General features: G+C 64.5%; 53 protein-coding genes (2 of these 53 only partly in view). 33 read left to right on the top strand and 20 right to left on the bottom strand.

What is annotated here, in order from left to right:
- Both T331_RS17130 and T331_RS20520 read left to right on the top strand, forming a co-directional pair.
- Positions 1-555, top strand: the 3' portion of a protein-coding gene (locus T331_RS17130; RefSeq protein WP_035178998.1) for a TetR/AcrR family transcriptional regulator. It extends 93 nt beyond the left edge of the window; only the last 555 of its 648 coding nucleotides appear in the window; its start codon lies beyond the left edge, outside the window; its stop codon occupies positions 553-555.
- Positions 556-728: 173 nt separating this feature from the next.
- Entirely contained in the window at positions 729-854 is a 126-nt protein-coding gene (locus T331_RS20520) for a hypothetical protein (RefSeq protein ID WP_256378780.1), read from the top strand.
- 2 nt (positions 855-856) lie between these two features.
- On the opposite strand, the gene T331_RS0102975 is transcribed toward T331_RS20520, so the two are convergent.
- Complete coding sequence (locus T331_RS0102975) at positions 857-1,639, bottom strand: FCD domain-containing protein (RefSeq protein ID WP_008494819.1); 783 nt, start codon at positions 1,637-1,639, stop codon at positions 857-859.
- 151 nt (positions 1,640-1,790) lie between these two features.
- On the opposite strand from T331_RS0102975, the gene T331_RS0102970 reads away from it, so the two are divergent.
- Entirely contained in the window at positions 1,791-3,398 is a 1,608-nt protein-coding gene (locus T331_RS0102970) for an L-lactate permease (RefSeq protein WP_026438975.1), read from the top strand.
- 81 nt (positions 3,399-3,479) lie between these two features.
- Entirely contained in the window at positions 3,480-5,192 is a 1,713-nt protein-coding gene (gene dld, locus T331_RS0102965; protein ID WP_026438974.1) for a D-lactate dehydrogenase, read from the top strand.
- 58 nt (positions 5,193-5,250) lie between these two features.
- Here the strand turns inward: dld and T331_RS0102960 are convergent, their stop codons facing one another.
- Entirely contained in the window at positions 5,251-6,663 is a 1,413-nt protein-coding gene (locus T331_RS0102960; protein WP_035178997.1) for a flavin-containing monooxygenase, read from the bottom strand.
- A 91-nt stretch (positions 6,664-6,754) separates the two neighbouring features.
- On the opposite strand from T331_RS0102960, the gene T331_RS0102955 reads away from it, so the two are divergent.
- On the top strand, positions 6,755-7,978 hold the full coding sequence (locus T331_RS0102955; protein ID WP_026438972.1) for an allantoate amidohydrolase: 1,224 nt from the start codon (positions 6,755-6,757) through the stop codon (positions 7,976-7,978).
- 59 nt (positions 7,979-8,037) lie between these two features.
- Positions 8,038-8,724, top strand: a complete 687-nt coding sequence (locus tag T331_RS0102950; protein WP_155992582.1) for a DUF6766 family protein — start codon at positions 8,038-8,040, stop codon at positions 8,722-8,724.
- 3 nt (positions 8,725-8,727) lie between these two features.
- On the opposite strand, the gene T331_RS0102945 is transcribed toward T331_RS0102950, so the two are convergent.
- Complete coding sequence (locus tag T331_RS0102945) at positions 8,728-9,942, bottom strand: ArgE/DapE family deacylase (protein ID WP_456049062.1); 1,215 nt, start codon at positions 9,940-9,942, stop codon at positions 8,728-8,730.
- Between the two features lie 95 nt (positions 9,943-10,037).
- Between T331_RS0102945 and uraD the strand changes: the two genes are divergently transcribed.
- The 10 genes from uraD to T331_RS0102885 all read left to right on the top strand — a co-directional run bounded on the left by uraD (position 10,038) and on the right by T331_RS0102885 (position 22,284).
- Positions 10,038-10,505, top strand: a complete 468-nt coding sequence (uraD, locus tag T331_RS0102940) for a 2-oxo-4-hydroxy-4-carboxy-5-ureidoimidazoline decarboxylase (RefSeq protein WP_026438969.1) — start codon at positions 10,038-10,040, stop codon at positions 10,503-10,505.
- A complete protein-coding gene (locus T331_RS0102935) occupies positions 10,502-10,810 on the top strand; it encodes a hydroxyisourate hydrolase (RefSeq protein WP_026438968.1) in 309 nt (102 codons plus the stop codon). Before uraD ends, T331_RS0102935 begins: the two co-directional genes overlap by 4 nt.
- On the top strand, positions 10,782-11,723 hold the full coding sequence (puuE, locus tag T331_RS0102930) for an allantoinase PuuE (protein WP_051622060.1): 942 nt from the start codon (positions 10,782-10,784) through the stop codon (positions 11,721-11,723). Before T331_RS0102935 ends, puuE begins: the two co-directional genes overlap by 29 nt.
- A gap of 52 nt (positions 11,724-11,775) precedes the next feature.
- On the top strand, positions 11,776-13,494 hold the full coding sequence (gene cydD, locus T331_RS0102925) for a thiol reductant ABC exporter subunit CydD (RefSeq protein ID WP_026438966.1): 1,719 nt from the start codon (positions 11,776-11,778) through the stop codon (positions 13,492-13,494).
- Positions 13,487-15,163: a thiol reductant ABC exporter subunit CydC gene (cydC, locus tag T331_RS0102920; RefSeq protein ID WP_026438965.1), complete on the top strand. Its 1,677-nt coding sequence runs from the start codon at positions 13,487-13,489 to the stop codon at positions 15,161-15,163. The genes cydD and cydC overlap by 8 nt, the downstream gene beginning before the upstream one ends.
- Before the next feature lie 390 nt (positions 15,164-15,553).
- Positions 15,554-17,164 carry a cytochrome ubiquinol oxidase subunit I gene (locus tag T331_RS0102915; RefSeq protein WP_026438964.1) on the top strand — a complete coding sequence of 537 codons (1,611 nt, stop codon included), beginning with the start codon at positions 15,554-15,556 and terminating at the stop codon, positions 17,162-17,164.
- Positions 17,165-17,177: 13 nt separating this feature from the next.
- Entirely contained in the window at positions 17,178-18,317 is a 1,140-nt protein-coding gene (gene cydB / locus T331_RS0102910; RefSeq protein ID WP_026438963.1) for a cytochrome d ubiquinol oxidase subunit II, read from the top strand.
- Positions 18,318-18,334: 17 nt separating this feature from the next.
- Positions 18,335-18,526 carry a hypothetical protein gene (locus tag T331_RS0102905; protein ID WP_026438962.1) on the top strand — a complete coding sequence of 64 codons (192 nt, stop codon included), beginning with the start codon at positions 18,335-18,337 and terminating at the stop codon, positions 18,524-18,526.
- Between the two features lie 291 nt (positions 18,527-18,817).
- Positions 18,818-21,106, top strand: coding sequence for an Orn/Lys/Arg family decarboxylase (locus T331_RS0102890; RefSeq protein ID WP_026438961.1), 2,289 nt, complete (start codon positions 18,818-18,820; stop codon positions 21,104-21,106).
- A 158-nt stretch (positions 21,107-21,264) separates the two neighbouring features.
- A complete protein-coding gene (locus T331_RS0102885) occupies positions 21,265-22,284 on the top strand; it encodes a fatty acid desaturase (protein ID WP_035178996.1) in 1,020 nt (339 codons plus the stop codon).
- Positions 22,285-22,378: 94 nt separating this feature from the next.
- Here the strand turns inward: T331_RS0102885 and T331_RS0102880 are convergent, their stop codons facing one another.
- From T331_RS0102880 to T331_RS0102845, 7 genes are all read right to left on the bottom strand, one after another.
- Positions 22,379-22,588, bottom strand: coding sequence for a cold-shock protein (locus T331_RS0102880; protein ID WP_008494800.1), 210 nt, complete (start codon positions 22,586-22,588; stop codon positions 22,379-22,381).
- Between the two features lie 201 nt (positions 22,589-22,789).
- On the bottom strand, positions 22,790-23,224 hold the full coding sequence (locus T331_RS19755) for a hypothetical protein (protein WP_155992578.1): 435 nt from the start codon (positions 23,222-23,224) through the stop codon (positions 22,790-22,792).
- Positions 23,221-23,712: a lytic transglycosylase domain-containing protein gene (locus T331_RS19365; RefSeq protein WP_155992576.1), complete on the bottom strand. Its 492-nt coding sequence runs from the start codon at positions 23,710-23,712 to the stop codon at positions 23,221-23,223. The genes T331_RS19755 and T331_RS19365 overlap by 4 nt, the downstream gene beginning before the upstream one ends.
- A 51-nt stretch (positions 23,713-23,763) precedes the next feature.
- Positions 23,764-24,261: a TIGR00645 family protein gene (locus tag T331_RS0102860; protein WP_026438957.1), complete on the bottom strand. Its 498-nt coding sequence runs from the start codon at positions 24,259-24,261 to the stop codon at positions 23,764-23,766.
- Positions 24,262-24,329: 68 nt separating this feature from the next.
- Positions 24,330-25,424, bottom strand: a complete 1,095-nt coding sequence (gene ychF / locus T331_RS0102855; protein ID WP_026438956.1) for a redox-regulated ATPase YchF — start codon at positions 25,422-25,424, stop codon at positions 24,330-24,332.
- On the bottom strand, positions 25,424-26,002 hold the full coding sequence (gene pth, locus T331_RS0102850) for an aminoacyl-tRNA hydrolase (RefSeq protein WP_026438955.1): 579 nt from the start codon (positions 26,000-26,002) through the stop codon (positions 25,424-25,426). The genes ychF and pth overlap by 1 nt, the downstream gene beginning before the upstream one ends.
- Positions 26,003-26,021: 19 nt before the next feature.
- Positions 26,022-26,675 (bottom strand): 50S ribosomal protein L25/general stress protein Ctc, encoded by a 654-nt coding sequence (locus tag T331_RS0102845; protein ID WP_026438954.1) that lies wholly within the window; start codon positions 26,673-26,675, stop codon positions 26,022-26,024.
- A gap of 214 nt (positions 26,676-26,889) precedes the next feature.
- Here T331_RS0102845 and T331_RS0102840 point away from each other — a divergent pair, with 214 nt between their 5' ends.
- Both T331_RS0102840 and T331_RS0102835 read left to right on the top strand, forming a co-directional pair.
- Complete coding sequence (locus T331_RS0102840) at positions 26,890-27,678, top strand: carbon-nitrogen hydrolase family protein (RefSeq protein WP_008494791.1); 789 nt, start codon at positions 26,890-26,892, stop codon at positions 27,676-27,678.
- A gap of 3 nt (positions 27,679-27,681) precedes the next feature.
- The gene (locus T331_RS0102835) at positions 27,682-28,365 is read left to right on the top strand and encodes an alpha/beta fold hydrolase (protein ID WP_026438953.1); all 684 of its coding nucleotides are present in this window, start codon (positions 27,682-27,684) and stop codon (positions 28,363-28,365) included.
- A 124-nt stretch (positions 28,366-28,489) separates the two neighbouring features.
- On the opposite strand, the gene feoB is transcribed toward T331_RS0102835, so the two are convergent.
- Positions 28,490-30,403, bottom strand: coding sequence for a ferrous iron transporter B (gene feoB, locus T331_RS0102830; RefSeq protein WP_211248666.1), 1,914 nt, complete (start codon positions 30,401-30,403; stop codon positions 28,490-28,492).
- Positions 30,404-30,417: 14 nt separating this feature from the next.
- Entirely contained in the window at positions 30,418-30,726 is a 309-nt protein-coding gene (locus tag T331_RS0102825) for a FeoA family protein (protein WP_234730872.1), read from the bottom strand.
- A gap of 128 nt (positions 30,727-30,854) precedes the next feature.
- Between T331_RS0102825 and T331_RS0102820 the strand changes: the two genes are divergently transcribed.
- The 5 genes from T331_RS0102820 (at position 30,855) to T331_RS0102800 (ending at position 36,185) form a co-directional block, all read left to right on the top strand.
- Positions 30,855-32,633 carry a glucan ABC transporter ATP-binding protein/ permease gene (locus tag T331_RS0102820; protein WP_035179108.1) on the top strand — a complete coding sequence of 593 codons (1,779 nt, stop codon included), beginning with the start codon at positions 30,855-30,857 and terminating at the stop codon, positions 32,631-32,633.
- Positions 32,634-32,680: 47 nt separating this feature from the next.
- Positions 32,681-33,112, top strand: coding sequence for a CBS domain-containing protein (locus T331_RS0102815; RefSeq protein ID WP_008494785.1), 432 nt, complete (start codon positions 32,681-32,683; stop codon positions 33,110-33,112).
- 152 nt (positions 33,113-33,264) lie between these two features.
- Entirely contained in the window at positions 33,265-34,476 is a 1,212-nt protein-coding gene (gene hemA / locus T331_RS0102810; RefSeq protein WP_026438949.1) for a 5-aminolevulinate synthase, read from the top strand.
- The gene (locus tag T331_RS0102805; RefSeq protein WP_244876880.1) at positions 34,473-35,249 is read left to right on the top strand and encodes an SDR family oxidoreductase; all 777 of its coding nucleotides are present in this window, start codon (positions 34,473-34,475) and stop codon (positions 35,247-35,249) included. Before hemA ends, T331_RS0102805 begins: the two co-directional genes overlap by 4 nt.
- Positions 35,250-35,606: 357 nt before the next feature.
- Complete coding sequence (locus T331_RS0102800) at positions 35,607-36,185, top strand: acetate uptake transporter (RefSeq protein WP_008494781.1); 579 nt, start codon at positions 35,607-35,609, stop codon at positions 36,183-36,185.
- A 178-nt stretch (positions 36,186-36,363) separates the two neighbouring features.
- On the opposite strand, the gene T331_RS0102795 is transcribed toward T331_RS0102800, so the two are convergent.
- A complete protein-coding gene (locus T331_RS0102795) occupies positions 36,364-38,349 on the bottom strand; it encodes a putative bifunctional diguanylate cyclase/phosphodiesterase (protein WP_026438947.1) in 1,986 nt (661 codons plus the stop codon).
- 241 nt (positions 38,350-38,590) lie between these two features.
- Here T331_RS0102795 and T331_RS0102790 point away from each other — a divergent pair, with 241 nt between their 5' ends.
- Genes T331_RS0102790 through T331_RS0102770 form a run of 5 tightly spaced genes read left to right on the top strand, consistent with a single transcriptional unit; the run spans position 38,591 to position 43,963 of the window.
- Complete coding sequence (locus tag T331_RS0102790; RefSeq protein ID WP_026438946.1) at positions 38,591-38,881, top strand: hypothetical protein; 291 nt, start codon at positions 38,591-38,593, stop codon at positions 38,879-38,881.
- Entirely contained in the window at positions 38,878-39,663 is a 786-nt protein-coding gene (fabI, locus tag T331_RS0102785) for an enoyl-ACP reductase FabI (protein WP_026438945.1), read from the top strand. The genes T331_RS0102790 and fabI overlap by 4 nt, the downstream gene beginning before the upstream one ends.
- A gap of 10 nt (positions 39,664-39,673) precedes the next feature.
- A complete protein-coding gene (locus T331_RS0102780) occupies positions 39,674-41,377 on the top strand; it encodes a PHA/PHB synthase family protein (RefSeq protein ID WP_026438944.1) in 1,704 nt (567 codons plus the stop codon).
- Between the two features lie 11 nt (positions 41,378-41,388).
- Positions 41,389-42,780, top strand: coding sequence for a bifunctional enoyl-CoA hydratase/phosphate acetyltransferase (locus T331_RS0102775; protein ID WP_155992574.1), 1,392 nt, complete (start codon positions 41,389-41,391; stop codon positions 42,778-42,780).
- Positions 42,773-43,963 (top strand): acetate/propionate family kinase, encoded by a 1,191-nt coding sequence (locus T331_RS0102770; RefSeq protein ID WP_026438942.1) that lies wholly within the window; start codon positions 42,773-42,775, stop codon positions 43,961-43,963. The genes T331_RS0102775 and T331_RS0102770 overlap by 8 nt, the downstream gene beginning before the upstream one ends.
- Here T331_RS0102770 and T331_RS0102765 read toward each other — a convergent pair.
- The 5 genes from T331_RS0102765 to hemE form a co-directional block, all read right to left on the bottom strand.
- Complete coding sequence (locus T331_RS0102765) at positions 43,948-44,793, bottom strand: oxidoreductase (RefSeq protein ID WP_026438941.1); 846 nt, start codon at positions 44,791-44,793, stop codon at positions 43,948-43,950. The genes T331_RS0102770 and T331_RS0102765 overlap by 16 nt on opposite strands.
- Positions 44,794-45,131: 338 nt before the next feature.
- A complete protein-coding gene (gene hemJ, locus T331_RS0102760) occupies positions 45,132-45,581 on the bottom strand; it encodes a protoporphyrinogen oxidase HemJ (protein WP_026438940.1) in 450 nt (149 codons plus the stop codon).
- Entirely contained in the window at positions 45,578-46,237 is a 660-nt protein-coding gene (locus T331_RS0102755; protein WP_026438939.1) for an HAD family hydrolase, read from the bottom strand. Before T331_RS0102755 ends, hemJ begins: the two co-directional genes overlap by 4 nt.
- Entirely contained in the window at positions 46,227-47,258 is a 1,032-nt protein-coding gene (gene hemH / locus T331_RS0102750; protein ID WP_026438938.1) for a ferrochelatase, read from the bottom strand. Before hemH ends, T331_RS0102755 begins: the two co-directional genes overlap by 11 nt.
- Complete coding sequence (gene hemE, locus T331_RS0102745) at positions 47,255-48,265, bottom strand: uroporphyrinogen decarboxylase (protein WP_026438937.1); 1,011 nt, start codon at positions 48,263-48,265, stop codon at positions 47,255-47,257. The genes hemH and hemE overlap by 4 nt, the downstream gene beginning before the upstream one ends.
- 283 nt (positions 48,266-48,548) lie before the next feature.
- On the opposite strand from hemE, the gene T331_RS0102740 reads away from it, so the two are divergent.
- From T331_RS0102740 to holA, 5 genes are all read left to right on the top strand, one after another.
- A complete protein-coding gene (locus T331_RS0102740; protein WP_026438936.1) occupies positions 48,549-49,409 on the top strand; it encodes a pyruvate, water dikinase regulatory protein in 861 nt (286 codons plus the stop codon).
- 24 nt (positions 49,410-49,433) lie between these two features.
- Entirely contained in the window at positions 49,434-50,213 is a 780-nt protein-coding gene (locus T331_RS0102735) for an SDR family oxidoreductase (protein ID WP_026438935.1), read from the top strand.
- 160 nt (positions 50,214-50,373) lie between these two features.
- Positions 50,374-52,935 carry a leucine--tRNA ligase gene (gene leuS / locus T331_RS0102730; protein ID WP_026438934.1) on the top strand — a complete coding sequence of 854 codons (2,562 nt, stop codon included), beginning with the start codon at positions 50,374-50,376 and terminating at the stop codon, positions 52,933-52,935.
- Positions 52,919-53,431 (top strand): hypothetical protein, encoded by a 513-nt coding sequence (locus T331_RS17120; RefSeq protein WP_051622057.1) that lies wholly within the window; start codon positions 52,919-52,921, stop codon positions 53,429-53,431. The genes leuS and T331_RS17120 overlap by 17 nt, the downstream gene beginning before the upstream one ends.
- The gene (gene holA, locus T331_RS0102720; RefSeq protein WP_026438933.1) at positions 53,428-54,438 is read left to right on the top strand and encodes a DNA polymerase III subunit delta; all 1,011 of its coding nucleotides are present in this window, start codon (positions 53,428-53,430) and stop codon (positions 54,436-54,438) included. Before T331_RS17120 ends, holA begins: the two co-directional genes overlap by 4 nt.
- Before the next feature lie 153 nt (positions 54,439-54,591).
- On the opposite strand, the gene T331_RS17115 is transcribed toward holA, so the two are convergent.
- Positions 54,592-56,490, bottom strand: a complete 1,899-nt coding sequence (locus T331_RS17115) for a methyl-accepting chemotaxis protein (protein WP_051622055.1) — start codon at positions 56,488-56,490, stop codon at positions 54,592-54,594.
- Between the two features lie 255 nt (positions 56,491-56,745).
- A protein-coding gene (locus T331_RS0102710) for a ParB/RepB/Spo0J family partition protein (RefSeq protein WP_026438932.1) crosses the window boundary here: on the bottom strand, positions 56,746-57,416 show its 3' portion. Its footprint extends 208 nt past the window's final position; only the last 671 of its 879 coding nucleotides appear in the window; its start codon lies off the right edge, out of view; it ends in the stop codon at positions 56,746-56,748.

Raw genomic sequence — 57,416 nt, 5'->3', positions numbered from 1 at the left:
TTCCTGGAACAAGGCTATGGCGCGACCCGGACCGAGGACATCGCGACACGCTGCAAGATCTCCAAACAGACGCTCTACCGGTTGTTTCCGGGCAAATCCGCGCTGTTCGCCGCGGTGGTGGATGCCGACCGCCCGCAATGGCTGGAGCTGCCCGTGCCTGACGATCTGCCCCTGGCGGCGGCGCTGGAGCGGATTTTCAGGATCGATATCAGCGAGGACGAGGACAAGGAGCGGCTGGATTTCTTCCGCATGACCTTGGCGGAGGCCCAGACCTACCCGGAGCTGAGCGAGATCGCCCGCACCAACGGGGCGCAGCAGGCGCATGCGGCGCTGGCCATCTGGATGCAGCGCCAGGCGGATCGCGGCCTGATCAACCTGGCACTGGATGCGCTGACCAGCGCGCGCATGCTCTCGGACATGATTTTCGGCGCGATGATCCTGAAATCCATCGGCGAATTCGCCTGGCGCAGCGGCGAGGCACGGCGCGCCCATATCCGCGCCGCCATTCATGTCTTCCTGCACGGCGTCTGCCCCGCCCCAGCCGCGTCAAGCTGACCCCATATTGCGCCGCACACGCGCGCGGGGCACAGAGCGGCCTTTCGGTTTTTAGGTCCTGATTCGGGACTATTTTCTGGCCTTTGCGGGATCACGGCGCTAAATTGGCGATCCACCGCGCGAAAAGACGCGGGGCATTCGCGAGCTGGGGCGTGGAAGCAAAGGCAAGACCCATGAACGACGTGACAATCTGGGCGGAAATGTTGGCGGTGCCAGTGGCAATCGGCTTCATTGCGGTGATGATCTGCCTGTTCAAGGACAGGCTGGAATTCGAGCGCCACCACCCCCACAAGCCGTAAGATCAGCCTTGGCCGTCCTCCGCGCCGGCGACCAGATATTTCCGGTCGATCCGGCGCATGGCGGTGGCCAGACGCGCCTCCTCGCGCTGGATATCCTCCAGCGTCGAGCCGGTGAAATCCATATGCGCGCGCATCGCCTCACCCGCTTCGTTGGCATCCCCGCTCAACACCGCCTCGCCGATGCGCAGATGCTGCGCCAGCAGCAAATCGCGCAGGCCCGCGCGCAGATACAGCGTCTCACGATTATAAAAGACGTTCTTGCGCAAGAGATCGCCCAACACCCGCATGATGTGCAGCACCATCAGGTTATGCGAGGCCTCGTAGATCAGCCCGTGCAGCTCGGCATCCACATCCGCCTCCAGGGCCGACTCCCCGGCATCATGCGCGGCCTGGATGCGGCGCAGGCAATCGGCGATCGCCTCGCGCTCGGGCTGGGTGGCGCGGATGGCGGCATAGCCGGCGGCCGCCACCTCCACCGTGCGCCGGAACTCGATATAATCCGCCGTCGCCCGCGGCTCGGTCACGAATAACTCCGCCAGCGGGTCGGCCAGCCGGTCAAGAAACCTCGCCACGCTGGTGCCGGACTTGCCGGAGACCAGCAGCCCGCGCTCCTCCAGCTGCGCCAGCGCCTGATGCAGAGACGGGCGCGAGACCCCCAGCCGCTCCGCCAGCTCGCGCTCGCCCAGCAGCTTCTCCCCCGGCCGCAGCGCCCCTTCCAGGATCATCGTCTGGATGCGCTCGGCGATGATATCCGCCAGCGGCACCGGCTTCACCTTTTCAGCCATCGCACCGTCCCTCAAAAACCGACCGGCATTATAAACAGCCCGGCGCCAGTTGTACCAGAATGCATTATGGTAAAAATTTATTGCCAATAACAATCTTGGCATGCTAACCGGCCAGCACTCCAAGGACCATAATCAAATCACAGGGACAGAAATGTTCGCACAGCTCATCACCCCCATCGGGGGCAGTCTGGTTTTATCGTTTCTCGTGGCCGCGATTCCGGTGGCGCTGGTGCTGGTGCTGCTCGGCGTGCTGCGCCGGCCGGCCTGGCAGGCGGCTTTGGCCGGGCTCGCCGCCGCCTTCATCGTCGCGGTCGGCTTCTGGCAGCTGCCGGTGCATCTGGCGCTGGCGGCGGCGGCCAATGGCGCCGTATTCGCCGCCTGGCCGGTGATGTGGATCGTGCTGAACGCGCTGCTGCTTTATAATATCTCCGTCCGCGCCGGCTATTTCGAGGCCTTCCGCGCCTGGGTGATCAACCATCTGCCAAATGACCGCCGGGTGGTGCTGGTGGTGATCGGCTTCTGCTTCGGCGCCTTGCTGGAGGGTGTGGCCGGGTTCGGCACGCCGGTGGCCATTACCTCCTCGCTGCTGATGCTGGTCGGCTTTCCCGCGCTGGAAGCGCTGGTATTCGTGCTGATCTTCAACACCGCCCCGGTCGCCTTCGGCGCGCTGGGTGTGCCGGTGACGGTGCTGGGGGCGGTCACCGGCCTGCCCACCACCGCACTCGGCGCCATGCTCGGCCGCCAGCTGCCGGTGATCGCGCTGCTGCTGCCCTTCTATGTCATCACCATCTATGGCGGCTGGCGCTCGCTGAAGGCGCTCTGGCCGCTGCTGCTGGCCGCCGGCGGCTCCTTCGCGGCGATGCAGTTCATCGCCTCCAACCTGCTGGATTATGCGCTGACCGACGTGCTCTCCTCGCTCGGCTCGCTGGTCTTCACGCTGCTGTTCCTGCAGGTTTGGAAACCGAAACCCGACGCTGAATTCGCGATCAAGGACGAGGCGCTGCACGGGGCGGAATCCCACTCCAAGCGCAACCCCTGGAGCGGCTGGCTGCCCTGGGTGCTGGTCTCGGTCATCGTCATCGTCTGGACCAATCTGAACATCGCCGCCATCGGCGCGCAGAGCATCCATTGGCCGGGGCTGGACAAGGCGATCTCGATCACCCTCTACCATGCCAAGCCCTATGCCGCGGTCTATGGCTTCCAGCCGCTGGCCACCGGCACCGCGATTCTGCTAACCGCGCTGCTCACCGCCATGCTCGGCCGGGTCTCGCCGGGGGCGCTGCTCGGCTGCATCGGCGCCACGCTGAAGCAGATCTGGCTGGCGGTGGTGACGGTGATGTCCATCGTCGCCCTCGCCTATCTGATGAACTATTCAGGCCTCGCCTACACGCTGGGGGCCGGGGTGGCAGCCACCGGGCATTTCTTCATCCTGCTCTCGCCCTTCCTGGGTTGGGTGGCGGTGATGCTCTCCGGCTCCGATACCTCCGGCAATGCGCTGTTCGGCAATCTGCAGGTGGTCGCGGCCAGGCAGCTCAATCTCAGCCCGATCCTGATCGCCGCCACCAACTCCGCCGGCGGGGTGATGGGCAAGGTGATCTCGCCGCAGAACATCGCCACCGGCTGCAGCGTCACCGGCATGGCCGGGCAGGAGGGCAAGGTGTTCGCCCGGGTGTTCATCCATTCCATCGTGCTGACCCTGGCGCTGGCGGTGCTGGTGATTATCGAGCAGTATCTCATCCCCTGGGTGATCCCGGGCTGAACAAGCCAGCCCCGCGCCACGGGGCTGGCAAAACCAGTGAAACCGCCCAGAGTGGCGGCCACCGCAACAAGGACAGAACCCATGCCCGACCGCAACGCTGATCTGATCACCGCCCTGCAAGGCGCGGTCGGGGCCGGGCATGTGCTGACCGCGGAGGCCGCGACGCGCCGGTTTCGCACCGGCTATCGCTTTGGCACCGGCAAGGTGCTGGCGGTGGTGCGGCCGGGCAGCCTGGTCGAGCAATGGCGGGTGCTGCAGGCCTGCCACCAGGCCGGCGTCATCATCATCATGCAGGCCTCCAATACCGGCCTCACCGGCGGCTCCACCCCGGATGGCGATGAGTATGACCGGCCGATCGTGCTCATCAGCACCACCCGCATGGCAAAGATCCATCTGCTGGAGGGGGGGCGCCAGGTGGTCTGCCTGCCTGGCGCCACCTTGTTCCAGCTGGAGAAAACCTTACGCCCGCTGGGGCGCGAGCCGCATTCGGTCATCGGCTCCTCCTGCCTTGGCGCCTCGGTACTGGGCGGGATTTCCAATAATTCCGGCGGGGCGCTGATCCATCGCGGCCCGGCCTTCACCCAGCTGGCGATCTATGCGCGGGTGAATGAGGCGGGCGCCATTGAGCTGGTCAACCATATCGGGCTGCGCCTCGGCAACGACCCGGAAGCGATGCTCACTCGGCTGGAGCGCGGCGATTTCACCGCCGACGAAATCGAGCACCCGGCCGGCCGCGCCGCCTCGGACCCCGACTACGCCCAGCATGTCCGCGAGATCGACGCCGCCACCCCCGCCCGCTTCAACGCCGATCCGCGCCGGCTCTGCGAAGCCTCCGGCAGTGCCGGCAAGCTGATGATTTTCGCCGTGCGGCTGGATAGTTTCGCGGCGGAAAAAGAGACAGCGGTATTTTATATCGGCAGCAATGACGCGGCCGCGCTGACGCGCATCCGCCGCGACATTCTGGGTGGCTTCGCCAGCCTGCCGGTGGCGGGCGAATATATCCACCGCACCGCCTTCGACATCGCGGCTCTGTACGGCAAGGATACGGTGATCGCGATTGAGAAACTAGGCACCGACCGGCTGCCCGCCCTGTTCGCGGCGAAAGCGAAGTTCGATGCCTTTGCCTCGCGATTTTCATTTCTGCCGAAGGATCTCAGCGACCGGCTGATGCAGGCGGCGAGCAAGCTGTTCCCCCAGCATCTGCCCGCCCGGATGCGCGATTACCGGGACCGCTTTGAGCATCATCTGCTGCTGAAAATGTCCGGCCCCGGCATTGCGGAGGCGCGGACTTATCTTGCTTCACTGTTTCCCAGCGCTGGCGGGCATTTTTTCGAATGCACGCCGGAGGAAGGTGCGAAAGCCTTCCTGCACCGCTTCGCCGTGGCGGGGGCGGCGATCCGCTATCGCGCCATTCATCGCGACACGGTCTCGGACATTGTCGCGCTGGACGTGGCCCTGCGCCGCAACGACCAGGATTGGGTGGAGAGGCTCCCCGCGGAGATGGACGGCAAGCTGCTGCACAAGCTCTATTACGGGCATTTCTTCTGCCATGTGTTCCACCAGGATTATGTGGTGAAGGCCGGGCATGATCCGATCGCCATCGAGCATGAGATGTGGGGGCTGCTGGATGGTCGCGGGGCGGAATATCCGGCGGAGCATAATGTCGGCCATCTCTACCCCGCCAAGCCCGCACTGGCGGCGCATTACCAGGCGCTGGACCCATGCAACTGCTTCAACCCCGGCATCGGGCAAACCTCCAAGCTCTATTGCTGGGGCGAGGAAGAGGCTGCCTGAGTTATAAAAGTTTTTAGGGGGTCTTGGGGGGATTTTTTTCAAAACCTCCCCCCAATCTTCACGGCCAGACCCCGCTGAACTCCTCCTCCGCATAAGCCTTGTAATCCGCCAAAATCTCCGGCGCATCGTCGGTGAAAAGCTGCGAGACCACGCCATAAACCAGCTTCGGCGCGGCGAATTTCATGCCTGAGAGCGCCGAGGCGGAGAGCCCCAGGCTCGCCAGCGCCGCATAGTTGAAATTGAACAGCCCGTGCAGCCGGTCAGCGCCGTCCGGCGTCTTCGCGGTGAAGGAAAAATCCCTGGCAAGATAAGGATGATCGTCGATCAAGGGGTTCGGCTTCGGGGCCTGGTATTTATCCCGCCAGCAGGCGATATCCCCGGCCAGCGCCGCCAGCTCCGGCCGCAGCCGCGCATCGGTCAACAGCCCGGTGGAGAGCACCAGGAAGTCGAACAGGTAGGTGGCCTTCGGCGTCGTCACCTCCACCCCATCCGGTGTCTCCCGCACTGAAAGCCAGGGCTCGCCGGGATGGAAGGAGAAGCCTTCATAGGCGCAGGCGCGGTTGAAGGTGTCATTGGTCGGCGGCTGGTTGAAGGAGAGGAAATGGTCGATGCCGTCATAGCGCTGGGCATCGCTCAGATCCGAAAAATGCCCGAGGAAACCGGCATTTTCCATGAAACGGATCGGGTTGATCTTGGGCAGCGCCGGCTTGCGGATAAACACCTGCACGCGCCCCACGCCCTCCCCCAACGCGAACTGCGCATTGTCAAAGGCCGAGGCGCCGCCGCCGAGAATGCCGATGCGCTTGCCCTGCATCGCGGCATAATCCACCGCCTCCGAGGTATGGGCGTAGCGGGATTTCGGCAGCGTCTTGATGAAATCCGGCGTGTGCCACTCACCGCCGCCCTGAATGCCGGTGGCCAGCACCACCTTGCGCGCCAGCAGCGCCGAACCGCCGGCATGCACGCGAAACAGCCCGCGTTGCACCGGCTCGATCAGCGTCACCTTCGCCTCATTGCGCACCGGAATCCCCAGAATCCGGCGATACCAGATCAGATAGCGCATCCAGGCCGCGCGCGGGATCTTGCCCAGCGCCTCCCAGCCTTCGGCGCCATATTGCGCCTCCCACCAGGCGCGGAAGGTGAGCGAGGGCACGCCGAGATCCACCGAGATCAGATGTTTGGGCGTACGAAGCGTCACCATCCGGGCATAAGTCACCCAGGGGCCTTCCTGGCCCTCCGGGTTTTCGTCCAGCACCAGGATATTCTCCACCTTCTCGCGCACCAGCCCGAAAGCCGCCGCCAGCCCGCTCTGCCCGCCGCCGACGATCAGCACGTCATACACATGCCCCTCCGGGTGGCGATGCGGGCGCACCCAGGGCCTGGCCGGGTAATCCAGACAGGCCAGATCATGCCGGACCCGCGCCGCCAGCTCTGTCAGCGCCTCGCTCTTCGGGGGAGAGATCTGGTCCATCCTTGGGCACTCCTTCACGCTGCCTGCGCCGGGTAAATGCTAGCGAGCCATCTTATTGCGGGCAATCGCTATCTGCGGCTAGTTTTTGGGCATGACCCAGAGCCTTGGCGCCATCGCCGTCTCCCGTTGCGACCTGTTCAAGCAACCGCCTTACAGCGAGGCGGCAGGCGCCCTCACCCGCCGCTTCCTCACCCCGGCCCACAAAGCCGCGCTGGAGAGGCTGACCGGCTGGATGCGGGAGGCCGGGATGAGCACGCGGCTGGACGCGGCGGGCACGCTGATCGGCCGGTATGAGGGCACCGGCGCGGCCACCGTGCTGATCGGCTCGCATATCGACAGCGTGCGCGATGCCGGCGCCTATGATGGGGCGCTGGGGGTGATGCTGGGGCTGGGCGTGGTCGAGGACCTGGCCCGGCAAGGCAAGCGCCTGCCCTTCGCCATCGAAATCCTGGCCTTTGGCGATGAGGAAGGCTCGCGCTTCCACGCCTCGATGACCGGCAGCCGCTACCGCGCCGGCACGCTGACGGGGGACCCCACCACCCTGCTGGACGAAGACGGCATCTCGATGGGCGAGGCGATGCGCGGCTTCGGGCTGGACCCGGCCGCCCTGTGCCAGCCCCCGCCGCGCGGCGATGTGCGGCTCTATCTGGAAGCGCATATCGAACAAGGCCCGGTGTTGCAGGCGGAAAATCTGCCGCTGGGCATCGTCACCGGCATCGCCGCGCAGACGCGCCTGGCCGTGACCCTCATTGGCATGGCTAACCATGCTGGCACCACTCCGATGGGGCTGCGCCGGGACGCGCTGGCCGCCGCCGCCGAGGCGGTGCTGCTGGTCGAGCGTATCGCGACACGGGAGGGCATCGTCGGCACCGTCGGCGCGCTCAGCGTGGCCCCTGGGGTGGGCAATGTCATCCCCGGCTTGGTCAGCTTCTCGGTCGATCTGCGCGCCCCGCTGGCGGGCCCGCGCGATGCGGCGGAACAGGAATTCCGCGACGGGCTGGCGGCACTCTGCGCCCGGCGCGGCATCGGCCAGGAGGTGAAAACCGTCCAGCAGCTCGCCCCCTGCCTGTGCGACGAGACGGCCCAGCGCCTGCTGGCGGAGAGCATCGCCGCGCAAGGCGGGCGCCCCTTCGCCCTCGCCTCCGGCGCCGGGCATGACGCGATGAGCATGGCCGCCCTCTGCCCCGTGGCCATGCTGTTCATCCGCTGCCGGGACGGGGTCAGCCACAACCCTGCCGAACATGTCACGCCCGAGGATGTGGACGCGGCGGCGCGGGTGATGCTGGGTTTCCTGGAGCGCCTCGCCGCGCGCTGAACCATCTTCCTTGCGGCCTTGGCGGACATATATCTGCAAGACCCGCTCAGAGGATGCGCATGTCCAGCCTGACCACCCCGTTGAACGAGAGTCTCGGCAACCGCCTTCGCAAGCTCTGGCGCGATGACGGGCTCTCCATTGCCTTCTTCACCCTGTTCATCCTCTGCCTGATCCCGCAGGGGCTCACCGGCTGGGTCGATTATAATGGCAGCCTGAAAGAAGCGCATTTTCCGGCGATTTCACTCGGGACCTATCTGCGCACTGGCAATTTTCTGGATGGCGCCTTCAGCAACTGGCAGGCGGCGATCCTGCAGCTGGCGGTGCTGATCGCCTTCAGCGCGGTGCTGCGGCAGAAAGGTGCCGCGCATTCGCGCAAGCCTGCCGGCCTGAGCCAGCGCACGGTCTATTGGAAGCTGCGCCGGCAGGATAATCTGGCCGACACGCTCTATGCCAATTCGCTGTCCCTGGCGTTCATCGCCATGTTCGTCATCGCCTTCGGGCTGCATCTGCTGTTCGGCAGCTGGCGTTATAACGAGCAGCAAACGCTGCAGCATCTGCCAACCCTCTCCACCCTGGCCTATGCCGGCAGCGCGGATTTCTGGTTCTCGGTGTTCCAGTGCTGGGAGGCCGAGTTCGGCGCCATCGGCCTCTATGTCGTGCTCAGTATCTTCCTGCGCCAGGAGAACTCGCCGGAATCCAAGAAGGTGGAGGCGCAGGATGGAGAGACCGGCGAGACCAATGAATAGGCCTCACCCCAACAAATCCGCCAGCGCCAGCGCCACCACCTTGGTCGCGCGGTGCAGGTCCGCCAGGGGCAGCCGCTCATCCGCACGATGCGCGTTGGCTTCCTCGATGCTGCGCGGCCCGGCACCGTAGAGCACGATCGGCACGCCGGCGGCGGCGTAATGGCGGGCATCGGTGTAAAGCGGCACGCCGGTAGTGCCGATTTGCTCGCCGTAAATCTCCGTGGCGCGGCGGCTCAACGCCTCCGCCAAGCGCTCGCTCCCCGGCAGCGGGGTGAGCGGGAGCGCCAGCAGCACCTGGCGGATCTCCACCCGCGCCCCTGCAACCTCCGTCACCGCCTGTTCGATCAGCGCGCGCAAGCCCGCCTCCACGGCCGCCGGGTCTTCGTCCGGGGTGATGCGCCGGTCCAGGCGCAGCGTGATCTTGTCCGGCACCACATTGGTGTTGATGCCGCCGGAAATCAGCCCCACGGTGAGCCCCGGCGCGCCGATGCCGGGAATGGCGGAGGGCTGGCCACGCAGGCGCGCCCGCTCGGCATAGAGCGCGTTGAGCACGCAGGTTGCCGCCTGCAGCGCGTCGATCCCGGTTTCCGGCTTCGCCGCATGGGCGGAGCGGCCCAGCACCGTCACTTCCAGATGTAGGCAGCCATTATGCGCGGTGACGACATTATAGGAAAACCCGGCGGCGATCGCCGCATCCGGCTTTGAAATCCCCTCCGCCAGCAGCCAGCCGGGGCCGATCTCCCCGCCCGTCTCCTCATCATAGGTGATGTGCAGCTCGATCGTACCCTTCAGCGCCAGCTTGCTCTCCTTCAGCGCCTTCAGCGCGAAAGCGTAGGAGGCGATGTCGGATTTGGAGACGGCGGCGCCGCGCCCATACATCCAGCCGTCGCGGATCTCGGCCCCGTACGGGTCCGCGCTCCAGCCTTCGCCGGGCGGCACCACGTCACCATGGGCGTTGAGCGCGATGGTCGGGCCGGGGCCGAAGCCGTGGCGGACGATGAGATTGGTGCAGCTGACCATGCCATGCGCCCGCACCAGCGCCTCTGGGACCACATGACGTTCCACGTGGAACCCTAACCGCTCCAGCAGCGCCGCTGTCATCGCCGCGTGCGGGGTGCAGTCCCCGGCCGGGTTGTCGGACGGGTGGCGGACCAGTTCGGCGAGAAACTCCTCCCGGCTGGCATCATGCATATCGATCAGATCGGTCAGGCTCTTCATCATCTCAGTCCCGGTTGCGCCCTTGGGCTATCAGCGCCACTATGCGGGGGTGAGTGATTTTCGCCAAGCGTGTCGCGAAATTCCCGGAGGTCGACATGATCGCTGAGTCCGGCCCGTATCTCGGCCTGTTCGAGCATTCCCCCTGGGTGGTGGAACGGGCCTTCACAACCTCTCCCTTTCCGGACAAGGCCAGCCTGCACGCCGCCTTGGTGGCGGTGGTGGCGGACGCATCGGAGGCCGAGCAGCTCGCCTTGATCCGCGCCCATCCCGAGCTTGGCGCAGGCCAGGCGGACCTCACCGCCGCCTCCCAGGCCGAGCAGCAAAAGGCGGGGTTGCGGGCGCTGAGCGCCGAGGAATTCGCCCGCTTCACCGCGCTGAACGCCGCCTACCGGGAAAAATTCGGCTTTCCCTTCATCATCTGCGTGCGGCTGCAGCCCGGCAAGGCGGCCATTCTGGAGGCCTTCGCCAAACGGCTTGAACATGACCCGGTCACGGAAAAGGAGACCGCCTTGCGCGAAATCGGCCATATCACTTGGTTGCGGCTGCAGGACATCACGCCATGAAGGGCCTCACCACCCATGTGCTGGATGTCGTCCAGGGCTGCGGCGCGGCGGGGATGCAGGTGGAGCTGCACGCGCCGGGCGGGGCGGTGACCGCGGTGACGCTGGATGAAGGCGGGCGCGCCTGCCTGGCCGAATCCCTCGTCGCCGGCGCCTATGAGCTGCGCTTCCACGCCGCCGGCTATCGCAGGGCGGCCGAGTTTTACGACATCATCCCGGTGCGCATTCTGGTGCATGAGCCCGCGCGCCATTACCATGTCCCTTTGATATTGAGCGCCTATGGCTATTCCACCTATCGCGGCGGCTAACAGCCCTGCCTACCCGCGTGACCTTCCCGGCTATGCCGGCCACCCGCCGCGCGTCACCTGGCCGGGCGGGGCCAAGCTGGCGCTGAGCTTCGTGCTGAATTACGAGGAGGGCGCGGAAAACTCCGTGCTGCACGGCGATGAAGGGGCGGAGACCTTCCTCTCCGAGATTGTCGGCGCCGCCCCGGTGCCGGGAATGCGCCATCATTCCATGGAAAGCCTCTATGATTACGGGGCACGGGCCGGGTTCTGGCGCATCCGCAAGCTGTTCGAGGCGCACGGGCTGCCGCTCACCGTGTATGGCGTGGCGATGGCGATGCAGCGCAACCCGGAGGCGGTGGAGGCGATGCTGAAATCCGGCTGGGAGATCGCCAGCCACGGCTATCGCTGGATCAATTACCAATATGTGCCGGAAGAGATCGAGCGCGACCATATGCAGCGCGCCATCGAGATCATCACCGCGCTTACCGGCCATCGCCCGCTCGGCTGGTACACCGGCCGCACCAGCCCCAACACGGCGCGGCTGGTGGTCGAGGAAGGCGGTTTTGTGTATGACGCGGATTCTTACGCGGATGACCTGCCTTATTACGACACCACATGGGGCAAGCCGCAGCTGATCCTGCCCTACACGCTGGACACCAACGATATGCGCTTCGCCGCGGTGCAGGGCTTCAATACCGGCGCGCATTTCGTCACCTACATCAAGGACGCCATCGACGCGCTGCGGCTGGAAGGCGAGAGCTGTCCGAAAATGCTCTCCATCGGGCTGCATTGCCGCATCATCGGCCGGCCGGGGCGCATCGGCGCGCTGCGGCAGATTCTGGATTATGTCGCCTCCCTGCCGGATGTCTGGGTGGCGCGAAGGATCGAGATTGCCCGGGAATGGCAGCGCCAGGTGCCGCCGCCGGAAGCGTGAGGATTTGATATATATCTTGGCGGTATCCCCCGCGCCGGGTTAGCTCGCCGGCATGAGTGACCGCATGGATCCGCGCCTGATGCGCGAAGGCAAGCGCGCCCGGGGCGCGCTCTATGGCAGCATCGGGCTGGGGCTGCTCTCCGCCTGGGTGGTGATCGGCCAATCCGTGCTGCTGGCCAAGCTGGTCACCGCCATCTCCTTCCTGCATCAGCCGCTGAGCCGGCTGGAGACGCCGCTTTTGCTGCTGGCCCTGCTGTTCGGGCTGCGCGCACTGCTCACCTATGGCGCCGAGCGCCTGGCCAGCCGCGCCTGCCTGACCATCAAAACCGGGCTGCGCGCCGCCTTGCTGGAGCGGCTATTCGCGCGCGGCCCGGCCGAGGGGGCGGCCAGCGCCGAGCACGCCACCGTGCTGCTGGACGGGGTGGAGGCGCTGGAGCCCTATTTCGCCCGCTATCTGCCGCAGATGTATCTCTGCGTCGCGGTGCCGCTGGCCATCCTCGCCTTCGTGTTCTCGCTGGACTGGATCAGCGGGCTGGTGCTGCTGGTCGCGGGGCCGTTGATCCCGCTCTTCATGGTGTTTGTCGGCTACCGGGCGGAGGCGATCAATCAGCGCCAATGGCTGAAGCTGCTGGCGCTGGGTACGCATTTCCTGGATGTGCTGCAGGGGTTGACCACGCTGAAGCTGTTTGGCCGGGCGCGCGATGAGATCGCCATCATCGCCCGGATTTCGGACGATTATCGCCGCACCACCATGGATGGGCTGCGCATCGCCTTTCTCACCAGCGCGGTGCTGGAGTTTTTCGCCTCGCTGGCGATCGCGCTGGTGGCGGTTTTGTTCGGGGCGCGGCTGATCCACGGGCATTTCGATTTCTACCCGGCCTTTCTGGTGCTGCTGCTGGCCCCGGAATATTTCGTGCCGCTGCGCGGGCTTTCGGTGCATTACCATGCCAGGATGAGCGCCATTGCCGCCGCGCGGCAGATTTTCAGCCTTCTGGACGCGCCCGTGCCCGCGCGCGGCAGCGCCGCGCTGGCGCCGGCTGAGGAATATGAGATGGCCTGCGAAAAGCTGAGCTTCGCCTATGACGGGCGTATTGTGCTGCAGGATATCACCGCCCGTTTTCCCGCCGGCAGCACCACGGTGATCGTCGGTGCCAGCGGCGCCGGCAAGACCACGCTCTCGCGCCTGCTGCTCGGGTTTCTCACCCCCAGCGCCGGGCGAATTCTGGTGAATGGGCAGGATCTGGCCGAGATCGACCCGGAGAGCTGGTGGCGGGCCCTGGCCTGGGTGCCGCAAAGCCCGCGCCTGTTCAAAGGCAGTGTCGAGGATAATCTGGCTCTGGGCCTGCCCGCGCGGGATTTCGCGGGGCTGCGCAACGCCGCCGCGCGCGCCCATGCCTATAATTTCATTCAGAGCCTGCCCGGCCAGTTCGGCGCGGCGATCGACGAGGGCGGCGCCAATATCTCCGGCGGCGAAACCCAGCGCCTGGCCCTGGCCCGCGCCTATGCCCGCCAGGCGAAGCTGCTGATTTTGGACGAGGCCACCGCCAGCCTGGATGCAGGGACCGAGGCGGCGATCCTGGACTCGATGGAGCAGGGGGCGGGTGTGACCGCCATCATCATCGCGCACCGGCTGACCCTGGCCGAACGGGCGGATCAAATTCTGGTGCTGCAGGAGGGCCGGCTGGTGCAGGCCGGCACCCATGCGAGCCTGGCTGCAATCCCCGGCCCCTATCGGGACATGCTGCGGACCCGGGAGGCGGCCTATGTCTGACATCTGGCGCCTGATCCGCCTGACCGCGCCGCGCAAAGGCTGGATGCTGGCCGGGCTGGGGCTGGCCACGCTCACCTTGCTGGCGAATTTCGGGCTGCTCGCCCTCTCCGGCTGGTTCCTCGCCGCCACCGCCGCCGCCGGCCTGGCCGGTTATGCGGCGCAGAACGCGTTCAATTTCTTCACCCCCTCGGCGATGGTGCGGTTTTTCGCCACGCTGCGCGTCGGCTCGCGCTATGCTGAGCGGCTGGTCACGCATGAAGCCACCTTCCGGCTGCTGGCGGATCTGCGGGTCTGGTTCTACACGCGGCTGGAGCCGCTGGCCCCCGCCGCGCTGCAGGGGCAGCGCAGCGCGGATCTGCTGGGGCGCATCGTCTCCGATATCGACACGCTGAATTTATTCTATCTGCGGGTGTTCGTGCCGGTGCTGACCGCTCTGGCGGCCGCGCTGCTGATGGCTTCGTTCTTCGCGTTTTTCTCGGTGCCGGCGGCTTTGGCGCTGATCCTCGGGCTGGGCTTGAATGGCGCCCTCGCCCCGGTGCTGACGGCGCGGCTTGGCGCCGGGCCGGGGGCGGCGATCACCCGGCTGAATTCGGGTTTGCGGGCCGAATATGTCGAGGCGCTGCAAGGCATGGGGGAGCTGCTGGTGAGCGGCGCGGCGCCCGCGATGCAAGCCCGCGCGGCGGCGCTGAATGAAGAGCTGGCGGCCGCCCAGGCGCGGCTGGGTGGTGTCGCCGCGTTGGGGGCATCCCTCTCCGGGCTGGCGGCGAATGCGACGCTGCTGGCGGTGCTGGTGTTCGGCGCGCGCCGCTTTGAGGCGGGCGGGCTTGGCGCCGCCCAGGTGCCGATGCTGCTGCTCGGCGCCATGGCCGCCTTCGAGGCCACCGCCCCGCTTCCCGGGGCGCTGAATTATCTCGGCCAGATCAAAACCGCCGCACGGCGCATTTTCGCGCTGGCGGACCAGATGCCGCCGATCAGCCCGCCCGCCACCGCCGCCCCGGCGTTGCAGCGCTACGATCTGGAGCTGGCGGGGGTCGATCTGGCTTATGATGGCGGCCGCAAGGTGCTGGATGGGTTCAGCCTGAGCCTGCCGCAGGGGCGGCATGTCGGGATTGTCGGCGTCTCCGGGTCAGGCAAATCCACGCTGATCAATCTGCTGCTGCGCTTTCATGAGTACCAGGCGGGCACGGCGCGGTTGGGCGGGGTGGATCTGCGGGCATTTTCCAGCGCGCAGATGGCGCGCCATGCCACCATCATCTCCCAGCGCAGCCATCTGTTTCATACCAGCATCCGGGATAATCTGCTGCTGGCCAATGGTGCGGCGGATGAGGCGGCACTCTGGCACGCGCTGGAGGTGGCGCAGCTGGCGGATTTCGTGCGCGGGCTGGCGCAGGGGCTGGATCATCTGGTGGGCGAAGGCGGGGCCAGCCTGTCCGGTGGGCAGGCAAGGCGCATCGCGCTGGCCCGCGCCGTGCTCAAGCCGGCGCCGTTGCTGATCCTGGACGAGCCGACCGAGGGGCTGGATGTGGAGACCGAGCGCGCCTTCCTGGCCGATCTGGCCCCGCTGCTGGCCGGGCGCAGCGTGCTCTACATCACCCACCGCCCGGCCGGGCTGGCGCTGATGGATGAGGTGTATGAGCTGCGGGACGGCAAGGCGGTTCGCCAGCGGTAGGCCCCAGATCAGCATTCACCCAGCCATTATCTCGATCCCTGGCCACTTCGTCTTTTGCCTGGGGGGTCAAGGGCGCGCGGCTTTGCCGCGCGGCGCCGCAGGCGCGTTTACCCCTTGATGCCCCAGGCAAAAGACGAAAGCCTGAAATGATCGAAACAATGCTGATCCTTCAACGCGTTGAAGCCGAAAGGCCAATCTCCAAGAGCCCAACGGCGCGGAACGCCTGAAAACCGCGCGCCATGCCCGCAGCGAAGGTCAGCAATTCACCGCAATCCTCCGGCCCTGCCCGCTCTCCACCCGGAATTTGACAGAGATCAAGCCGCGTTTTGCCGGCACCGCCTATACCCGGTCCGCTTGGTTAAAGTTTTTCCACAACTGGAGAGGGCGGTCATGCCGTTAATCGATCCGAGTGTCGTCGATCTATCGCGTTTGCAATTCGCGTTGACGGCGCTCTACCACTTCCTGTTCGTGCCGTTGACTCTCGGCATGACCTTCCTGCTCGCCGCGATGGAGACGGTCTACGTCATCACCGGCAAACAGATCTACAAGGACATGACCCAGTTCTGGGGCAAGCTCTTCGCGATCAATTTCGCCATCGGCGTCGCCACCGGCCTGACGATGGAATTCGAGTTCGGCACCAACTGGTCGATGTACTCGCATTTCGTCGGCGACGTGTTCGGCACCCCGCTGGCGATCGAGGGGCTGATGGCCTTCTTCATGGAATCCACCTTCATCGGCTTGATGTTCTTCGGCTGGGACCGGCTCTCCCGCCCGGGGCATCTCGCCGTCACCTATCTGACGGCGCTGGGCTCCAACCTCTCGGCGCTGTGGATCCTGGTTGCCAACGGTTTCATGCAGAACCCGCAAGGGGCGAGCTTTAATCCCGACACGATGCGCATGGAGTTCAACTCCTTCCTGAAGCTGGTGTTCAGCGAGGATGCGCAGGCGAAATTCGTGCACACCTCCATCGCCGGGTTCGTCACCGGGGCGCTGTTCGTGATGGGCATTTCCGCCTTCTACATTCTGCGCAAGCAGCATCGTGAGCTGGCCGCGCGCTCCTTCCGCATGGCTGCCCTGTTTGGCATCATCTCCTCGCTGGCGGTGGTGACATTGGGCGATGCGCTGGGGCGGCTGGATTATCTGGTGCAGCCGACCAAGATCGCCGCGATCGAGGGGCTGTGGCAGGATAGTGCCGCCAATGGTTCGGCGGCCTCCGCGCCCTGGCTGCTGTTTGCCCTGCCCGACCAGGCGAAGCAGACCAACTATGCCGAAATCGGCGTGCCTTATGTGCTGGACCCGCTGATCGCGCATTCCTTCAACACCAACATCCCCGGCCTGATCTCGCTGGAACAGCAGGCCGGCCCGCGGATTGCGAAAGGCATCGTGGCGCTGAACGCGCTGCAGGCCTATGGCAAGGACCATGACGCCGCCGCCCTCGCCACCTTCAAGGCGAATGAAAGCGACATGGGCTATGGCTTCCTGGCGCAGCGCTACGCGCCGAACCAGGATCTGAACCTGATCACCCCGGCCAATCAGGGCGCCATCATCGCCCAGGCGGAGAAGGACACCATCCCCAACGTGCCCGTCACCTTCTGGTCCTTCCGGATCATGATGGCGCTGGGCTTCTTCTTCGTCGGGCTGTTCGCCTTCGCGGCCTTCTACAGCCTGAAGAACCAGCTGGAGCGGCATCCGCTGCTGCTGAAGCTGTGCGTCTGGTCGATCCCGCTGCCGATCCTGGCCTGCGAGTTCGGCTGGATCACCGCCGAGGCCGGGCGCCAGCCCTGGTCGGTCTATGGCTATCTGCCGACCTTCCAGGCGGCCTCCAGCCATGGGCTCGGGTACATGGTGTTCTCGCTCATCGGCTTCGCGCTGCTCTACAGTGCCTTCATCGCCGCTGAATTGTACCTGATGTTCAAGTTCGCCCGCCTGGGTCCGCAGCCGCACCATGCCGCCGCGCCCGAGGCTACGCCGGCGCCGATGTTCGCCACCCCGGCCGAGTAAAGGAGCGTTTATCATGGAACTCTATGTTGTTCTGAAAGTGATCTGGGCGGTGCTGCTGGGGGTGCTGCTCTCCGGCCTCGCCGTGATGGTCGGCATGGATATGGGGGTCGGCAGCCTGCTGCGCTTTGTCGGCCGCAATGATGTGGAGCGCCGGGTGGCGCTCAACATCATCGGCCCGCATTGGGATGGCAACCAGGTCTGGTTCATCCTGGGCGGCGGGGCGATTTTCGCCGCCTTCCCCACCCTCTATGCCACCTCTTTCTCGGTGTTCTACGTGGTGATGATCCTGCTGCTGTTCAGCATGATCATGCGCCCGGTGGCCTTCGAGTATCGCTCCAAGGTGGATGCCGGCAAATGGCGCGGCACCTGGGACTGGGCATTCCTGATCTCCGGTGCGGTGCCGATGATCGTCTACGGCGCCGCCTTCGGCAATGTGATGCAGGGTGTTGGCTATCATTATGGCTGGGACGGGCAGTATTATCAGGATGAGAGCTTCATCTGGTATCTGCTCAACCCGTTCGCGCTGATGTGCGGCGTGATGTCGCTGGCTCTGTCCATCCAGCAGGGCGGCACCATGCTGATGCTGCGCGGCGAGCAGCCGATCTATGGCCGCGCCCGCAAGGCGGCCATCGGCGGCGGGCTGGTCGGCGGCATCCTGTTCCTGGCCGGCGGGCTGTGGCTCGGCCATCTCACCGGCTTTGCCTATACCAGCGCGGTTGACCCGAATGCCGCCGCCACCCCGCTCACCGGCCCCAGCGTGGCGCCTGTGGTCGGCGCCTGGATGCATAACTACGCATCCTACCCGCTGCTCTGGGTGCTGCCGGCGCTGGGTCTCGTCGGCATGTTCGGCGCGGCGCTGTTGAACCTGGCGGGCAAGCCGGTGCTGGCCTGGTGGCTGGGAGCAATCGGCTGGATCGGCGCGATCTTCACGACGGGGGCGAGCATGTTCCCCTTCCTGATGCCCTCGACCACCAACCCGAGCCAGAGCCTGACCGTGTGGAACGCCTCCGGCAGCGAATATAATCTCGGCTGGATGCTGTTCTTCGCGCTGGTCTTCACGCCGATCATCATCTGCTACACCTCCTGGTGCTTCTACGTGATGCGCGGAAAAGTAAAGGCTTCCGCGGTGGCGCATGACGAGCACAGCTATTAAGTAGAAAGGGCAACGAAATGGGTAAATTATTCACCTTCGTGGGCCTCGGCGTGGTGCTTGCTCTGGCATTGCTGCTCGCCGTGGTGGCTGGGGATTACGGTCCCTGGTATTTCGCCTGGATTGTCGGCACGGTGATGATCGTGCTGATCGCGGGCTGCGGTGCCGTCATGTACGACGCCCAGCACGAAAACGGGACAGGAGAGATCTGATGCCGGTCGAGCTGGAAAGCCTGATTGTCTTTATCCCCTTCCTGTATCTGGGGCTTTTGGGTATCGCCTATCTGTACACCCGGAGGAAGTTCCCCTAACCCCTTGGGATGCTTCCGGGCCAAGGCCGCGCCGGCGTTCTCCACCGCCGGCGCGGTTGTTTTTTGGGGGCATCCCGATCAGCCGGCGGCGTGGTGTGCCATATCCACCAAACTAGCTTCCATGGTGCCGGCATAGGGCTGGACAGCGGCGCGCAAACGCCATCCAATCCCGAAAGCCGCAAAAGGGAGCATCATGGCCAGGACGGAACAGACAGGCAAACGCATCGCCCGCAACGTGCTGCTGGTCTGCGACCGGCTGCACGAGCCCTCTTCGCCGGGCCGGGCCGCCCGCGCGCTGCAAGAGGATCTGACAGCGCATGAGCTGAACCCGGTTATCGCCCTCTCCACCGCCGCGGCGCATGAGGCGATCGAGGCGGACCCACATTTGCAGGCGCTGCTGCTGGACTGGGATCTGCACCAGGACCCGAGCCATACCCAGGCGCGCGAGGTGCTGGCGGCGTTGCGGGCCCGCAATGCCAAGCTGCCGGTATTCCTGTTGGCGACGCGCGAGGCCGCGCCCCACGTGCCAGCGGAGGTGATGCGCGAGGCGGACGGTTTCATCTGGCTGCTGGAGGATTCGATGGAATTCGTCAGCACCCGGATTCTGGAGGCGGTGCGCCGCTACCGGCTGGCATTGCTGCCGCCAATGTTCGGGGCGCTGGCGAAATTCGCCGACGAGGCGGAATATTCCTGGCACACACCCGGCCATACGGGCGGCTCCGCCTTTCTGCGCTCCCCCGCCGGGCGGATGTTCTATGATTATTTCGGCGAGAAGCTGCTGCGGGCGGATCTCTCGATCTCGGTGGCGGCGCTGGGCTCGCTGCTCGACCATACCGGGCCGATCGGCGATGCCGAGCGCTATGCCGCCTATGTGTTCGGGGCGCAGCGCTCCTATTTCGTCACCAACGGCACCTCCACCGCCAACCGGGTGGTGTTCACCGCCTCGGTGGCGCGCGGCGAAACCGTGCTGGCGGATCGCAACGCGCATAAATCCATCGAGCATGGGCTAGCACTCACCGGGGCAAGGCCGGCCTATCTGCTGCCCTACCGCAACCATCTGGGCATGATCGGGCCGATCCCGCCGGCGTCGCTGACCAGGGAGGCGATCGCGCATAACCTCGCCAGCTCGCGCCTGACCGCCGGCCAGGACGCGCGGCCGGCCTTGGCCATCGTCACCAACTCCACCTATGACGGGCTGTGCTACAATGCCGCACGGGTTGAGGAATTGCTCAGCCCCTCGGTGGACCGGATTTTGTTCGACGAAGCCTGGTTCGGCCATGCCCGTTTCAACCCGCTTTACGAAAACCACTACGCCATGCGCGGCGACCCGGCGGGGCGCGACAGCACCGGCCCCACCATCTTCGCCACCCAATCCACCCATAAGCTGCTGGCGGCCCTCTCCCAGGCCTCGATGGTGCATCTGCGCGAGGGGCGGGTGCCGATCGAGGCGGTGCGGTTCAATGAATCGCTGATGATGCACGCCTCCACCTCGCCCAACTACGCCATCATCGCCTCCACCGATATCAGCTCGGCGATGATGGATGGCGCCGGCGGGCAGCTGCTGACCTCGGAGGCGATCGCCGAGGCGGTCGCCTTCCGGCAGACCGTGGCGCGGCTGCAGGCGGGCTTTCTGGAAAAAGGCGACTGGTTCTTCGGCGTCTGGCAGCCGGATTTCGTGCGCGACGGGACGTTGCGCCTGCCCTTCGCCGATGCGCCGCCGCAGCTTCTCGCCAGCAGCCAGGCCTGCTGGGCGCTGGAGCCGGGGGCAGACTGGCACGGCTTTGCCGGGCTGGAGCCAGGCTATTGCCTGCTCGACCCGATCAAGGTGACGCTGACCACTCCGGGCATGGGGCGGGACGGCAAGCTGGAGCCGCAGGGTATTCCAGCACCCTTGTTGGCGCATTATCTCGCGGAACACGGCATCACCCCGGAAAAGACCGCGCATTTCTCCATCCTGTTCCTGTTCTCCATCGGCGTGACCAAGGGCAAATGGGGCTCGCTGGTGAGCGCGCTCTTGGATTTCAAACGCGATTACGACGCCAACACCCCGCTCACCCGCGCCCTGCCCGCCCTCTGCGCCGCGCACCCGGCCGCCTATGGCGCGCTGGGGCTGAAAGAGCTGGGCCAGGCGATGTTCAAGGCGATGGGCGAGACCGGCTATCCGGAAAAACTGCAGGAAGCCTATAACGCGCTGCCACTGCCGGAGATGATCCCGGCGGAAGCGCATGACCGGCTGATCCGCGGCGAAGGCGGCATGGCAGGGCTGGCCGCTTTGGCCGGGGGGGTCGCCGCCACCGCCATCGTACCCTACCCGCCGGGCATTCCGCTGCTGATGCCGGGCGAGACTTTCGGCACCGTAGATGGGCCGGTGCTGCGCTATCTGGCGGCATTGGAGCGCTTCGACCGGCAATTTCCCGGCTTCGGGCACGATACGCACGGGGTGGAACCGGCGCCGGGCGGGTATCAGGCGCTGCGCTATTGAACGCGGGTGTCACGGGAGCTTCACGCAACCGGGCTTGTCCGCCCGGGGCACAAGGCCCATGCCGTGCCGCACGGCGGCGGACGGGACATGAATGAGTTGGTTTCCGGGGTGCCGATCGTGATAGAGACAGATTTATAAGTAAAACCGCCGGAGGCCACTTGTCGTCCACAGAATTCAGCAGCCCATCATCCGCCGGCGCGCTGCCGCTCGGGCTTTTGCGGGCCTATCAGGCGGCTTGCACCCGCCGGGCCGCGTTTCAGGCCGGCTCCACCTTCGGGCTCTATCTGCTCTGTATCGCCGCCATGTATGCCAGCCTGCATGTCTCGCTCTGGCTGACATTGGCTTTATCCCTGCCCGCCAGCGGCTTGATCGTGCGGCTGTTCATGTTCCAGCATGATTGCGGGCATGGCTCGTTTTTCGGCTCCAAGCGCCTCAACATCGCCTTCGGGTCGCTGTGCAGCCTGGTCACCTTCACGCCGTTTTCCTATTGGCGCCGGCTGCATGCGCGGCATCACCAGAGCTGGAACAATCTGGATGGGCGCGGCATCCCGGCGGATTTCTTCTCGGATTGCGCGACGCTGGCGGAATATCAGGCGATGTCCGGCTGGGGCAAACGCCTCTACCGGCTGAGCCACCACCCGCTGCTGATCCATATGCTGCTGCCGCCGGTGATTTTCCTGCTGCTCTACCGCCTGCCCTTCGACACCCCCCGCGCCCAGCGCCGGGAGCGGCGCAGCGTCTATCTGCTCGATCTGGGGCTCGTGCTGCTTTATGGCGGGCTGATTATGGCGTTTGGCCTCAAGGCGGTGCTGCTGGTGCATCTGCCCGCCATCATCCTGGCGGCAATCATCGGCATCTGGCTGTTCTCGGTGCAGCATCGCTTCGAGGAGTCACAATGGGCCCGCCAGGCCGATTGGTGCCCGACGCAAGCGGCACTGCATGGCGCCTCATATCTGAAGCTGCCGGCCTGGCTGCAATGGTTTTCGGGGAATATCGGGCTGCATCACATTCACCATCTGCGCCCCGGCATTCCGAATTACCGGCTGCAGGATTGCCATGATGGCTGCCCGGAAGTGACGCGGGACGTGACCATCCTGACGCTGCGCGACGCGCTGCGCGCCCCCAGCTTCACGCTATGGGATGAGGCCGGCAACCGCATGGTGCCATTCCCGGCCTGACGCGCGCGATATTGCGCATCAAGACAAAAAAAGCCTCAAGCTGAAAGCTTGAGGCTCTGAAATAGCCGGAAAGCGAGCTTGCCGGCTATTCGGCTTACGCCGCTTCCAGGTTGTCAGCAGCGGTCTTGCCGCTGCGGCGATCCTGCACCTGCTCGAATTTGACCTTCTGGCCTTCATTCAGGCTGCGCATGCCAGCGCGCTCCACAGCGGAGATGTGCACGAACACATCTGGGCCGCCGGTCTCCGGGCTGATGAAGCCGTAGCCCTTGGTTTCGTTGAAAAATTTAACAGTGCCGATCGCCATAAGAAATTCCTAATTCATTCTTGGCTTGTCTCTGGCAGGGAACATACTCTGCCACGAAAGCCACCCGCTCCCCCCACGGCCCTGTTACATTGTCAATGTTCCAGGGCATGCGGCAAGACCGGTTTGATACGACTAGGGCCTATTGGGGAAAAGCGCAAATCCGGGCTGCAATGGCGTCCATGCGCGGCTTGGTTGGAGGGGTCAGAACGGGTTATGGATCTTGGCCAGGCTGGCCTGGATATCCGGCGGCAGGGCGGCAGGGTCGTCCGTGCCGATCCACTCCATTTGCACGCGCTTGCCATCCGTCTCGTAAAATCCAACCCATAGTTTCGCCGCCGCCGGGTCGATGACCAGAACCGCACTTTCGCTGCCGCACATATGGGGCATGCAGAACTGCGCCATTAAATCACTGTCGATTTTCGAAACCGGCGGCGAAACCGCCATCGCCTTCAACTGCGCCCGCTGCCGCGGGCTCAGTAAATTACGAAGTTGCTGGCGTATGATCGCCGATTTCATCAACCCCGCCGCCGGATAAGTACCCGCGAATGTATCGAGGCTGGACCAGTCGGAAGATGAAGCGAGGGCTGGACCGGCGAGGAGGGAAAAAGCTGTTATGCCTTGAATGAGCCGCTTCATTTGTGGATCTGCAAAAGGCAGGTTTTGGCCAATTTCGGATCGATCACATTATTGCTCCCTTTAGATTTTTTCAAACAAGCGGCGGCGGCTAGAATATCACTGGCGTAACCTTTTCCCGTGCCAAACCGATCCAAACCGGCTTTCATGTCGCTGCCTGCACGGCGATAAATCATATCCAGATAGTATGTTCCGCATTGGATGTTCTTCGGACCATCAAGCATATCAGCAAACGAGAAATGCGTGCCTGCCGGTGTGTTGCGGTTCACGTCATCAACTGCCGGGATCGTCATCTGCATGAGCCCCGTTGCAGTGCTTTTTGCGCTTTTAGACGCGTCATCGAACCCGCTCTCTTTCCATATTAGAGCGATGACCAGTTCATCAGGATGGTTTTTGGATTTGTTGTTCGCGGCAACCCACTGTTCAATTGTCGAAAACGATTGAAGCATCAAAATATCCCAACGTCTTTTTGCCGGCCGGAAGATTTTCACGCGCCTGCGCTTTTGGCAAGCGTTGTCCTGGTTACGAAACTGTTGCGCCGCCTACTCTTTATGTTCCACCCGGTCCGTCAGCGCCAAAACCAGGGACAGCAGCCCGAAGGCGAGCACGATCACCAGCTGCCAGAACAAATTCCGGTCCGTCTCATTGGCCACATCCAGAAAGCTGCGCAGCAGATGCACCGCGCCGATCACCGTCATCGAAGCCAGAAGTTTCAGCTTCAGCCCGGAGAAATCGATCTTCGACATCCATTCCGGCCGTGGGTCGCTCTCATCAAACGCTACCTTGCGCACGAAATTCTCATAGCCGGAGAGGATCACCAGCACCACGAGATTGGCGGTGAGCGAGAGGTCGATCAGCGACAGGCTGAAGATCAGCAGCTGGTTTTCGGTGATGCTGGCGATGGTCGGCAGCGCATGCACCAGCTCGCCGATGAAATAGACCACGATGATGCCGAGCAGCACCAGCATCGCCAGATAGACCGGCACGATCAGCCAGCGCCCGCCGAACAATATGGCTTCGATGATGCGCGTGGGGGACATGCTGGCTCCTGGAACAAAAAAGGGGCGCTCCCGTCGCCGGGGCGCCCCTTTATCCTAGCCTGCCCGGCTTACACGTTGAAGCGGAACAGCATCACGTCGCCATCCTTGACGACATATTCCTTGCCCTCGACCCGCAGCTTGCCGGTATCGCGCGCCCCGGCCTCGCCCTTGTTGGCGACGTAATCATCGTAAGCGATGGTCTCGGCCGCGATGAAGCCGCGCTCGAAATCGCCATGGATCACGCCCGCCGCGCCTGGCGCCTTGGTGCCTTTGATGATGGTCCAGGCCCGGGTTTCCTTCGGCCCGACGGTGAAATAGGTGATCAGCCCGAGCAGCTGGTAGCCGGCGCGGATGATGCGGTCCAGCCCGCTATCCTCAAGCCCCAGATCCGCCAGGAAGCCGGCGCGGTCCTCATCGGGGAGCTGGCTCACCTCGGCCTCGATGGCGGCTGAGATGATCACATGCGCCGCGCCCTGCGCCTTGGCCATCTCTGCCACCCGGGCGGATTGGGCATTGCCGGTGGCGGCCGCGGCTTCCTCGACATTGCACACATACAGAACCGGCTTGGAGGTGAGCAGGTTGAGGCGCTTCACCGCCTCCTCCTCACCCTTGGGGATGCCGGTGCGGACCGGCTTGCCATCTTCCAGCAGCTTGATCAGCGGCTCGATCAGCTCCAGCTCGGCGGCGGCCGCCTTGTCGTTACTCTTGGCCTTTTTCTGCAGCAGCGGCACGCGCTTGGTCAGGCTCTCAAGGTCCGCCAGCATCAGCTCGGTTTCCACCGTCTCGGCGTCACGCACCGGGTCAATCGAGCCTTCGACATGGGTGATGTCGTCATCCTCGAAGCAACGCAGCACATGCACGATGGCATCCACCTCGCGGATATTCGCCAGGAACTGGTTGCCCAGCCCCTCGCCCTTGGAGGCGCCGCGCACCAGCCCGGCAATATCCACGAATTCCAGGCTGGTCGGCACCTGCTTCTGGCTCTTGCCGATCTCGGCAAGGGCGCCCATCCGCTTATCCGGCACCGCCACCCGGCCGACATTCGGCTCGATGGTGCAGAACGGATAATTCGCCGCCTGGGCGGCCACCGTCGCGGTCAGCGCATTGAACAGCGTGGACTTGCCGACATTCGGCAGGCCCACGATCCCGCAATTGAAACCCATTATTTCTGCACTCCGTTGACCAGCGCCAGGCGCGTCATGAAATCCTCTGGCTTGCCCTCGGCCAGCAACGCAGCATGATCCGCCACGCCGTCCAGCACCGGGCCGAGCCAGGCTTGATCCTGTTTTGAAAAATCCCCCAGCACATGGCCGGTCACGCGGGCCTTGTCACCGGGATGCCCGATGCCCAGCCGCACCCGCCAGTAATCCGGGGTGGAGAGATGCTTATCCATGCTGCGCAGCCCGTTATGGCCGGCATTGCCGCCGCCTTTCTTCACCCGGATTTTCCCGGGCTCCAGATCCAGCTCGTCATGGAAGGCCGTGATGTCCGCGGCGGCGATCTTGTAGAAGGAGGATGCCTCCTGCACCGCCTCGCCGGACAAATTCATGTAGGTCATCGGCTTGAGCAGTAAAATCTTCTGCGTGCCGATGCGCGCCTCGGCGGTCATGCCCTTGAAGCGGGCGCGCCAGGGGGAGGCGCCATGGCGGCCCGCAATCGCGTCCACCGCCATGAAGCCGATATTATGGCGTTGCCGCGCCATGCCCGGTTCCGGGTTTCCTAGACCAACCCAAAGCAGCATGGCGCGGTAACTTTACGGCTTACTTCTTGCCGCCCTTCTTGGCGCCGCCCTTGGCGGCAGCAGCAGCAGCGGCGGCGGCGGCCTCGGCGGCCAGCTGCTCGGCGCTCACCAGCGGCGGGGCGATGGTGGCGATGACGAAGTCGCGGCCGGTGATCACCGGCTTGCAGTTCTCAGCGCCCTGCAGATCGTGCCAGCGGACATTGTCGTTGATGTCCAGCTTGCCGAGATCGATCTCGAACTTCTCGGGGATGTGGTCGGCGTCCACCACCACTTCCACCTTGTGGCGCACAACGTTCAGCACGCCGCCACGCTTCAGGCCCGGCGAGGTCGCTTCGTTGAGGAAGTGCACGGCCACGGCCACCTTCACCGGCTCACCGGCGACGAGGCGCTGGAAATCCACATGCTCGGGCTGGTCGGTGACCGGGTGGAAGGAGACATCACGCATCAGCGCGCGGGTCTTGGTCCCGGCCACGTCGATCTCGTACAGGCGCGAGCGCCAGCCGCCACGCTTCAGCTCCTTCATCACGGTGCGCGGGTCGAGCGCGATCAGGCTCGGCTCCTGGCGGGCACCATAAATCACGGCGGGCACCTTGCCCTCACGCCTCGTCGCCCGCGCCACCCCCTTGCCGGCACGCGAACGAGCAGAGGCTTCAATCAGTTCAAAATCAGCCATTTTCAGCTCCATAAAACAACAAAAGCCGGCCTCCAGGGGTGCCGGCGAGCGGGGTTTATCGGGTTTTTCCAGGATTTTCAACATTTGCGCGCCGGGGCTAGAGCAATATGTGTTTATCTTGACGCGTCAGCGTCAAGATAAACACATGAAATTGCCCGCACAGAAAACGCTAGAGTGTTTTTCATTTGCTGAAAAACACTCTAGTTTGCCACGCATGAAAATCGCGCTGTATCAGGGCCCCGGATGCGTCAACGACCTCGAAGCCGGCTTCGCTCATCTGCGCGCGCAGGCGGCCTCGGCCAAGGCGCAGGGGGCAGATTTGCTCATCCTGCCGGAAATGTATCTCTCCGGCTATAATATCGGCCCGCAGGCGGCGCTGGCGCTGGCCATCCCGCAATCCGGCTTGGCCCCGGCGCAGGCGGCGGCGGCGGATCTGAACATCGCGCTGGTCTTCGGCTATCCGGAGCTGGTGGCGGGCCAGGTGGCGAACGCCGCCGTGCTGATCGGCCCGGATGGGCGGATTTTGCTGAATTACCGCAAGACGCATCTGTTCGGCGATCTCGACCGGGACATGTTCAAGCAGCGCGGCCAGGATTTCCCGGTGGCCGAGCTGGGCGGGCTGAAACTCGGGCTGCTGATCTGCTACGATATCGAATTCCCCGAACCGGCGCGCACTCTGGCCTTGGCCGGGGTGGATCTGCTGCTGGTCCCCACCGCGCAGATGGAGCCTTACGAGCAGGTGGCGCGGCATGTGATCCCGGCGCGGGCTTATGAGAACCAGGTCTATCTGGCTTATGCCAACCATTCGGGTGAGGAGAACGGGCTGGGCTATATCGGCCTCTCCTCCATCTGCGGGCCGAACGGGGCGGTGCTGGCGATGGCGGGGACCGGCGAGGAGATGATTTTCGCCGAGATCGACCCGGCGCATCATCAGGCGGTGCGGCAGGCGGACCCGTTCTTCACCGACCGCCGGCCGGGGCTCTACGGGCCGATCGCGGGCTGAACCATGGCCGTGTTTCTGCTGGTTCCCGGCGCCTGGCATGGCGCCTGGTGCTGGGAGGCGCTGACCCCGCTGCTGGAAGCGGCCGGGCATCAGGTGATCGCGCCGGATCTCGTGCCGGTCCCGGCCGGGGCCAACCCGCTGCCGCTCTGGGCGCGGCAAGTGGCGGATCTGGCGCTGGCGGCGCCGGAGCCGGTGCTGCTGGTCGGCCATAGCCGGGGCGGGCTGGTGATTTCGGAAGCCGGCGCAATCGCCCCCCAGGCGGTCCGCAAGCTGGTCTATCTCACCGGCTTTCTGCTGCCGCCGGGCGGGAGCATGCAGAGCGCCATGGCCATGAAGGAAGCCGGTGGCGCGCCGGATTATCTACGCCCGGCACGCGGGCGCTGCCTGGCGGTAGCAGCTGAGGCGGTGGTGCCCCGGTTTTACAATCTCGCCCCGCCGGAGCTGGCGGCCCGTGCCGCCGCGCGGCTGCAGCCGGAGCCGATGGGCAGCTTTTCCGCCGCCATCACCGCCACGCCGGACCTGCCCCGCGCCTATATAGAATGCACCGAGGACAGGATTTTGCCTCTGGCCTTGCAGCGGGCGATGCAGGCGGCGCTGCCGTGCGACACGGTGCTGACCCTGCAAGCCGACCATTCCCCCTTCCTCTCAACACCCAAAGCTTTAGCGAATGCGCTAGAACGCGCCTAACCCCCGAGGTAAGGAGCAAAAGTTTTTGGGGGCAGAGGCGCCAAAGGTTCCAATGCTGCGCAGCAGCGTTGGAAAGGCGCCGGAGGGGTAGGGGACTTTTTCCAAAAAGTCCCCCACGACTTCTCTACCCAAGCCCGGCCAGACAAGCCAGCTGATAGGTCACGAACGCCGCCCCGTAGGCCAGCGCCAGCATGTAGGCGAACACCAAAGCCGCCCATTGCCAGCCGCCGGTCTCGCGGCGAATGGTCGCCAGGGTGGAGGCGCATTGCGGCGAGAACACGTACCAGGCCAGCAGCGCCAGCGCCGTGGCGATGCTCCAATGCGCCGCCAGCACCCCGCCCAGATGGCCCGGATCATCCGCCGAGGCGGAGATGGAATAGACCGTCCCGAGGGCCGCCACCGCCACCTCGCGCGCCGCCATGCCGGGGATCAGCGCGACATTGATCTGCCAGTTGAAGCCGATGGGCTGGAAGATCGGCGCCAGCACATGGCCGATCCAGGCGGCGGCGCTGTAATCGATCGTCGGCTGAGTGGCGCCCTTCGGGGCCAGCGGCAGCGAGCAAAGCGCCCAGATCACGATCATCATCGAGAAGATCGTGGTCCCGGCGCGCTTTAGAAACGCCTTCGCCCGCTGCCAGAGGCCGATGGCGACACTGCGCGGGCTCGGCATCTTGTAATCGGGCAGCTGCAGCAGGAACGGGTCATGCTGCGCCTTGCGCCAGACCAGACGCTTCATGATGAAGGACACGCCCAAAGCCGCGACGATGCCGACGGCATAGAGCCCGAACATCACCAGCCCCTGCAGCTGGATGCCCAGCACATGCCTGTCCGGAATGAAGGCGCCGATGATCAGCGTATAAACCGGAATCCGCGCCGAGCAGGTCATCAAGGGCGCCACCAGGATCGTCGCCAGCCGGTCCCGCCGGCCATCGATCACCCGGGTGGCCATGATGCCGGGAATGGCGCAGGCGAAGCTGGAGAGCAGCGGGATGAAGGCGCGCCCATGCAGCCCGGCCCCACCCATGATCCTGTCCATCAGGAAGGCGGCGCGGGCCATGTAGCCGAAATCCTCCAGCACCAGAATGAAGAAGAACAGGATCAAAATCTGCGGCAGGAACACCACCACGGAGCCGACGCCGTTCAACACGCCATCGCGCAGGAAGGAGAGCAACGGCCCGTCCGGCAGCACATGCCCGGCCAGCACGCCGAACCAATCGAACAGGTTGGAAATCGCGTCCATCGGCGCCTGCGCCCAGGTGAACACCGCCTGGAACATCACGAACAGGATGGCGAACAGCACCACCAGCCCGGCGATGGGGTGCAGCAGCACCTTATCGATGCGCGCCGTGGTGCTGTAGGTCTGCGCCGGCATCGTCACGCAGGCGGCGATCAACGTATCCGCCTGGCGTTGCAGGTCGCGCATGGCGTGGCGGTCCGGCGCTTCCCAGGCGGGCACGGGCTTGGGCGCCGGCAGCCCCAGCGCCACACGCTCATCCAGGAAGGCCAGCAGCTCGCGGATGCCGGCCTTGCGCACCGCCACCGAGGCGACGACGGGCATGCCCAGCATCCCCGCCAGCTTTTCAGTATCGATGACGATGCCGCGATGCTTGGCGATATCCGCCATGTTCAGCACCAGCGCCATCGGCGCGCCGAGCGCCTTCAGCTCCAGCGCCAGCCGCAGCGAGAGCCGCAGATCCGTCGCATCCGCCACGCAGAGCAGAAATTCCGGCAGCGCCTCGCTGGCCACCCGGCCCAGCACGACGTCACGGGCGATCACCTCATCCGGGCTGCGGGCGCGCAAGGAATAGGTGCCGGGCAGATCCAGCACCCGGATGGCGCGCCCGCCCGGCGTGGTGAAATTGCCGGCCTTGCGCTCAACCGTGACCCCCGGATAATTCGCCACATGCTGGCGGCTGCCGGTCAAGGCGTTGAACAAGGCGGTCTTGCCGCAATTGGGGTTGCCGATCAGCGCGATCCGCGCGGTATTGTCGGCAAGCAAAACGGCGCCGTTTTCCGGGGCCTCGGCGCAATGGCTCATCTGTTAAATCCGGTTCAGGCGGGCACCACCAGCACCGCGCCGGCTTCCCGCCGGCGCAGCGCGAAGGTGGCGCGGCCATTGATCCGCACCGCGATCGGGTCGCGCCGGATCAGCCCCTGGTGCAGCACCTCGATCTCGGCCCCCTCCACCAGCCCCATCTCCAGCAGCCGGCGCTCCAGCTCCTCTTCCGGCAGGCTACCCTGCACGCCGACCGGGTCCACCGCGAGAATATTGCCTTTGAAGCCGGGCTTGGCCTGCCCCAGCGTCATGTCACGCGGGGTGGTTCCAGCATCGGACGAGCCTAAATGGGTCTGGCGCAGCACTTGATATCCCCAGCAGAGGTTTGAAGCCCAGACTTAATGCGAATGAATGTCAAAAACAATGATTTGAATCAAGGCGCCGAGTCATCCCCGCCATGCGCCAGCCCCATTTGCCCTTCAGGCTGGTCAGGATGAAATTTTTCGCCCTCTATGCCCGCGTGCTCGGCCTGCTCCGGCAGGACCGCGCCATCGCCTGGTTCCTGGTCCTCGCCAATCTGGCGGTGATGGGCTTTCAGTTCGCCGAGCCGGTGCTGTTCGGCCGGGTCATCAATCTGCTCACCGGGGCCGATGCGCAGGCGCGGGCCGTGGTGGTGCGAGGGGCGGTGAGGCTGCTCGGGCTCTGGGCGATGGTCGGGCTGGCCAGCATCGGCGCCAGCATCGTGCTCGCCGTGCAGGCCGAGCGGCTGGCGCATCGCAACCGGCTGCTGGTGATGAGCCGGTTTTACCAGCATGTGCTCTCAATGCCCCCCGCCTTCCATACCCGCCGCCATTCCGGCCAGCTGATGAAAATCATGCTCTCCGGCGCCGACGCTCTGTTCTGGATGTGGCTGACCTTCTTCAAGGAGCATCTGGCCACGGCACTCGCCATTCTGCTGCTGCTGCCGCTCACTCTGGTGCTGAACTGGCGGCTGGCGCTGGCGCTGATCCTGCTGGTGGTTTTGTTCTGCGCCCTCACCGCCTTCGTGATCACCTGCACGGAAACCGCCCAGCGCCAAGTCGAGCGCCACCAGTCCAACCTCGCCGGCACCGCGCAGGATACGCTGGCGAATGTGCTGGTGGTGCAGGCCTTCACCCGCCTCACCGCCGAGACCACCCAGTTCCGCCGCACCAGCGAGGCGGTGCTGAACCGGCAGATCCCGGTGCTGAACTGGTGGGCGCTGCTCAGCGTCGTCACCTCGGCGGCCAGCACCATCACCATCATCGTCATCTTCATGCTGGGCACGCTGTTGCATCTGCGCGGCCAGGCCAGTGTCGGCGCCATCGTCACCTTCATGGGCTTCGCCATGCTGCTGGTCGGGCGGCTGACCGGAGCGATGGGCTTCATCTCCCGGCTATTCCTGCAAATGCCCACCCTGGCGGAATTCTTCACCGTGCTGGACGCGCCCAGCCTGCTGCCCGAGGCGCCGGGGGCCAAAGCTTTGGCGCTGCGCGCCGGCGCGGTGCGGTTCGCGCATGTCAGCTTCGGCTATCAAAGCGCGGTGCCGATCGTCGAGGATCTGGATTTCACCGCCCGCCCCGGCAGCGTCACCGCTTTGGTCGGCGCCACCGGGGCCGGCAAATCCACCACCATGGCGCTGCTGCAACGCTACTGGGATCCGAGCGCCGGCGCCATCAGCATCGACGGCCAGGATCTGCGGGCTGTCACGCTGGACTCGCTGCGCGGCGCCATCGGTGTGGTGTTTCAGGACGCCATGCTGTTCAACCGCTCCATCCGCGAGAATCTGCTCATCGGCCGCCCGGACGCGACACCGGCAGACATCCGCCGCGCCTGCGAAATGGCCGAGGCGTTAAATTTCATCGAGGCGCAGCCGGATGGTTTTGAAACCCTGATCGGCGAACGCGGTGTTAACCTTTCTGGCGGACAAAAACAGCGCCTGGCGATTGCCCGGGCGATTTTGAAAAACCCGCCAATCCTGATTCTGGATGAAGCCACTTCGGCGCTGGATGCCGCCACCGAGGCCAGCGTTTCCAGGGCTTTGCGGCAGCTGATGCAAGGGCGGACGAGCTTTGTCGTCGCCCATCGCCTCTCTACCATCCGCGATGCGGATGAGATTTTGGTGTTCGCGGCCGGCCGCATCGTCGAACGCGGGACGTTCCAGCATTTGCTGGCGCAGCGCGGCGTCTTCGCGCATCTGGTCGAAACACAGCTTACACCTGAAATTTCTGAGACCAATTCAAATAATAATTGAACCTTGCCGCGGCTTTGCCCCATACTTGCTGAAAACGGAGGAATAAAATGCTCGTAAGTGCGATCTTGAAGAACAAGCCCCCCGGTTTCGTTTCGGTTCCGGCGGATCTGCCGGTCAGCGGTGTCGTCAGCATCCTGGCGGAGAAAGTCATCGGCGCCGTGCTGGTGGTGGAAAATGGCGAGCTGATCGGCATTCTCAGCGAGCGCGACGTGGTCCGCACCCTGGCCACCCGCGCCGCCGGCACACTCTCGATGACCGCCGGCGCGCTGATGACCCGCAAGATCACCACCGGCACCCCGGAAACCACCGTCGAGCAGGCGATGGAGATGATGACCAACGGCCATTTCCGCCATTTGCCGATCCTGGAAAATGGCCGCCTCACCGGGCTGGTGAGCATTGGCGACGTGGTGAAAGCCCGGATCGACCAGAGCCAGCACGAGGTGGACAGTTTGCGCACCTACGTCGCCGGGCGCGTCTGACCCGCGAAAGCTGTACGGCGCGCAGCCGAGAGTCGCGCCGTACAGCTCCTACAACTGTGCTTCGCACAAAGCTGCCCGGTTGATTTGCGTCATTGACTTGGGCGGCTGGCGGGCGCTTTTTTCGCCTAGGATTTTCACGAACGCGGGTCGAGATGCATAAATTTCTTACCAAATGCGACGAGGCGCTGGCCGACATCTCGGCCCAGGGGCGCTATCGCCGTTTCGTGGCGCTGGAGAAGCTGGCCGACCGCTTCCCCTATTATTCCGTCACCATGGAAGGCCAGACACGGGATATCCTGGTCTGGTCCACCAATGACTACCTCGCCATGGGCACCGACCCACGGGTGATCGAGGCCGCTTCCGCCGCCGCCCGGCGCTACGGCGCCGGGGCCGGCGGCACCCGCAACATCGCCGGCTCCTCGCCGCTGCATGTCGCCCTTGAGGAGGAGCTGGCCGATCTGCACGGCAAGGATGCCGCCCTGCTGTTTACCTCCGGCTATGTCTCCAACCAGGCGACGCTGACCGCGATTTTGAATTCCCTGCCGGATTGGCATGTGTTCTCGGACGCGCAGAACCATAATTCCATGATCGTCGGCATCAAGGGCGGCAAGACCGCCACGGTGCATGTGTTCAAGCATAATGATCTTGCGGATCTGGAGCGGCTGCTGGCCGCCGCCCCGGCCGAGGCGCCGAAGCTGATCGTCTTCGAGAGCGTCTATTCCATGGATGGCGACATCGCCCCGATGAAGGAAATCTGCGACCTCGCGGACAAGTACAACGCCCTCACCTATCTGGACGAGGTGCATGCGGTGGGCATGTATGGCGAACATGGCGGCGGCGTTTCCGAGCGCGATGGTGTCGCCAACCGCATCACCATCATCGAGGGCACGCTGGCCAAGGGCTATGGCTGCCATGGCGGCTATATCACCGGCGATTTCAAGGTGCTGGATTATATACGCTCGGTCGCGGCCGGCTTCATCTTCACCACCGCTCTGCCGCCGCCGACCGTCGCCGCGGCGCTGACCTCTATCCGCATCCTGAAAGAGGATGATGAGCGCCGGGCTTTGCTGTTCGACCGCGCGGAGACGCTGAAGGCCAAGTTCAAGGCGGCTGGCCTGCCGGTGATGGAGAGCAACTCCCATATAGTGCCGCTGATGATCGGCGACGCCGCCAAGGCCACCGAAGTCTCGATGCGGCTGATCCGGGAATTCGGCATGTATGCCACGCCGATCAACTATCCCACCGTGGCCCGCGGCACCGAGCGTCTGCGCTTCACCCCCGGCCCGAAACATACGGATGCGATGATGGATGACCTGGTGGCGGCCCTGCAGCAGATAGTGCTGCCGGCCGAGGTGGCGGCGTGATCGATCTCGGGCTGGCCGGCAAGGCGGTGCTCGTCACTGGCGGCTCCAAGGGCATCGGCTTGGCCTGCGCCAAGGCGTTTCTGGCGCAAGGGGCAAGGGTGGCCATCGCCTCGCGCGATCAGGCCAATATCGACGCCGCGCTGGCGGCGCTTCCGGGTGCCATCGGCTTCGCCGCCAATCTCTCGGATGCGGATGCGGCGCTGGCGCTGCTGGACAAGACCGAGGCCGCGCTTGGGGCCCTGGAGGTGCTGGTGAACAGCGCCGGCGCCGCGCGGCGCAACCCGCCGCCGGACCTCACCCCGGACGCCTACCGCGCCGCGATGGACGCGAAATATTTCTCCACCATCAATCTGGTCGACCCCGCGATCAAGCGCATGGCCGCGCGCGGGCATGGTGCCATCGTCAACATCATCGGCGTCGGCGGCAAGGTGGCGGCCCCCGAGCATATCGCCGGCGGCGCGGCGAATGCGGCCCTGATGCTGGCCACGGCCGGCCTCGCCGCCGCCTACGCCACGTCCGGCGTGCGCATCAACGGCATCAATCCCGGCCTCACCGAGACCGGCCGCGTGCAGGAAGGGCTGCAGGCCACCGCCCGCAGCCGCAATATCTCCATGGACGAGGCTTTGACCGAGACGGTGGCGAAAATCCGCGCCGGGCGGATGGCCAAGCCGGAAGAGATCGCCAATGCGGTGCTGTTCCTCGCCTCGCCGCTCTCCAGCTACGTCAACGGCGCCGTGCTGCCGATGGACGGGGTCCAGAACCCGGTCATCTGAGGCCCAAAGCGGCCTGGTTTCAGTGATCCCTCCCGGCGACGACCCAGAAGGCGCCCGATGCGGTTTCAGCCACCCATCGGATGCGCAGGAGGGCCGGAACAAAACGCTCCAAAACGAGACAAGCACGAGAGCGATATAGGTTGAGGCCGACGCGGCGGCGTCAAAATAAACACATGGAATTGCTGGCCAAAACAAAAATGAGCGCGTCCAGCTAAAGGCTTGATGCATCAGAGTTCTTCCGTGACCATGAAAAATATGCAATAAGCTACATATCAGAGGCCGAATAACGGCCCGGAAATAAAACAAAATGACAAAAAGACGACCAAAAAGCGCAACTCTTCTGGAGGAATAAAGAATATGAAGCTCGCAAACCCCGCCCCCCTCGGGCTGTTCGGCTTTGCCCTGACCACCTGGCTTCTCTGTCTGATCAATTCCGGCTTCATGCCCGCCACCGCCGTGCCGCTGGTGCTGGCCATGGCCATCGCTTTCGGCGGCACCGCGCAATTCTGCGCCGGGCTGATGGAGATGGTGAAAGGCAACAGCTTCGGCTTCGTTGCGTTCTGCTCCTACGGCGCCTTCTGGTGGAGCTTCGCGCTGTTCGTGGAATTCTTCGCCAAGGGCGTGCCGGCTGTCGCTGTCGGCTGGTATCTGCTGGTCTGGGGCGTTTTCACCATCGCGATGTGGGTCGGCACCTTCGCGCTGAACCGCACCCTGTTCCTGATCTTCGCGGCCTTGTCCGTCACCTTCCTGCTGCTCGGCTTCAAGGATCTGCTGGGCATCCCCGCCCTGGGCACGCTGGGCGGCTATGGCGGGCTGATCACCGCGATCCTGGCCTTCTATCTCGGCGCTGCTGAGATCATCAACGAGGCGCATGGCCATACCGTGCTGCCGATCGGCGTGCCCGGCCCGCGCCTGAGCCACGCCGCCGCCGAATAATTCACCAACAATAAGCTAACCCCTCACTGACCCAGCCGCCGCAAGCGTCTGGGTTTTTTGCGGCTTGCGGCCTGGCGCGCGGGACAGGTTATGGCTGCTTGTTAGAGCAATATGTGTTTATCTTGACGCTGGCGTGCCAACCTAAACACATATTGCTCTCAGCCTCCGCCTTGCCGCGTCAGGCCGCATGGGGGGCTGCGGCTTCAAACCCCTCAATCAGCCCCGCCACCGCCTCTGCCGGCACCGGCCGCGAAATCAGAAAGCCTTGAATGAAATGGGCGCCCAGCGCTGCGATGGTGTGCAGCTGCTCCAGCGTCTCCACCCCTTCCACCACGCAATCCAGCCGCAGATTATCGCACAGCGAAATGATCGTCTTGACGATATTGGCCGAGGTGGCGCTGGAATGAACATCGATCACGAAGCTGCGGTCGATCTTGATCTTATCCAGCTGCAACCGGCTGACATGGCTGAGGCTGGAAAAGCCGGTGCCGAAATCATCCAGCGCAATCCGCGCCCCCAGAGCCCGCAATTCCCGCAAACAGGATTGTGCATGCTCGAAATCATCCAGCAAGGCGGATTCCGTCACCTCGAACTCGATCCGCGACGGCGCCAGCCCGCTCCCCGTCACCAGCGTGCGGAGCCTGCTCATCGTCTCCACCGAGGTGAAATTATACGGCGAAAGATTGAAGTTCAGACTGACATGTTCCGGCCACTCCCTCGCCGCCGCCAGGGCTTTTTGCAACAGCACCGCCGTCATCGGGCAAACCAGCTGGGAGCGTTCGGCCAATGGCACGAACAGGCCCGGGCTCACCAGCCCCAGCTCCGGGCTTTGCCAGCGCGCCAGCGCCTCGAACGCCACCACTTTGCGCTGCGCGACATCCACAATCGGCTGGAACGCCACCCATAATTCAGATTCCATATCGGAATGGCGAAATGCCTGCTCCAGCCGGGCCTCGGCGCGGATGCGTGTTTCATGCTCCCGGGAGAACAGCACCATCCCGCCTTTTTCCGTCTGCTTGCCGTGATACAGCGCGTAGTCCGCGCGCTCGAACAACTCCTCGGCGGTGCCGCCGGCATCCGGATAGATCGCCACCCCCAGCGAGCTGGAAATCGTCGCCAGCCGGTCCCCGACGATGCACGGCCCTTCCAGCACATGCCGCAGATCGGCGGCGAAGTGCCGCACCGCCGCCTCGCCCTGGCAATCGCGCAAAATCACCCCAAACTCATCCCCACCCAGCCTGGCGATGAAAATCCCCTCCCCCACCAGACGCCGCAGCCGCGCGCCGACCTGTGAGAGCAACCTGTCCCCAGCCGCATGGCCGTACATATCATTGACGCCCTTGAACCGGTCCAGATCCATCAGCGCCACCGCGAGGCATTGTCCGCCTTGCGCGGCATCGGTCAGAGCCTGCTCCAGCTCGGCGAAAAACCGCCGCCGATTGGGCAGCCCGGTGAGCGAGTCCAGATAGGCCAGACGCGAATTCTCGTCCGAAAGAAGCTGCGTCTCGCGCTGGCGGCGTTGCAATTCCCGCTCCGAATGGCTGAGGGCGACGAAATCCTCGGCGTTGCGCAGCAGCATCTGCAGGGTGACGAACAGCACCAGAACCGTTCCGGCGCCGCTCAGCAGCGCTGACGTCTTCGGCGCCAAGAGAAAGACCAGCGCATAAGGCACGCCGATGATCAGCCCGAGCAGGATCGCAGCGCTGCGCAGGCTGATCAGGCAGATGAAGCAGGTCAGCAGAAACAACCCGACCGCGACCTCCACCTGCAAACGCTGATAGACATCGCCATAGGGCAGCAGCAGCAGCGCCCAGCCGCCGGCGCAACTCCCCAGCACCACCCCGCTGCGCCGCGCCGCGCGCAGCTTGCGCACCGCATCCTCGCGCGGGGTCAGGCACCGGCGCCGGCGCAGCCACACCGCCAGCCGGATCAACGCCAAAAACACCAGCAATATCGGGATCGTCCGCCATAGTAATGGCGGGGCCACGCGCATATGCGTGATCGCCAGGCTGCCCAGGTTGAAGATCGATACGACATAGAGCGTGGGCAAGCGCTGCGACAGCGCCGCAAGCTGCGTTGCCGCCAGGGCAGGATCATCCTCCGGCAGGGCCATCAGGTCGCGCAGCCAATGCATGAAACGCGACGCCCATAACAGCTTGCGCATGGTTTCCCGGCCCCTGGAAAAAAATCTGCTCATGCCGCCAGCAGACCCGAATTTTGTAAACAAAATGTATATTCCGGAGTCGAATATTTATCCGTCGTTAACGCGCTGATGCCGCGCGATTTTCCCTCTCTGTTGCGGCATGCAGCAAAAATGTCACGTCAGAGGCTTGATAAAGGTCAATGCGCCAGATCACGAAAGATGGCTGATTCCGGGCATTGATCCTGACCCAGGAGACTGTGTTATGTCGGACAAGACCCAAAACGACCCGTTCAACGTTCTCGGCATCTCCAAGGAGTTTCTCGCCGCCGCGAAGCTCCCTTATGGCGGCGCCATGTTCACGGACATGGCCGAGCGCATGCAAAGCCTCACCCAGGCGCAGATCGCCTATGGCCAGACCATCATGCGCGCCAACGCCACGCTGCTTTCCGCCTGGCTAGATACCAAGGCCGCGCGCGATGCCGAGGACGGGCCGCAAGCCCGGGCCGAGCGCCCCAGCAAAGCCGCGCACCGGCCGGATGTTTCCGCCCCATGACGCCCCCCGCCGCTCCGGGACGGCTTGCCGGAAAGCGCGGGCTCATTCTTGGCATCGCCAACCAGCACAGCATCGCCACCGGCTGCGCCCAGGCCTTCGCGCAGGAGGGCGCGGTGCTGGCCGCCACCTATCTCAACGACAAGGCCAAGCCCTTCGTCGAAGCCGTCACCTCCACTTTGCCCTGTGAGCTGCTGTTGCCCTGCGATGTGCAGGCGCCCGGCGCGCTGGAGGCGGTGTTCGAGGCGGTGAAGGCCAAATGGGGCGGGCTGGATTTTCTGCTGCACGCCATCGCCTTCGCCCCGGCGCAGGATCTGCACGGCCGTGTGGTGGACAGCTCCGCCGCCGGCTTTGCCCAGGCGATGGATATTTCCTGCCACTCCTTCCTGCGCGCCGCCAAGCTGGCCGAGCCCTTGATGCCGCAAGGCGGCACGCTGCTCGCCGTCACCTATCAGGGTTCGGAGCGCGTCATCCCGCATTACGGGCTGATGGGCCCGGTGAAGGCGGCGCTGGAGAGCGCCGTGCGCTACGCCGCCGCTGAGCTGGGCGGCAAGGCCATCCGGGTCAACGCCCTCTCGCCCGGCCCCATCGCCACCCGCGCCGCCAGCGGCATCGAGCATTTCTCCGAGCTGCTGGACAATGCCGCCCGCCTGTCGCCGGAACGGCGGCTGGCCAGCATCGAGGATTGCGGGGCGCTCGCCGCCTTCCTGGTCTGCGATGCGGCGCGCATGCTCACCGGCCTCATCCTGCCCATCGATGGCGGTGAACATCTTATCGGGAATTAGGGAGCCTCTCATGTCCGAACCACCTCACCCCCAAGCGGATCTCGACCGCGCCTTGCACGCCGCCCAGGCGCGGCTCACTGGCGGCCTTTCCCTCGCCGCTTTGGCCCTGGCCTGGGCGGATTGGGCGCTGCATCTCGCCGACCAGCCCGGCCGGCAGCTGCAGCTCGCCCGCCAGGCCGCGAACGACGCCCAGGCCCTCACCCACCAGGCGCTGGGCCTGCCCTACGAGCCGGTGACGCCCGAGCCGCAGGATCACCGCTTCCGCGACCCGAGCTGGGCCCAGGGCCCGGCGGCCTTCGCCGTCCAGGCCTTCCTGCGCGGCGAGCGCTTCTGGCAGGCGGCTACCACCGATATCGACGGCGTCAGCCATGAGAATGAGCGCATCGTCAATTTCGCCGCCCGCCAGGTGCTGGACGTGCTGGCCCCCTCCAACTTTCCCCTCACCAACCCGGAAGTGCTCAAGCGCGCCCAGGAAAGCCAGGGCGAGAGCCTGCGCCAGGGCGCGAAAAACCTGATCGAGGATCTGCGCGCCGCCGGCACCAGCAAAACCCAGCCCCTGCCGATGCGCCCCGGCCATGACGTCGCGCTCACCCCTGGCCGGGTGGTGCTGCGCAATGAATTGCTGGAACTGATCCAATATGCCCCGGCAACCGAGACCGTGCGCCCGGAGCCGATCCTCATCGTCCCCGCCTGGATCATGAAATATTACATCCTCGATCTCTCGCCGCAGAATTCGATGGTGAAATATCTGCTCTCCCAGGGCTTCACCGTGTTCTGCATCTCCTGGCGCAACCCGGACGCCTCGATGCGCGATGTGTCGCTGGATGATTACCGCCGCCTGGGCACAATGGCCGCCATCGACGCCGTCTCCGCCATCTGCAATGGCGAAAAAATCCACGCCGCCGGCTATTGCCTGGGCGGCACGCTGCTCTCCATCACCGCCGCCGCCATGGCGCGCGATGGCGATGAGCGCCTCGCCTCCCTCACCCTGCTGGCCGCGCAGACGGATTTCACCGAAGCCGGCGAGTTGCAGCTGTTCATCAACGAATCCCAGCTGCACTTCCTGGATGACGTGATGTGGGCGCAAGGCTATCTGGACGCCCCGCAAATGGCCGGCGCCTTCCAGATGCTGCGCGCCAACGACCTGGTCTGGTCGCAGATGATCCGCCGCTATTATCTCGGCGAGCAGGACCATCCGAATGATCTGATGTCCTGGAACATGGACGCCACCCGCATGCCCTACCGCATGCATTCGGAATATCTGCGCAAGCTGTTCCTGAATAACGACCTCGCCGAGGGCCGCTTCGAGGCGGGCGGGCGCAAGATCTCGCTGGCCGACATCAAGGCGCCGTTCTTCGTCATCGGCACCGAGACCGACCATATCGCCCCCTGGCGCTCGGTCTATAAACTGCAACAGCTCAACGGCAATGATTTCACCTTCGTTCTCACCTCCGGCGGCCATAATGCCGGGGTGGTGAGCGAACCCGGCCACCCGCACCGGCATTTCTGCAAGCTGGAACGCAAGCCGGGGGATCTCTACGTGCCGCCGGATGAATGGCAGAGCCAGGCTTATTGCCAGGAAGGGTCCTGGTGGCCGGACTGGGCCGGCTGGCTCGCCGCACGCTCCGGCGCCCCCACCAACCCGCCGCAGCTGGGCAACGCTGGCTACCCCGCGAAAGAGTCCGCCCCCGGCACCTATATTTTCCAACGCTGAAGGATATCACAATGGATATGCAGACCGAGCTGCTGGAAAACCGCATCTTCGCCGAGCTGGCGCTGGGCGATAGCGCCAGCCTCACCCGCACTGTGACGATGGACGATATCGCCCTCTTCTCCGTCATCTCCGGCGATGTGAACCCCGCGCATCTGGACAAGGACTATGCGGCGTCCGACCTTTTCCACCATATCATCGCCCAGGGCGTACTCACCGCCGGGCTGATCTCCGCCGTGCTCGGCACCAAACTCCCCGGCCCCGGCACCATCTATCTCGGCCAGGAGCTGAAATTCCGCGCCCCGGTCTCCCCTGGCGACAGCATCACCGCGACGCTGACGATCACCGATCTGCAACCGGAAAAACACCGTGTTATTCTGGATTGCCATTGCCGCAACCAGGACGGCAAGGAGGTGCTGAGCGGCACCGCCACCGTGCAGGCGCCGACGGAAAAGGTCAGCCGCCCCGCCATCGCCTTGCCGGAAGTCCGGCTGCTGCGGCATGAGTTTCTGCGCACGCTGCTGGCTAAGGCGACCTCCGGCGAAAAACTCGCCACCGCCATCGCCTGGCCCTGCGATGAAACCTCCTTGCAGGCCGCCGCGGAGGCTGCACAGCGCGGCCTCATCACCCCCATCCTGGTCGGCCCGGCCGCGCTCATCCAGGCCAAAGCCGCTGAATATAACATCGATATTGCAGCCTTTCGGATCGAGGAGGCGGCAACCAGCGCGCAGGCCGCCAGCCGCGCCGTCGCTTTGGCGAAATCCGGCGAAGTCAGGGCGCTGATGAAAGGCGCTTTGCATAGTGATGAACTTCTGCACGAGGTGATGAAACCCGAGACCGGCCTGCGCAATGGCAGCCGGCTCAGCCATGTCTATGTCATGGACGTGCCCGCCTACCCGAAACCGCTGCTGATCACCGATGCCGCGATCAATCTCTGCCCAAATCTTGAAGAAAAGCGCGACATTCTGCAAAACGCCATCGATCTCGCCAAGGCCCTGGGCATCGAGGAACCGCGCGCCGCCATCCTGGCCGCGGTGGAAACCATCAACCCGCATATGCAGGCCACGTTGGATGCCGCCGCGCTTTGCAAGATGGCCGACCGCGGCCAGATCACGGGTGCCATCATCGACGGTCCCCTGGCTTTTGATAACGCGATCAGCGCCGACGCCGCCGCGCAGAAACACATCATCTCCCCGGTCGCCGGTCAGGCGGATATTCTGCTGGTGCCGGATATCGAATCCGGCAACATGCTGGCCAAACAGCTGAGCTTTCTCGCCAACGCGGATGCGGCGGGGATCGTTCTGGGCGCCAGCGTGCCGATCATCCTGACCAGCCGGGCGGATACGGAGCGCGCCCGCCTCGCCTCCTGCGCCATCGCGGTGATGCTGGCTTCCCATCATGGCTGACGCGATCCTCACCATCAATGCCGGTTCCTCCAGCATCAAATTCGCTTTGTTCGAATTGCGCGATGGGCTGACCCGCATCGCCGAGGGCGAGGCCGAGAATATCGGCGCCGCCCCGCATCTGCGCATCAAGGCGGGCGGCACCCTGGCCTTCGAGCGGCGCTGGCCAGACCACGCGCCGCTGGATCATGAAGATCTTCTCAATGAAGTTCTGAACTGGGTGGAAGCCCATCTCGGCGCGGATAATCTCATCGCCGCCGGTCATCGCATCGTGCATGGCGGCGCCAGCTTCACCGAGCCGCTGCTGCTGGACCCTTCGCATCTCGCCGAGATCGCCAAACTCAGCCAGCTCGCTCCTTTGCACGAGCCGCATAATTGCGCCGGGGTGCAGGCTCTGTTCAATCTGCGCCCAGGGCTGAAACAGATCGGCTGTTTCGATACCTCCTTCCATCACACCATGCCGGATGTCGCGACACGCTTCGCCCTGCCGGAAGCGCTGCATAAAGAAGGCGTGCGCCGCTACGGGTTTCACGGCCTCTCTTACGAATATATCGTCTCCCGCCTGCCCACCCAGGCCCCGCATCTGGTGAAAAGCCGTGTCATCATCGCGCATCTTGGCAATGGCGCTTCGATGTGCGCGGTGAAAAACGGCAACTCCATCGATTCCACCATGGGCTTCACCGCTCTGGACGGTCTGGTGATGGGCACGCGCACCGGCGCCCTCGATGCCGGGGTGCTGCTCTATCTGATGCAGTCCCACAACATGGATGCGGCATCCCTTACCGATCTGCTCTACAAGAAATCCGGCCTGCTCGGCCTATCCGGCATTTCCGGCGACGTCCGGCTGCTGCTGGCCGATGGCTCGCCGGCCGCGAAACTGGCGCTGGATGTTTTCGCCTACCAGGCGGCGAAGCAGGCCGCCGGGCTGGTGGCGGCACTTGGCGGGCTGGATGGCTTGATCTTCACCGCCGGCATTGGCGAGCACGCCGCCCCCATCCGCGCCGCCATCTGCGCGCATCTCTCCTGGCTGGGGCTGGAGCTTTCTCCGGAGGCCAATGACGCGAACGAGCCCGCCATCAGCACGCCGGAGAGCGCGATCGAGGTGCGGATCATCCCCACCGATGAGGAGCTGATGATCGCGCGCCACACGCTGAGCCTGCTGAGCCTGGCTCAGCCGGTCGGATAATCGGCGCTGTAGGAGTCTTCTTTCTGGCTGCTGATTTCCGCCAGACGCTCTTCCAGCTTCTTCGTCACCGCGTCATAGCCGAACGCGCCGAGCACGATATGGCGCGGTGCCGTCTGCCTCTGCGTCAGCGCGATCATGACATCGGCGGCCCGGATTGGATCCCCCGCCTGGTTGCCGCTGCGCGCCCTGGTCGCCTCCAGCCGCGCCCCGGCGGTTTCGGCATAATCGGCGATCTTGTTCGGCGTCTGCTTCAGCGAGCGCCCGGCCCAATCGGTGCGGAACGGCCCCGGCTCGACGCAGGTCACCTGAATGCCGAGCGCCTGCGTCTCGGCGCGCAACCCATCGGAAAATCCCTCCACCGCATGTTTGGAGGCGGCATAATAGGCCGAACCAGGAAAGCCGATCAGCCCGGCGACCGAGGTGATGTTGAGAATATGCCCGCTCTTGCGCGCCCGCATCACCGGCAGCACCGCGCGGGTGAGCGCGAACAGCCCGAACACATTGGCATCGAACATGGCGCGGATCTCATGCTCCTCGCCCTCCTCGGCGGAGCTCTGGTAGCCATAGCCGGCATTATTCACCAGCACATCGATCCGCCCGAATTTTTCCACCGCCGCCTTCACCGCCGCGTCGATCTGGCCTTGATCGGTGACATCCAGCTTCACCGCCAGCGCATTCGGCTTGTTCTCAACGATATCGGCAATCTGCGCCACGTTGCGCGCACTCACCACCACATTCCACCCGCGCCGCAGCACCCGCAAGGCCAGCTCGCGGCCAAAGCCGGTCGAACAGCCGGTAATGAACCAAACAGGGTTTTGACTGTCGCTCATCGCATCCACTCCTTGCAAACAAGGCAGCTTATGTAGACCGTGTTGCCGGAATTTTCAGAGGTGACTTATATATTTCTTAAAATTTGCAGAAGTTTTTGGGGGTGTGGGGACTTTTTCCAAAAAGTCCCCACAAACGTTCGGGGCGGTGGCACGATGTTGCGACCACCCCAGACGTTTTTCGCCGCTTTTTTGTAAAAAAGCGGCACCAAAAAACTTTTATAACTTCGAAAAAGCCAGCTTAAAGCCGAAGAGAATGAAAACCCCACCGGCGACGCGGTCCAGCCACGCAATCACCCCGGTCGCGCCAGCCCGCAGCAGCAGCGGCGGGCTGAACGAGATCAGGGCTTCACCACCACCGCGATGACGATGACGATGAACAGGATCGTCGGCACCTCATTGGCGATGCGATAAAACCGTTCCGCCCGGCGATTCGAATCATTCAGAAAATCCCGGCGCCAGCGCGAACATGCGCCGTGAAACCCGAACATCAGCACCAGGGCGACAATCTTCGTCCACCACCAGCCCGCACTCCAGCTCACCGCTCCTGGGGTCAGCACCAGCAGCACGCCGAAAATGAAGGTGGAGATCATCGCCGGATTGATGATCTGTTTCAGCAAACGCCGTTCCATCACCTTGAAGCGTTCGGATTCAACCGATCCAGGTCTGGTCTGGCAATGATATACATAGAGCCGGGGCAGATAGAACATCCCCGCCATCCAGGCGGTGAAGCTCATGATATGCAGCGCCAAAAACCAATTAAAAAATGGCAACAGAACCGAAAAGCTCACGCCAGCACCTCGAAAATCTCATCCAGCCGGCTGAACACCCGCCTCGATCCCTCGGCCAGAAGCTTCGCCCCATCGCCGTGCGGCGCGAACCCGTAAGCGACCATCCCCGCCGCCACCGCCGCGCGCGTGCCCAGCACGCTATCCTCCAGAACGATGCAGCGTTCTGGCGCAATCCTCGCATCGGCGGCGGCTTCCAGAAACACATCCGGCGCCGGCTTCGCCCGCCCGCCGCGCGCAATCACCCTTCCTGCGGAAATGCAGCGCCCGGCGGTGATCTCTGACAAGCCGGTGCGGGCGAATTTCACCGCCATCTCCTCATCGGAGGAGTTGGAGGCGATGCGCCAGTCAAAGCCCAGCGCCGTCACCTTCTCCAGCATCGCATCCGCGCCGGGGATCAACGCCGCCTCCTCCTTCAACACCTCAACCAGCTGGTCCGCCATCGCGCGCCGCCAATCCGCCGGCAGGCTGCGTCCCAGCCTGGCCTCGATCACCGGCTGCATGTCGCCGATATTCATGCCGAGAAATTGCCGCATTGATTCTTGCGCATCCATCGCCCAGCCCAGCCGCGTCATCTCCGCCGCCACCACCCGGTTAGCCACAATCTCGCTATCGATCAGCACGCCGTCACAATCGAAAATAATCAAATCAGGACGCACGCTGTCTCTCCCAGGGGCAATCCTTATGCGCCGCCCCGCAGCGTCCGCCTTCCTTGCACAGGCCGGCTTCGCCCGCCCGCCTTACCAGCCCGGCCAGCGCCGCGATGAAGGCCGGATCATCATTCGCCACCCGCGCCCGCACATAAAGCGGCACCTTGTTTTCCTCGGCCAGATGCCGGTTCTCGATATCCAGCTCCACCAAGGTCTCGATATGGTCGGAGACAAACGCAATCGGCACCACCACCAGCCCGACACCATCCCGCCCGGCCTGCTCGATCGCCTGGATCGTGCTCGGCTCCAGCCATTTCTGCGGCGTCGCGCGGGACTGGTAGCAGACCAGATGTTCAACCCCCATATCCGCCAGCCGCGCCCCCACCGCCGCACTGGTGGCTTCCACCTGCGCCTGATACGGATCGCCGGCCTTCACGATGCTCTCCGGCAGCCCATGCGCGGAGTACAGCACCCGCAATTTCAAATCCGGATTCTGCGCCCGCGCGGTCTCGATCGCCTCGCGCACCATTGCCGCCGTTGCCTCGATATAGGCCGGATCGTCGAACCAGCAGCACAACGTCGTCACCGGGGTGATCAGCCCGGCTTTCGCCGCCGCCTCGCGCCAATCGCTCAGCGAGGAGCCGGTGGTGGTGGTGGAAAATTGCGGATAAAGGGGCAGCAGCAGCACCCGCTCCGGCGCCCAATCCTTCACCTGGCGCACCGTCTCCGCCGCGAAGGGGTGCCAGTAGCGCATGGCGATGAAGCAGCGATATTCATCGCCCAGCTGCGCCTCCAGCGCCCGCGCCTGCTGCGCGGTCAGTTCCAGCAGCGGCGAGCGCCCGCCCATCAGCTGGTAATTCTCATAGGCCGCCTTGGCGGATGAGCGCGCGATCAGCCGTGAGAGCCAGACCCGGATGAACCAGGGGGCGCGGATGATCGCCTTGTCGGAAAACAGATTGACCCGGAAGGGCTTGATCGCCTCTGGGCGGTCCGGACCGCCCAGATTGAACAGGACGATCGCGGTTTTCATCTTGCGGCCCTCACCTTTTCCACCAGCCTCGCCACATGCGCCTCCGGGACATCCGGGGTGATGCCATGGCCGAGATTAAGGATATGTGGATGCCCCTTCACCTGCGCAAGCAGCGCTTCCACCGCCTCATCCAGCGCCTCCCCGCCCAGCTTCAACAGTAGCGGGTCCAGATTGCCCTGGAAGATCGTCCCTGGCGGGCAGGCCGCCCGCGCCTCGGCCAGGCCGGTGACGCTATCCAGCGCCACCACGTCAACCCCGCTCTCGCGCGCATATTCGCCCAGCATCAGCCCGGCCAGGCGCGGAAACCCGATCATCTTCAAGCCCGGATGCAAGGCCCGCAGCCCATCGCAGATGCGCCTTGCCGGGCGGATCACCAGCTCGCGGAACTGTTCCGGGGGAAACAGCCCGGCCCAGCTCTCGAACAGCATCACGCAATGCGCCCCGGCCTCCACCTGGGCGGAAAGATACTCAATGCTGGCCTCGGCCAACATATCCACAAGCACGCGCACGAAATCCGGCCGCTCATAAGCCAGCTGCCTTGTGCGCGGAAAGCCGCCGCCCTGGCCATCCAGCATGTAGCAGGCCACCGTCGCCGGCCCGCCGGCGAAGCCGATAAGCCCCGTCTGCTTCGGCAGAGAGGCGCTGAGCCGGCTCACCGTCTCGATGACAGGCGCATACACCCCGGCCGCCTTGCCCGGCTGCAGCAGGCTCAGATCCTCCAGCGGCGGCAGGCGCGGCCCTTCCCCCTCGGCAAAGCGCAGCCCCTGCCCCATCGCCATCGGCAGGATCAGGATATCGGAAAACAGGATCGCCGCGTCGAAGCCGAATTTACGGATCGGCTGCAGCGTCACCTCTTCGGCCAGCGCCGGATTCAGGCAGAGCGAGATGAAATCCCCCGCCTTCGCCCGCGTCGCCCGGTACTCCGGCAGATAGCGCCCCGCCTGGCGCATCAGCCAGAGCGGCGGGGGCCAGACCTCACGTCCTCCCAGGACTTCACGGAATTTCATGCCCACCGCCTAAACCTAATCTTTATTTATTTAAAGTGAGAGTCGTAGTGATAGTACCCTGTGGATAACGGGGGTTAAGGCTCTTGGAGTCAAAATCCACAAACTTATCCACAGCAGGAAACCAGCGCTAAGGCTCTGTTTTTTACATATCCCCAGCGGTTATGCACAATCTGCACAGGGAAGGTTTGGCGGTCATCCCCCGTTCACCGGTTTTCCACTCTTATCCCCACAATCCGGAAAATCGGGCGAGCCAAGCCGAGTTATCCACGCTATGAACAGCATTATGGACAGTGATAAGCTCGATATACATCTGATATCCGACGCCACTGGGGATACTTTGACCGCCCTGGCCCGTGCCGCCGTGGCGCAGTTTGATGAAAGCCGCGTCTCCTATCATCGCTGGTCGCTCATCCGCTCGCGCCTGCAATTGCACCGCGTCCTGGAGGGGATCGAGGCGGATCCCGGCCCGGTGCTCTGCTCATTAGTAGATGACGCGCTGCGCCATGAGCTGGACGCCGCCTGTGCCCGCCTCGGCGTGCCGCTGCTGCATGTGCTGGACCCGCTGATGGACATGCTGCAAAGCCATTTCGGCGCCCCCGCCAAACACAAGCCCGGCCGCCAATATGTGCTGGACGCCGATTATTTCCGCCGGATCGATGCCATGCATTTCGTCATCTCGCATGATGACGGCCAGGCCAATCGCGGGGTGAGCGAGGCGGATGTGGTGCTGGTCGGGGTCTCGCGCTCCTCCAAAACCCCCACCTGCTTTTATCTCGCCAATCGCGGCATCAAGGCGCTGAACGTGCCTTTGGTGCCGAACACGCCGCTGCCCAAGGAGCTGGAAAACCCCTCCTGCCCGATCATCGGCCTGACCATCGACCCGAAATCCCTGATCGATATCCGCCGCCACCGGCTGAAATTGATCGGCACCAATGAAATCTTCGGCCGGGTCGACAGCTCCGATTACGTGGACCAGGATTCGGTGGAAAAAGAGCTGATCTGGGCAAGGCGCTTGTGCAATGAGCGCGGCTGGCCGACCATCGACGTCACCCGCCGCTCGATCGAGGAGACCTCCGCGACGGTGCTGAAGCTGATGGAAAACTGGCATAATAAGCGCGCCGCCGCGGCTGAAAACGCCCAATAGACGTATCGTATTGGAGAATTCATCATGGATCTTGGTCTTCACTCCCGCACCGCCCTGGTCTGCGCCGCCAGCGCCGGGCTTGGCCGCGCCAGTGCCCAGGCCCTCGCCCAAGCCGGCGTGGCGGTGACCATCACCGGCCGCAATGAGGAAAAGCTGGCCATCGCGGCGAAAGAGATCGCCGCCGCCACCGGCGCCAAAATCAGCTTCGCCGCCGGGGACATCACCACCCCGGACGGCCGCGCGGCCGCCCTCTCTGTCTGCCCCAGCCCGGATATTCTGGTGAATAATGCCGGCGGCCCGCCTGCCGGGGATTTCCGTACCTTCTCGGAGCAGGATTGGCAGGAGGCGCTGAACGGCAATCTGCTCACCCCGATCGCGTTGATCAAAGCCGTGATCGACCCGATGATCGAGCGCAAATGGGGCCGCATCGTCAACATTACCTCCGGCTCGGTGAAGGCGCCGATCCCGCATCTCGGCCTCTCCAACACTGCCCGCACCGGCCTCACCGGCTTCATCGCCGGGCTGTCGCGCCAGGTGGCCCAGCATAATGTCATCATCAATAATCTGCTCCCCGGCGCGTTCGATACGGACCGGCTGCAGAAGCTGGCCAAAATCGAGGCCGAAAAGAGCGGCAAGAGCCTCGAAGAGGTGGTACGCGCCCGCGCCGCCGGCCTGCCCACCAAGCGCGTCGGCCAGCCGGAGGAATTCGGGGCGATGTGCGCGTTCCTGTGCTCGCAATATGCGGGCTATATCGTCGGCCAGAACATCCTGATGGATGGCGGCAACATCAACAGCACGCTTTAACGGCGAGGTTTTTCCGCCTTTTTGACCTTTAGAAGGCGGGCCGATTCAGACAATGCAGCCTAGCTGCGTTGTCATCGGACCGCTGGTCGCCCCAAAAACTTTTCCTCCTCTGGGTCCCAGCCCTTTGCGCGGCTGGTGCCCAGGGATAAACAGGCGCACCATGTCCGAAACCGAACCCACGCGCTATGATTTCTCCACCGCCGAGCCGCATTGGCAGGCGCAGTGGGAGGCCCAATCCTGCTTCAAGGCGGAAGATGTTCCCGCCGAGGGCAAGCCCAAATACTACGTGCTGGAGATGTTCCCCTACCCGTCGGGGAAGATCCATATGGGCCATGTGCGCAACTACACCCTCGGCGACGTGGTGGCGCGCTACAAGCGCGCCCAGGGCTTCGCGGTTTTGCACCCGATGGGCTGGGACGCGTTCGGCCTGCCCGCCGAAAACGCCGCCCGTGAAAACAAGGCCAATCCGGCGGACTGGACCTACAAAAACATCGCCAATATGCGCGCCGAGCTGAAGCGCATGGGCTTCTCGCTGGACTGGACCCGCGAATTCGCCACCTGCGATCCTGAATATTACGGCCAGCAGCAGAAGCTGTTCCTGGATTTCTGGAAGGCCGGTCTGCTCGAGCGGCGCGACGCCTCGGTGAACTGGGACCCGGTGGACATGACCGTGCTCGCCAATGAGCAGGTGATCGACGGCCGCGGCTGGCGCTCCGGCGCGCTGGTGGAGAAGAAGAAACTCTCCCAATGGTTCCTGAAAATAACCGATTCCGCGCAGGATCTGCTGGACGGGCTGAACAGCCTGGAGCGCTGGCCCGAGCGGGTGAAGCTGATGCAGGAAAACTGGATCGGCCATTCCCAGGGCGCGGAAGTCACCTTCAAGCTGGCCGATGGGTCGGACGATATCACCGTCTACACCACCCGGCCCGATACTTTGTTCGGCATGTCCTTCCTGGCCATCGCGGCGGAGCATCCCATCGCCAGCCTGGTCGCCCAGAGCAACCCGGCGGCCGCCGCCTTCATCGCCGAATGCGCCAGCCAGGGCACCTCCGAGGCCGCCATCGAGGCCGCCGAGAAGCGCGGCTTCGATACGGGCTTGAAAGTCATCAACCCGCTCACCGGCCAGGAGCACCCGGTCTGGATCGCGAATTTCGTGCTGATGGAATATGGCACCGGGGCGATCTTCGGCTGCCCCTGCGGCGACCAGCGCGATCTGGATTTCGCCCGCAAATATGACCTGCCGGTGCCGGTGGTCGTCTCGCCCGACAAGGACTCCACCCCCGAGATCGGCAACAAGGCGCTGGATGGTGATGGCTTCATCGTCAATTCCGGCTTCCTTACCGGCCTGACCACCAAGGAGGCCAAGCCCCGCGCCATCGCGGAGCTGGAGGCGCGCGGCTTCGGCAAGGCGGTGCAGAACTGGCGCCTGCGCGATTGGGGCATTTCCCGCCAGCGTTATTGGGGCTGCCCGATCCCGGTGATCCATTGCGAGGCCTGCGGCGCGCAGCCCGTGCCGGCGGACCAGCTCCCCGTCACTTTGCCGGCGGATGTCACCTTCGAGACGCCCGGCAACCCGCTGGACCATCACCCGACCTGGCGGCATGTGAACTGCCCCGCCTGCGGCAAACCGGCGACGCGCGAGACCGACACCTTCGATACCTTTATCGACAGCTCCTGGTATTTCGCCCGCTTCACCGCCCCGCGCGCCAGCACCCCGACGGTGGCGGCGGCCGCGAATGCCTGGCTGCCGGTGGACCAGTATGTCGGCGGTATCGAGCATGCGATCCTGCATCTACTCTATGCCCGCTTCTTCACCCGCGCCATGCACAAGACCGGCCATCTGGCGGTGGACGAGCCCTTCGCCGGGCTCTTCACCCAGGGCATGGTCACGCATGAATCCTACAAGGATGAAAACGGCGCCTGGCTCTACCCGGAGGAGATCACCCGTACCGCCGATGGCGCGGTGCTGAAGGCCACCGGCGCGCCGGTGACGGTGGGCCGGGTTGAGAAAATGTCCAAATCCAAGCGCAACACCGTCGATCCCGGCGCCATTGTCGGCCGCTTCGGGGCGGATACGGCGCGCTGGTTCGTGCTCTCGGACAACCCGCCCGAGCGCGATGTGGAATGGACCGAAAACGGTGTGCAGGGCTCTTTCCGCTTCCTGCAGCGCCTGGCCCGTGTCGGCGAGGAGATCGCCAAGGCTGGCAATACCCAGGTGGAGAGCTACGGCCCCGAGGCCAAGAAGCTGCGCCAGCTGGCCCACCGCGCCATCGAGGCGGTGACGCAGGCGCTGGAGAGCTTCGCCTTCAACCTCGCCGTGGCCCGGCTCTATGAGCTGCTGAACGCGGTGGCCACCCCGGCTGAAGGGGCGGACATGCAAGCGGCGCGGTTTGAGGCCATGGAGATATTGGTGCGCCTCGCCAGCCCGCTGGTGCCGCATCTGGCCGAGCATCTCTTCGCCAGATTGCGCCCCGGCGCCGGGCTGGCCGCCCAGCAGCCCTGGCCGAAGGCTGATCCGGCTTTGCTGGTGGTGGATGAGCTTACCGTCGCGGTGCAGGTGAATGGCAAGCTGCGCGGCACCATATTGGTGCCGGCGGGGGCGGGTGAGGATGTCGCCATCCCGCTTGCCAAGGAGGCCGTGGCGGGCACTATAGGCACGCAGACCATCGTCAAGCAGATCTACGTCCCAGGTAGGATCGTGAATTTTGTCGTCAAACCGTAAAGCCTTCGCCGCCCTCGCCCTTCTCGCCCTCTCCGGATGCGGCTTCACGCCGCTTTATGGCGGGGCGCAGGGGGCGGCCGCCAGCGACAAACTCGATAGCGTGTTCGTGCAGAACCTGCCCGAGCGCACCGGGCAGATGCTGCGGCTGAGCCTGCAGCAGCATCTCTACACGGATGGCCAGCCGGTGACCGAGCATTACGTGCTCGCGGTCAATTACAGCATCGGCCAGACCGGCGAAGGCGTGCAGTCGGACAGCTCCACCAGCCGCACCCGCTTTGATGCGCGGGCCAGTTGGACGCTCGCCCCCATCGGCCACCCGGAGCAGATTCTGGCCTCCGGCAATGCCGTCGCCGCGGATGCGCTGAACGTGATCGACCAGCAATATTTCGCCGCCAATCTGGAAACCGCCAAGGTCAACCAGACGCTGTCCGATGAGATTGCCGAGCAGATCACCGTGCAGCTCGCCGCCTGGTTCCGCACCCATCCTTCTGCATGAAGCTTGAAGCCAGCCGGGTCGAGGCGTTCCTGAAGGCGCCCAATGCCCGCCTGGTGCTGCTGCACGGGCCGGATGCCGGGCTGGTGGCGGAACGCGGGCTGGCCTTGGCGCGCAGCGTGCCCGGCGCGCTGAATGATCCGTTCCGCTTCGCCGAGCTGTCCAACCCCAGCCCGGATACGCTGCTGGCCGAGGCCACCGCGGCTTCGCTGGGCGGCGGAGAGCGTGTGGTGCGGGTGCGGGATGCGCATGAGCCGCTAACAAAATCGTTAGAATTATTAACTAAATCGCCGCCCGACGCGCTGGTGATTCTGGAAGCCGGGGAGCTGACGGCGAAATCCAAACTGCGCAGTCTGGCGGAGAAAGCGCCGGGGATCGTCAGCATCGCCTGCTACGCCATCGATGCCGGGCGCTTGCCGCAGGTGATCACGGCACGGCTGCGCGCCCAGGGGGTGAGCATCGACCAGGACGCCGCCGCCTGGGCCGCGCAAAATCTCTCCGGCGAGGAAGGCCCGCTCGGTCAGGCGCTGGAAATTCTGGTGCTCTATGCCGGGGCGGAAAAGCGGCTCTCTCTGGCGGATGTGTCTTCGCTGCTGGCGGATGGCGGCGAGACCTCGGTGGGGGATGCGATCGATGCGGCGCTGACCGGCGATCTGGCTGCGACTGATAAGGCGCTGAGCCTGGCTTATGAGGAAGGCGCCTCGCCGGTGGCGCTGGTGCGGGTGCTGCTCTCGGAGCTGGCCAAGCTGCGGCTGGCGGCCAGCACCATGGCGCAAGGCGCTTCGGCGCAGGAGGCGATGGCCGGCATGCGCCCGCCGGTATTTTTCAAGCGTCAGCCGGTGGTGCAGAAAATGCTAAGGCTCTGGCCGCTGCGGGCGGTCGAGCAGGCCTTGCAGGCGGCGCTGGCGGCGGAAGTGGCGTGCAAGACCACCCATATTCCCGACGACGATTATTGCCGCCAGACCTTGCTGGCCCTGGCCAGCCGGGCGCGTTCGGCCGGCCGGCAATAAGGCCGGATCCGCCCCGGCGCTCTTAGAGCAACATCCGATCAAACGGACTCGTTTGATCGGATAAAGTTGCTCGCTCGAACAAAAAGCTGGAGCGTATTCCGTGCACCAACGGGAACGGAATACGCTCTAGCCGGGGCGGAGGCACATATTTCTTTAGCCAGTCACCGCGCCCGGAAGAGGCCGGAAATTGCCGGTGAGGATTTTGGCATGCGCCTGCCCCTGCGGTTTTCCCTTCGCCGGTTGGGTGGCTTTTCCTGGTGCGGCGGTGATGTTGAACTGGGCGATCAGCTGGTCCAGCTGCCCGGCATTCTCCGCCAAGGCATGGCAGGCGGCGGTGCTTTCCTCGACCATCGCCGCGTTTTGCTGGGTGACCTGATCCATCTGCCCCATCGCCGCGTTCACTTCCGCCAGCCCCATCGATTGCTGGGTGGCGGAGCTGGAAATCTTTTTCACCATCTGATTCAGCTCCGCCACCTGGGTGACGATTTCGGCCAGCGCCGTCCCGGTTTCGCCCACCAGCCGCACGCCGGTTTCAACTTGCGCGCCGGAGGTCGAGATCAGGGTTTTGATCTCCTTTGCGGCTTCGGCGGAGCGCTGCGCCAGGGCCCGCACTTCGGTGGCGACCACGGCAAAACCCCGCCCTGCCTCACCTGCGCGCGCCGCCTCAACCCCGGCATTCAGCGCCAGAAGATTGGTCTGGAAAGCGATTTCATCGATCACGCCGATAATATTGCCGATCTGCCCGGATGAGGCTTCGATCTCGGTCATCGCCTCCACGGCATTGCGCATCACCGTTCCGGATTGGCTGGCCTTGTCATGCGCCTGGCCGACCACACGCAGCACGCGCTCCGCATCCTCGGCGGTTTCCTTTACGGTACGGGTGACGCCATCCAGCGCTGCGACGGTTTCCTCCAGCGCCGCCGCCTGATGTTCCGTCCGGCGGGAAAGATCGTCCGCCGCTTCCATCATTTCCGCCGTGCCGGCCCGGACATTGCCGACACTTTCGCCGACCGCCGCCATGGTGGCGCGCAGCTGCTTCAGCGCGGCGTTGAAATCCGCGCGCAAGGATTCGTATTCGGCGGCGAACTTCGTATCGAGACTCTGCGACAAATCTCCCGCGGCCAGCCGGCTCAGCCCGCCGCCCAGCCCGACGATGACCGCCGATTGCTCTTCGGCACGGCGTGCGGCCTCGGCCTCGGCGAGACGGTGCGTTTCCTCGGCCTGGCGGCGGATGGTTTCGGCGTCCGCTTCCAGCTTTCGCTTTTCGATGGCGTCGGCTTTGAAGCTGGTCAGCGAGGTCGCCATGATGGCGAGTTCGTCATGCCGGTCGGTCGCGGGGATGGGGGCGTTGAGGTCGCCGGCGGAAATCCGCTTCATCGCCTGGCTCAGCCCGGTCAGCAGCCCGGAGATCTGCCGGCGCGCCGCAAATACGGCGACGAGATACAGGCCCAACAAGGGCAGGAATATGGCTGAGAGCGTGAGCAGATGGGCAAGCATCATGCTGTCGACATCGTCAATATACACGCCGGTGCCGACCACCCAATGCCATTCCGGCACCAGGAGCAGAGAACTCATTTTGGGTTCCGGCGTGGCGCCGGCGGTGCGCGGCCAGACATAATGCGCGAAATAGACATGCCCCTCGATCGCCTGGCGGAACATCTCAGGATTGAACAGCTTGCCCTTGGCGTCCGGCACGTTCATGAGATTCTTGCCGATCAATTTCTTGAACGGATGTTGGAGCGCTATTCCTTCTGTATTGTAGACAAACATATAATTTGTGTTGTTGCCGTAGCGGATGGCCCCGATGGCGGCCAACGCGGCTTTCTGTGCTTCTGGCGTGGTCATGCCGCCAGCCTTGGCCAGACCGACATAATATTCGGCGATGCTGGCCGCGGCTTCATCCATGGAGCGGATCTGGAATTTCTTCTCGGCCATCTCGGCATTGTAGGATTGATGCAGAGAGACGGCGGTGCCGGAGACCATCAGCAGCAATGCAAAGGCCGAAAGCAGGTTGAACTGCCAGGTAATGGAGAGGCGGCGCAGAAATGACATGTCCAGTTCCTTCAAGCATGGTCGTGGCGCGGCGAGGCCAGCGCAGACGGAGCATGACGGAACAGGCTTAAAAATCTGTTTAGAGCGATGTCATTGCTTTGGCGGGGCGATGTTCCACGTGGAACATAGGGCGCTGGGTGGTTGGTCGATGTTCCACGTGGAACATTGGAGGCTGGCTGGGGTTGGGATGTTCCACGTGGAACATAGGACGTCGGCGGGCGAGCCGATGTTCCACGTGGAACATCGGCGAAGGCGTCAGTTATTCAGCAACGCCAGGACGGTATCGAGCTGGTCGAGGTCCGAGTAATGCAGGATCAGGGCGCCGCCCTGGCCATTGAATTTGACCTCAACCTTGAGGCCGAGTTTCTCGGACAGGCTGTCGGCCAACGCGGCGATCTCAGCATTATCACCGGTCGGCCGAGGGGCGCGGGTGGTTTCCTTGGGCGCGATGGACTGGCCGAGATTTTTCACCAGCGCCTCGGTCTGGCGCACTGAGAGGCCGCGCTTGACCACATCATTGGCGGCTTTCACCGGGTCGGGATGCGCCATCAGCGCCTTGGCGTGGCCGGTGGAGATCTCGCCGTCGCGCAGCAGCCATTGCACCTGCGGCGGCAGAGAGAGCAGGCGCATGACATTGGTGATGTGCGAGCGGGATTTGCCGACGGCCTCGCCCAGCTTGTCGTGGCTCAGCTTGAACTCGTCGGTGAGGCGCTTATAGCCCTCGGCCTCTTCCACCGGGTTGAGGTTTTCGCGCTGGAGGTTTTCCACCAGCCCGGCGGCCATGGCGTCCGCGTCCGAGAGATCGCGCACCAGCACCGGGACTTCATGCAGCTTCGCACGCTGGGAGGCGCGCCAGCGGCGCTCGCCGGCGATGATCTGGTAATGCCCGGCGACACCGGGTTTCGGGCGGACCAGCAGCGGCTGCA

The sequence above is a fragment of the Acidocella facilis ATCC 35904 genome (assembly GCF_000687875.1).
GTDB lineage: Bacteria > Pseudomonadota > Alphaproteobacteria > Acetobacterales > Acetobacteraceae > Acidocella > Acidocella facilis.
This window is presented reverse-complemented; position numbering and strand designations above follow the sequence as displayed.

Bases quoted from the DNA above. Each gene is read 5' to 3' on its own strand.
- ychF (WP_026438956.1), bottom strand. From the start codon at position 25,424: ATGGGTTTCAATTGCGGGATCGTGGGCCTGCCGAATGTCGGCAAGTCC.
- cydC (WP_026438965.1), top strand. From the start codon at position 13,487: ATGTCTGACATCTGGCGCCTGATCCGCCTGACCGCGCCGCGCAAAGGC.
- T331_RS0102775 (WP_155992574.1), top strand. From the start codon at position 41,389: ATGGATATGCAGACCGAGCTGCTGGAAAACCGCATCTTCGCCGAGCTG.
- T331_RS20520 (WP_256378780.1), top strand. From the start codon at position 729: ATGAACGACGTGACAATCTGGGCGGAAATGTTGGCGGTGCCAGTGGCA.
- feoB (WP_211248666.1), bottom strand. From the start codon at position 30,403: ATGAGCCATTGCGCCGAGGCCCCGGAAAACGGCGCCGTTTTGCTTGCC.
- leuS (WP_026438934.1), top strand. From the start codon at position 50,374: ATGTCCGAAACCGAACCCACGCGCTATGATTTCTCCACCGCCGAGCCG.
- T331_RS0102880 (WP_008494800.1), bottom strand. From the start codon at position 22,588: ATGGCGATCGGCACTGTTAAATTTTTCAACGAAACCAAGGGCTACGGC.
- uraD (WP_026438969.1), top strand. From the start codon at position 10,038: ATGATCGCTGAGTCCGGCCCGTATCTCGGCCTGTTCGAGCATTCCCCC.
- puuE (WP_051622060.1), top strand. From the start codon at position 10,782: ATGGCTATTCCACCTATCGCGGCGGCTAACAGCCCTGCCTACCCGCGT.
- T331_RS0102815 (WP_008494785.1), top strand. From the start codon at position 32,681: ATGCTCGTAAGTGCGATCTTGAAGAACAAGCCCCCCGGTTTCGTTTCG.
- holA (WP_026438933.1), top strand. From the start codon at position 53,428: ATGAAGCTTGAAGCCAGCCGGGTCGAGGCGTTCCTGAAGGCGCCCAAT.
- T331_RS0102970 (WP_026438975.1), top strand. From the start codon at position 1,791: ATGTTCGCACAGCTCATCACCCCCATCGGGGGCAGTCTGGTTTTATCG.
- T331_RS0102945 (WP_456049062.1), bottom strand. From the start codon at position 9,942: ATGAAGAGCCTGACCGATCTGATCGATATGCATGATGCCAGCCGGGAG.
- T331_RS0102960 (WP_035178997.1), bottom strand. From the start codon at position 6,663: ATGGACCAGATCTCTCCCCCGAAGAGCGAGGCGCTGACAGAGCTGGCG.
- T331_RS0102740 (WP_026438936.1), top strand. From the start codon at position 48,549: ATGGACAGTGATAAGCTCGATATACATCTGATATCCGACGCCACTGGG.
- T331_RS0102975 (WP_008494819.1), bottom strand. From the start codon at position 1,639: ATGGCTGAAAAGGTGAAGCCGGTGCCGCTGGCGGATATCATCGCCGAG.
- hemH (WP_026438938.1), bottom strand. From the start codon at position 47,258: ATGAAAACCGCGATCGTCCTGTTCAATCTGGGCGGTCCGGACCGCCCA.
- T331_RS0102915 (WP_026438964.1), top strand. From the start codon at position 15,554: ATGCCGTTAATCGATCCGAGTGTCGTCGATCTATCGCGTTTGCAATTC.
- T331_RS17115 (WP_051622055.1), bottom strand. From the start codon at position 56,490: ATGTCATTTCTGCGCCGCCTCTCCATTACCTGGCAGTTCAACCTGCTT.
- T331_RS0102770 (WP_026438942.1), top strand. From the start codon at position 42,773: ATGGCTGACGCGATCCTCACCATCAATGCCGGTTCCTCCAGCATCAAA.
- T331_RS0102840 (WP_008494791.1), top strand. From the start codon at position 26,890: ATGAAAATCGCGCTGTATCAGGGCCCCGGATGCGTCAACGACCTCGAA.
- T331_RS0102835 (WP_026438953.1), top strand. From the start codon at position 27,682: ATGGCCGTGTTTCTGCTGGTTCCCGGCGCCTGGCATGGCGCCTGGTGC.
- T331_RS0102780 (WP_026438944.1), top strand. From the start codon at position 39,674: ATGTCCGAACCACCTCACCCCCAAGCGGATCTCGACCGCGCCTTGCAC.
- T331_RS0102955 (WP_026438972.1), top strand. From the start codon at position 6,755: ATGACCCAGAGCCTTGGCGCCATCGCCGTCTCCCGTTGCGACCTGTTC.
- cydD (WP_026438966.1), top strand. From the start codon at position 11,776: ATGAGTGACCGCATGGATCCGCGCCTGATGCGCGAAGGCAAGCGCGCC.
- T331_RS0102765 (WP_026438941.1), bottom strand. From the start codon at position 44,793: ATGAGCGACAGTCAAAACCCTGTTTGGTTCATTACCGGCTGTTCGACC.
- T331_RS0102820 (WP_035179108.1), top strand. From the start codon at position 30,855: ATGAAATTTTTCGCCCTCTATGCCCGCGTGCTCGGCCTGCTCCGGCAG.
- T331_RS0102860 (WP_026438957.1), bottom strand. From the start codon at position 24,261: ATGTCCCCCACGCGCATCATCGAAGCCATATTGTTCGGCGGGCGCTGG.
- T331_RS0102905 (WP_026438962.1), top strand. From the start codon at position 18,335: ATGGGTAAATTATTCACCTTCGTGGGCCTCGGCGTGGTGCTTGCTCTG.
- T331_RS0102795 (WP_026438947.1), bottom strand. From the start codon at position 38,349: ATGCGCAAGCTGTTATGGGCGTCGCGTTTCATGCATTGGCTGCGCGAC.
- cydB (WP_026438963.1), top strand. From the start codon at position 17,178: ATGGAACTCTATGTTGTTCTGAAAGTGATCTGGGCGGTGCTGCTGGGG.
- hemA (WP_026438949.1), top strand. From the start codon at position 33,265: ATGCATAAATTTCTTACCAAATGCGACGAGGCGCTGGCCGACATCTCG.
- T331_RS0102950 (WP_155992582.1), top strand. From the start codon at position 8,038: ATGTCCAGCCTGACCACCCCGTTGAACGAGAGTCTCGGCAACCGCCTT.
- T331_RS0102890 (WP_026438961.1), top strand. From the start codon at position 18,818: ATGGCCAGGACGGAACAGACAGGCAAACGCATCGCCCGCAACGTGCTG.
- T331_RS0102735 (WP_026438935.1), top strand. From the start codon at position 49,434: ATGGATCTTGGTCTTCACTCCCGCACCGCCCTGGTCTGCGCCGCCAGC.
- pth (WP_026438955.1), bottom strand. From the start codon at position 26,002: ATGCTGCTTTGGGTTGGTCTAGGAAACCCGGAACCGGGCATGGCGCGG.
- dld (WP_026438974.1), top strand. From the start codon at position 3,480: ATGCCCGACCGCAACGCTGATCTGATCACCGCCCTGCAAGGCGCGGTC.
- T331_RS0102790 (WP_026438946.1), top strand. From the start codon at position 38,591: ATGTCGGACAAGACCCAAAACGACCCGTTCAACGTTCTCGGCATCTCC.
- T331_RS0102935 (WP_026438968.1), top strand. From the start codon at position 10,502: ATGAAGGGCCTCACCACCCATGTGCTGGATGTCGTCCAGGGCTGCGGC.
- T331_RS0102845 (WP_026438954.1), bottom strand. From the start codon at position 26,675: ATGGCTGATTTTGAACTGATTGAAGCCTCTGCTCGTTCGCGTGCCGGC.
- T331_RS19755 (WP_155992578.1), bottom strand. From the start codon at position 23,224: ATGAAGCGGCTCATTCAAGGCATAACAGCTTTTTCCCTCCTCGCCGGT.
- hemE (WP_026438937.1), bottom strand. From the start codon at position 48,265: ATGAAATTCCGTGAAGTCCTGGGAGGACGTGAGGTCTGGCCCCCGCCG.
- fabI (WP_026438945.1), top strand. From the start codon at position 38,878: ATGACGCCCCCCGCCGCTCCGGGACGGCTTGCCGGAAAGCGCGGGCTC.
- T331_RS0102800 (WP_008494781.1), top strand. From the start codon at position 35,607: ATGAAGCTCGCAAACCCCGCCCCCCTCGGGCTGTTCGGCTTTGCCCTG.